Origin of the sequence: Caldimonas tepidiphila (genome assembly GCF_003569765.1) — a bacterium.
Taxonomy (GTDB): domain Bacteria; phylum Pseudomonadota; class Gammaproteobacteria; order Burkholderiales; family Burkholderiaceae_C; genus Caldimonas; species Caldimonas tepidiphila.
The window spans coordinates 1-55753 of the sequence record NZ_QXMG01000015.1 but is presented as its reverse complement, the minus strand read 5'-3'; the positions used below and the strand labels follow the sequence as shown (position 1 = coordinate 55753).

Here is a 55753-nt window from a genome sequence, read left to right as displayed (position 1 = left end):
GCGGCGCTGGCCGAATTCTTCGCCTGGTTCGAAGGCGCGCTCGGTCGCGGGCGCATCACCGAGCTGACGATCGACGAACGCATCACCGCCGCGCGCGCACGGCGCGCCGGCTTCGTCAGCCCGAGCTTTGCGACCATCGCCGGCTTCAACGCCAACGGCGCGATGCCGCACTACCGCGCCACCGAGGCCGCGCATGCGGCGATCGAGGGCGACGGGCTGCTGCTGATCGACTCGGGCGGCCAGTACCTCGGCGGCACCACCGACATCACGCGCGTCGTGCCGGTCGGCACGCCATCGGCGGCGCAGAAGCGGGACTTCACGCTGGTGCTCAGGAGCCTGATCGCGATGTCGCGCCTGAGCTTCCCGCGCGGCATCCGCAGCCCGCTGCTCGACGCGGTCGCGCGCGCGCCGCTGTGGGAGCACGGCCTCGACTACGGCCACGGCACCGGCCACGGCGTCGGCTACTTCCTGAACGTCCACGAGGGGCCCCAGGCCCTGTCCTGGCACGCGCCGCCGGAGCCGCACACCGCGATGGAGGCCGGCATGGTGACCTCGATCGAGCCCGGCCTCTACCGGGCCGGGCAATGGGGCGTGCGCATCGAGAACCTGGCGCTGAACCAGGCCGCGCAGCACAGCGAGTTCGGCGACTGGCTGCGCTTCGAGACGCTGACGCTGTGCCCGATCGACACGCGCTGCATCGACGCCGCGCTGCTGCGCGAGGACGAGCGCGCCTGGCTCGACGCCTACCATGCGGAGGTGCTGCGGCGCGTGGCGCCGCGCGTGCAGGGCGAGGCGCTCGCCTGGCTGCAGGCGCGCACGCGCCCGCTCGCCGCGGCGTGAGACGGCCTGCGCCCGGCCGCTTCCGGGCAGCAGCAGCCCCTTGCGGACTGCGCCGGGCGCGCGCAGGATCGACGCGACCGTCCCTGGCGCGAACCTGACGTCCGGTTCCCGGGCGCTCACGCTGCGTATGCGACGCCGGAGCGCGTCACCGGAATAATTTTCAAATCGGCGGCAAGCCCGACCGATTGTTACCAGCTTCCCTGCGAGGAAAGCCTCGCATCATCGCGCAAATTTTGCCGGGCGGGGATTTCGCACAGATCCGCTCCGGTCTTTGGGTCGCCTGTTGCCTCATGCAGGCAAGGGGGGCACACTGGACTCGCAGACCAGCAGATCACAAGACGGATCGCAACCCTGAATCGATTCCCGCAACCCCTCAGCAACAGGAGGATACGCATGAACCTGACGATCAGTGGCAACCATCTCGATGTAAGCCCCGCCTTGCGCGAGTACGTGCTCACGAAGCTGGACAAGGTGACCCGTCACTTTGACCAGGTCGTCGACATCTCCGTGCGTCTCAGCGTGGACAATCTGAAGGAGAAGGAGCGCCGGCAAAGGGCCGGAGCCACCGTGCACGTGAAGGGCAAGGACATCTTCATCGAGGAGACCCACGAGGATCTCTATGCCGCGATCGATCAACTGGCGGACCGACTCGACCGCCAGGTGATGCGTTACAAGACCCGGGTGCAGGATCACCACCACGTCACCCCCCGGCGCATGGGCGAGCCGGTCGCCTGAGGCAGCCCGGCACACCCCATGGACACGGCGGCCGGCAGGCCGCCGTTTTGCTTGCAGAGATGGAAAGGGCGATTGATGCGCTACCACAGACTGTGCAAAATCAGCCCCCACGCGGGAAGTGGAGCTCTCTTTTACAGAAAGCCCTCTTTCTATAATCCGCCGTTTTGCTTAGTTGATGCGCGGGCCCAGGCTGCTTCGGTAGTTGAAGGTCAAACGCTGTGATCGCATGAACCGTCTCGCCGCCATCCTGCCTGCCAGCAACGTGCTGGTGAACGTGGACGCCACAAGCAAGAAGCGGGTGTTCGAACACGCCGGACTGCTGTTCGAGAACCAGCACTCGATTGCGCGGGCGCTCGTCACCGACAATCTCTTCGCCCGCGAGCGGCTCGGCTCCACCGGGCTGGGCCACGGCGTGGCGATCCCGCACGGCCGCATCAAGGGCCTGAAGAACCCGCTCGCCGCCGTGCTGCGGGTGCTCAATCCGATTCCCTTCGACGCGCCGGACGACGAGCCCGTCAGCCTGCTGATCTTCCTGCTGGTGCCGGAGGCAGCGACGCAGCGGCACCTCGAGATCCTGTCGGAGATCGCCGAGCTGCTGAGCGACCGCGAGCTGCGCGAGCGCCTGAAGGCCGAGACCGAGGCCGTCAAGGTGCACGAGCTGATCTCGAACTGGCAGCCCCTGAAATCGGTCGCCTGATGCACGTCCTCGCCCTTGCGCTGCGGCGCCCCCGTCCCGTCTTCCGTCCTCGTCCTTGAAACCGACCGCGATCAGCGCCGAGGCCCTGTTCGAAGCCCAGCGCGCGACCTTGAAGTGGCAGTGGATCGCCGGCCACGCCCACCCCGAACGCCGCTTCGACGAGGTCGCGATCCGCGACGCGCAGTCGGCCGCCGACCTCGTGGGCTACCTGAACTACATCCACCCCTACCGGGTGCAGATCGTCGGGCGACGCGAGTGCGAGTACCTCGAGGCCGTCACCCCGGACGACCAGACGCGGCGCATCTCGCGCATCGTCACGCTCGAGCCGCCCGCGGTGGTGGTGGCCGACGCGCAGACGCCGCCCGAGGCGCTGGTCGCGATGTGCGAGCGCGCCGACATCCCGCTCTTCGTCACAAGCGAGTCGGCCGGCCAGGTGATCGACGTGCTGCGCGCCTACCTCGCGCTGCACTTCGCCGAGCGCACCACGCGCCACGGCGTGTTCATGGACATCCTGGGGCTGGGCGTGCTGCTGACCGGCGAATCGGGCCTGGGCAAGAGCGAGCTCGGCCTGGAGCTGATCTCGCGCGGCCACGGGCTCGTGGCCGACGACGCGGTCGACCTCTACCGCGTGCGCCAGACCACGATCGAGGGCCGCTGCCCCGAGCTGCTGCTGAACCTGCTCGAGGTGCGCGGCATCGGCCTGCTCGACATCAAGGCGATCTTCGGCGAGACCGCGGTGCGCCGCAAGATGCCGCTCAAGCTCATCGTGCACCTGGTGCGCAAGGAGACGATGGAGCGCGACTTCGAGCGCCTGCCCTACGAGCCGTTGTACGAGGACGTGCTCGGCATGCCGATCCGCAAGGTCGTGATCGCGGTCGATGCGGGCCGCAACCTCGCGGTGCTGGTCGAGTCGGCGGTGCGCAACACCATCCTGCAGTTGCGCGGCATCGACACCTACCGCGAGTTCATCGAGCGGCACCAGCGCGCGATGCAGCGCGGCGAGTGACGAAGGAAAAGGGGCCGCGACCGGCCCCTTCGATGCACCCCGGCGGGCGGCGCCGCCCGCCCGGCTTCACTTGAGCTTGTGCGGGCAGCTCTCGCGCGTGCAGCTCGCGTAGAGCGCGAGCGCATGGTCCTGCAGCCTGAAGCCGCGCTCCTGCGCGATCGCATGCTGGCGCTTCTCGATCTCGGCGTCGTAGAACTCCTCGACGCGGCCGCAGTCCATGCAGACCAGGTGGTCGTGGTGCTTGCCCTCGTTGAGCTCGAACACCGCCTTGCCGCTCTCGAAGTGGTTGCGCGACAGCAGCCCGGCCTGCTCGAACTGCATCAGCACCCGGTACACGGTCGCGAGGCCGATGTCCGACCCCTCGACCAGCAGGGCCTTGAAGACATCCTCGGCCGTCATGTGCCGTTGCTCACCGCGCTGGAAGACCTCGAGGATCTTCAGCCGGGGCAGCGTGGCCTTCAGGCCGCTGCTCTTGAGTTCGTCGACATTGGTCATGGGTGGGCGGCTCCGAAAACTGCCACGGCTGGCGCTGTACCCCAGCCGCTAGAATGCGGCGAATCATATCGAGGTTGCCTCGGCCTCCAGGGCCCGGGCCGGCAAAGCCCTATGTCCATCACGAAACGAGCGGGCCTGCTCCCCGCGGCGCTCGCCCTGCCCATCCTGCTCGGCGCCTGCGGTTCGCTGCAGCCGTCCGACCGCCTGCTCGGCGTCCTCACGCCCTACCGCATCGAGATCGTGCAGGGCAACGTCGTCACGCAGGAGATGGCCGCCGCGGTGCAACCCGGCATGTCGCGTGCCCAGGTGCGCGAGGTGCTCGGCTCGCCGCTGCTCACAAGCATCTTCCACGAGAACCGCTGGGACTATGTCTTCACGATCCGTCGCCAGGGCGCGCAGCCGCAGGAGCGGCGCGTCACCGCCTTCTTCGACGGCGAGCGCCTCGCGAAGCTGGAGGCCGGCGAGCTGCCGGGCGAGCGCGAGTTCGTCGACTCGATCGACACGCGCCGCAACAAGGCCGGCGGCAAGCCGCCCTCGCTGGAGCTGAGCGAGGACCAGCTGCGGCGCCTGCCCGCGGCCGCCCGCCCCGAAACCGCCCCGGCGCTGCCGGCCACGCCGCCGCGTGACTACCCGCCGCTCGAAACCGAGTCCCGCTGAACCTTCTTCCGATTCCGACATGACCCACCGCATCGCGATCGCCGGCAGTTCCGGCCGCATGGGCCGCATGCTGATCGAGGCCGTGATGGCCGCCGACGACTGCACGCTCGCCGGCGCCCTCGACCTGCCCACGAGCCCGGCCCTCGGCCAGGACGCCGCCGCCTTCCTCGGCCAGGAAAGCGGCGTGAAGATCACCGCCGACCTGCGCGAGGGCCTGGCCGGCGCCGACGTGCTGATCGACTTCACGCGCCCCGAGGGCACGCTGGCCCACCTCGCGGTGTGCCGCGAGCTCGGCGTGAAGGCCGTCATCGGCACCACCGGCTTCACCGACGCCCAGAAGGCCGAGATCGACGCGGTCGCCCAGCAGGTCGCGGTCGTGATGGCGCCCAACATGAGCGTCGGCGTCAACGTCGTGCTGAAACTGCTCGACATGGCCGCACGCGCCTTGAGCGAGGGCTACGACATCGAGATCGTCGAGGCGCACCACCGCCACAAGGTCGACGCGCCCAGCGGCACCGCGCTGAAGATGGGCGAGGTGGTCGCCGCCGCGCTCGGCCGCGACCTGAAGGAATGCGCGGTCTACGGCCGCGAGGGCGTCACCGGCGAGCGCGACCCGAGCACGATCGGCTTCGCCACCGTGCGCGGCGGCGACATCGTCGGCGACCACACGGTGCTGTTCGCCGGCACCGGCGAGCGCATCGAGATCACGCACAAGTCCTCGAGCCGCGCCACCTACGCGCAGGGCTCGCTGCGCGCGGTGCGCTTCCTCGCCGGGCGGCCCAGCGGCCTCTTCGGCATGGACGACGTGCTCGGCATGCGCTGAACACCCCCGGCGCGATGGACGGCCTCGCGCAGTTGGTCGGACAGGGCGACGCGGTGCTGCTCGCCGTCGCGCTGCTGCTGCTGGCGATGTCGGTCGGCGCCTGGATCGTGATCCTGCGGCAGGGCCGGGTGCTGCGCCGCGCCGGTCGCGACCTCGGCCGCGCGGTACCGGCCTTCTGGGCCGCGCCGTCGATGGACGAGGGCCGCCTGCGGCTCGAGGCGCTGGACCGCGAGGCGGTCGCGCTGCCGCTGCTCGACGCGGCGCTGCGCGCGCCGTGCGCCGACACGCTCGAGGCCGGCGGCAGCTCCGAATCGCAGCTGACGCGCCGGCTGCGCGATGCGCTGCATGCCGTGCTGCGGCGACTGCAGTCCGGCCAGGTGCTGCTCGCGTCGATCGGCACGACCGCCCCCTTCGTCGGCCTGTTCGGCACCGTCTGGGGCGTGCACCGCGCGCTCGCCGGACTCTCCGGCGACGGCGGCTTCACGATCGAGAGGATTTCCGCGCCGGTTGGCGAGGCGCTGGTGATGACGGCCGCGGGCCTCGCGGTCGCGATCCCGGCGGTGCTGGCCTACAACGTGTTCGGCCGCTGGGTCGGGCAGTGCGAGGCCGAGCTGGAAGGCTTCGCGCACGACCTGCTCGAGCTCGCCGGCCGGGCAGGCGCCGCCGCGGAGCGCTGAGATGGCCTTCGGCCGCCTGCGCGCCCGTGCCGCGCCGAAGCCGATCGGCGAGATCAACATGACGCCGCTGATCGACGTGATGCTGGTGCTGCTGGTGATCTTCATGGTCGCCGCGCCGCTGATGGCGAGCCAGGGTCTGCGGCTCGAGCTGCCCGACTCGGCCGCCACCGCGCCGGCCGGCGCCGCACCCGAGCCGCTCGTCGTGGCGCTCGACCCCGACGGCACGCTGTACCTCGGCGGAGAAGCCGTGACGGCCGAGAGGCTGTCGGCGCTGCTCGCCGCCGCCGCGCGGCAGCGGCCCGACGCCGAGGTGCAGCTGCACGCCGACCGTTCGGCGCCCTACGGGGAGGTCGCCGCCCTGATCGGGCGGGTGCGGCAGGCCGGGCTGCACCGCGTGGCCTTCGCCACGGCGCCTGCGGCGCGCTGAAGTCGGCACGCAGCCCGCTTCCTATAATCCCCGCCATTCCTCCAACGCCCACCCTCGCGCCGCGCCCCCGAAAGCCGCGGCGCGTTTTCATCATGAGCAGCACACCGACTTCCGCACCGAGCTACCAGCCCCAGGCCGTCGAGCAGGCCGCGCAGGCGCACTGGCGCGAGCGCGACGCCTACCGCGTCACCGAGACCGGCGACAAGAAGGCGTTCTACGCCTGCTCGATGCTGCCCTACCCCAGCGGCAAGCTGCACATGGGCCACGTGCGCAACTACACGATCAACGACATGTTGACGCGCCACCTGCGCATGAACGGCCACAACGTGCTGATGCCGATGGGCTGGGACGCCTTCGGCCTGCCGGCCGAGAACGCGGCGATGAAGAACCGGGTGCCGCCGGCGAAGTGGACCTACGACAACATCGCCTACATGAAGAAGCAGATGCAGGCGATGGGGCTGGCGATCGACTGGTCGCGCGAGATCACGACCTGCTCGCCCGAGTACTACAAGTGGAACCAGTGGCTGTTCCTGAAGATGCTCGAGGCCGGCGTGTGCGAGCGCCGCACCCAGGTCGTGAACTGGGACCCGGTGGACCAGACCGTGCTCGCGAACGAGCAGGTGATCGACGGCCGCGGCTGGAGATCGGGCGCGCCGGTCGAGAAGCGCGAGATCCCGGGCTACTACCTGAACATCACGAAGTACGCCGACGAGCTGCTCGACTGCGTCGCCAACCCCGAGAACCCGAACTACCTCAAGGGCTGGCCCGAGCGCGTGCGGCTGATGCAGGAGAACTGGATCGGCAAGAGCGAGGGCGTGCGCTTCGCCTTTTCACATGACATCCGTGGCACCGATGGCGAGCCGATCCAGGGCGGGCGGCTCTACGTCTTCACGACCCGCGCCGACACGATCATGGGCGTGACCTTCTGCGCCGTCGCGCCCGAGCACCCGCTCGCGACGCACGCGGCGGCGTCGAACCCGCAGCTCGCCGCCTTCATCGAGGAATGCAAGACCGGCGGCACCACCGAGGCCGAGCTCGCGACGCAGGAGAAGAAGGGCCTGCCCACGGGCCTCTTCGTCACGCACCCGCTGACGGGCGAGCAGGTCGAGGTCTGGGTCGGCAACTACGTGCTGATGAGCTACGGCGACGGCGCGGTGATGGGCGTGCCCGCCCACGACGAGCGCGACTTTTCATTTGCAAAGAAGTACGGCCTGCCGATCAAGCAGGTGGTGGCGGTGGAAGGCGAGAGCTTCTCGCTCGAGGCCTGGGCCGAGTGGTACGGCGACAAGCAGCGCGGCGTGACGGTGAACTCCGGCGCCTACGACGGCCTGTCCTACAAGGCGGCCGTGGACGCGGTCGCCGCGGACCTGGCGGCAAAAGGCCTGGGCGAGAAGAAGACCACCTTCCGCCTGCGCGACTGGGGCATCAGCCGCCAGCGCTACTGGGGCACGCCGATCCCGATCATCCACTGCGAGGACTGCGGCCCGGTGCCGGTGCCCGAAGCCGACCTGCCGGTCGTGCTGCCCGAGGACCTGATCCCGGACGGCTCCGGCAACCCGCTCAACAAGTGCGAGTCCTTCCTGCACGTGGACTGCCCGAAGTGCGGCAAGGCCGCGCGCCGCGAGACCGACACGATGGACACCTTCGTGGACAGCTCCTGGTACTTCATGCGCTACACCTGCGCCGACAACGCCGGCGCGATGGTCGACGAGCGCACGAACTACTGGATGCCGATGGACCAGTACATCGGCGGCATCGAGCACGCGATCCTGCACCTGCTGTACGCGCGCTTCTGGACCAAGGTGATGCGCGACCTGAAGCTCGTGAAGGTCGACGAGCCCTTCACGAAGCTGCTGACGCAGGGCATGGTGCTCAACCACATCTACTCGCGCCGGACTGAAAAAGGCGGCATCGAGTACTTCTGGCCGCACGAGGTCGAGAACGTGTTCGACGCCGCCGGCAAGATCACCGGCGCGAAGCTCAAGAGCGACGGCTCCGCGGTGGACTACGAGGGCGTGGGCACGATGTCCAAGTCCAAGAACAACGGCGTCGATCCGCAAGCGCTGATCGACACCTACGGCGCCGACACCGCGCGGCTGTTCGTGATGTTCGCCTCGCCCCCGGAGCAGACGCTGGAGTGGAACGACGCGGGCGTCGAGGGCGCGCACCGCTTCCTGAAGCGCGTCTGGAATTACGCCCAGAACCAGCGGGAGCTCGTTGCCGGCGCCACCGGCACGGCGGACTTCTCCGCCGCACCCGCGGACGTGAAGAAGCTGCGCTTCGAGGTTCAGAAACTGCTGCAGCAGGCGAGCTACGACTACGAGCGCATGCAGTACAACACCGTGGTGTCGGCCTGCATGAAGCTGCTCAACACGCTCGAGGCCTTCGACGCGAAGGCGGGCGACGCCGCCGCGGCCGCCGCGATGCGGGAGTCGCTCGGCATCCTGCTGCGCGTGCTCTACCCGGCCTGCCCGCACCTGACGCACGTGCTGTGGCAGGAGCTCGGCTACGCGGCGCAGACGGGCGAGCTGCTCGACGCGCCATGGCCCAAGGTGGACGAGGCGGCGCTGGTGCAGGACGAGGTGGAACTCATGCTACAGGTCAACGGCAAGCTGCGCGGCGCGATCCGCGTGAGCCCGAACGCCGACAAGGCGACGATCGAGGCCGCCGCGCTCGCCGCGCCCGAGTTCCTCAAGTTCGCCGAAGGCAAGCCCGCGAAGAAGGTCATCGTCGTGCCGGGCCGCCTCGTCAACGTGGTGGTCTGAGCATGAAGCCGCCCCGCCGCGCGCTGCTCGCCGCCGCCGCAGCCGCGCTGCTCGCCGCCGGCTGCGGCTTCCGGCTGCGCGGCGCGCCCCAGTTCTCCTACCGCCGGCTGCACCTCGGCTTCGCGCCCGGCTCGGGCATCGGCGCCGAGCTGCGCCGCCAGCTGCGCGTCGGCGGCCAGGTCGAGCTGGTCGACGCGCCGAAGGACGCGAACGTGGTGCTGCGCGTGCTCGACGACGCGGTCGACCGCCACGCCTCGGTGACGACGGCCGCCGGCCAGGTGCGCGAGATCCACCTGCGCGTGCGGCTGCGCTTCATGGCGCAGACCCCGGCGGGGCGCGAGCTGATCCCCGCCACCGAGCTCGCGCTGGGCCAGGACATGAGCTTCACCGAGACCGCGGCGCTCGCGAAGGAGAGCGAGGAGGCGCTGATGGTGCGCACGATGCAGGCCGACATCGCCGCGCAGCTGCTACGCCGGCTCGCCGCGGCGCATCCCTGAACCGGCCGCGGAAAAGGAACCATGCAGATCCGCGCCGACCAGCTCGCTGCCCATCTCGCCAAGGGCCTGCGGCCCCTCTACACGCTGCACGGAGACGAGCCGCTGCTGCTGCAGGAGGCGGCCGACACGATCCGCGCGGCCGCGCGCGCGGCCGGCTACGGCGAGCGCACCGTGCACACCGTCGCCGGCGGCCACTTCGACTGGAGCGGACTGCTCGGCGACGCCTGCGCGATGAGCCTCTTCGCCGAGCGGCGCCTGGTCGAGATCCGCATCCCGAACGGCAAGCCGGGCAAGGACGGCTCGCAGGCGCTGCAGGACTACTGCGCGCGGCTGCCCGAGGACGTGCTGACGCTGGTGCAGCTGCCGCGGCTGGACAAGGCGACGCAGTCGAGCGCCTGGTTCGCCGCGCTCGACGCGCACGGCGTGACGCTGCGCATCGACCCGATCGAGCGCCGCGCGCTGCCGCAGTGGATCGCGCAGCGCCTGGCCGCGCAGGGCCAGCATGTCGCCGCGGGCGACGAGGGCCAGCGCACGCTCGCCTTCTTCGCCGACCGTGTCGAGGGCAACCTGCTCGCCGCGCACCAGGAGGTGCAGAAGCTCGGGCTGCTGCACCCGCCGGGCGAGCTGTCCTTCGAGCAGGTCGAGTCGGCGGTGCTCAATGTCGCGCGCTACGACGTGTTCAAGCTCTCCGAGGCGCTGCTCGGCGGCCAGGTCGCGCGCGTGCTGCGCATGCTCGACGGGCTGCAGGCCGAGGGCGAGGCGCCGGTGCTGGTGCACTGGGCGCTCGCGGAGGACATCCGCGCACTGCGCCGCGTCAAGGAGGCGCAGGCCGCCGGGCGGCCGCTGCCGATGGCGCTGCGCGAGAACCGCGTCTGGGGCGTGAAGGAGAAGCTCTTCGAGCGCGTGCTGCCGCTGCTGGAGAACACCACGCTCGACGCGCTGGTGGAGGCCGCGCAGGTCTGCGACGGGCTCGTCAAGGGCCTGCGCCACCCGCTGTGGCCCGCCGATCCCTGGGACGCGCTGCGGCGCCTCGCGCTGCTGCTCGCGCAGCACACCGCGGCTGCCACGGGCGGGCGGCACGGCACCGCGCCGCTGCGGCTGGTCGACGCGGCTCAGTAGCCGCGCTCGCGCGCGACGAGGTTCGCCACCGGCCGGCCCGCGCGCCAGGCGCGCACGTTCTCGGCGGCGACGCGCGCGGCGCTGCGCGCGTCGGTCAGCGCCGCGGCATGCGGCAGCAGCGTGACGCGCGGATGGCGCCAGAAGGGGTGGTGCGCCGGCAGCGGCTCCTGCGCGAACACGTCGAGCACCGCGCGATGCAGGCGGCCCGGCGCGGCGGCGTCGCCGAGCGCGGCGAGCAGGTCGGGCTCGATCACGTGCGCGCCGCGCGCCAGGTTCACGAAGGCCGCGCCGCGGCGCATCTGCGCGAAGCGCGCGGCGTCGAACAGCCCGGTGGTCGCCGGCGTCAGCGGCAGCAGGTTCACGACGATGTCGGCCGCGCCCAGCACGCCGGGCAAGGCGGCCTCGCCGTGCGTGCACTCGATGCCGGGCAGCGCGTGCGGGCTGCGGCTCCAGCCCCTCACCCGGTAGCCCTGCGCGGCGAGCCGCGCCGCCGCGGCGCCGCCCATCTCGCCGAGGCCGAGCACCGCCACCGCCACCTCGTCGGCGCGGCGCTGCGGCAGCTGCCGCCACTGGCGCGCGCACTGCTGCGCCGCGTAGTCGAAGAAGCCGCGGTGCAGCGACAGCACCGCCCACAGCGCGGTCTCGGCCATCGCGGCGCTCATCGCCGGGTCGACCATGCGCGCGAGCGGCACGCCCGGCGGCAGCGTCTCGTCGCGCAGCAGCCGGTCCACGCCCGCCCACAGCGACTGGATGAAGCCGAGCCGCGGCAGCCCCTGAAGGCTGCCCGGCGGCGGATTGGCCACCACCGCCACGTCGACCTCGGCGGCGAGCGCCGCGTCGAGGCCCGGCCGCCACGTCACCCAGCGTTCCCCGGGCAGCGCCTCGCGCAGCGCCGCGAGCCATTGCGCCTGTTCCTCGGCATCGAAGTTGCCCGCGAGCAGAAGACTCATCAAATCACCAGAAGCGGATGCACAGGCGCCCACTGTAGCGGGACGTGCCGCCGCGCAGGAGACAAGCGATGCACCGACTGCTGCGGCTGGCGCCTCTCGTGCTGCTGCCGGCCCTCGCCCAGGCCCAGGAGGCCGCCGGCATCGACGCGCGCATCAACGCGGCGGTGGCGCCGCTGTCGAATGCGCTGGCCGCGCTGATCTTCTACTCGGTGCCGGTCGGCGGGACGGACTTCCCGCTCATCGTCGCCTGGCTGCTGGTGGCGGCGCTGGTCTTCACGCTCTACTTCGGCTTCGTGCAGCTGCGCTGGTTCGGGCACGCGCTCGCGCTGGTGCGCGGCGACTACAGCGACCCGCGCAGCGCGGGCGAGGTCAGCCACTTCCAGGCGCTCGCGACCGCGCTGTCGGGCACCGTGGGCCTGGGCAACATCGCCGGCGTCGCAGTCGCGGTCTCGGTGGGCGGCCCGGGCGCGACCTTCTGGATGATCCTCGCCGGGCTGCTCGGCATGGCGGCCAAGTTCACCGAGTGCACGCTCGGCGTGAAGTACCGCAACGAGTACGCCGACGGCCGCGTCTCGGGCGGGCCGATGTACTACCTCTCCAAGGGCTTCGCCGAGCGCGGCCGGCCGCGCACCGGGCGCGCGCTGGCTGCCGTGTTCGCGGTGTGCTGCGTCGGCGGCGCGCTCGGCGGCGGCAACATGTTCCAGGCCAACCAGTCCTTCCAGCAGCTCGTCAACGTCACCGGCGGCGCGCAGAGCTGGTGGGCCGACAAGGGCTGGCTGTTCGGGCTGCTGCTGGCGCTGCTGGTCGGGCTGGTGATCATCGGCGGCATCCGCACGATCGCGCGGGTGACGGCGAAGATCGTGCCGCTGATGGCGCTGATCTACCTCGGTGCCGGCCTCGCGATCCTCGTCGTGCACGTCGATCGCATCGGCTGGGCCTTCGGGCAGATCCTCGAGGGCGCCTTCACCGGCGCGGGGGTGGCCGGCGGCGCGCTCGGCGCGCTGATCCAGGGGTTGCGGCGCGCCACCTTCTCCAACGAGGCCGGCGTCGGCTCCGCGGCGATCGCGCACGCCGCGGTGCGCACCCGGGAGCCGGTCACCGAGGGCATCGTCGCGCTGCTCGAGCCCTTCATCGACACGGTGGTGATCTGCACGATGACGGCGCTCGTGATCGTCGTCACCGGGCTCCACGCGGCGCCGGAGCTGTCGGGCGTGCAGCTGACGTCGGCCGCCTTCGCGTCGGCCTTCCCGTGGTTCCCCTACGTGCTCGCGCTCGCGGTGCTGCTGTTCGCCTTCTCGACGATGATCTCCTGGTCCTACTACGCGCTCAAGGCCTGGACCTACCTGGTCGGCGAGGGCGCGGGCAAGGAGCTGTTCATCAAGCTCGTGTTCTGCGTCTTCGTCGTCATCGGCGCGACGATGGAGCTCGGCGCGGTGATCGACTTCTCGGACGCGATGATCTTCGCGATGGCGATCCCGAACGTGATCGGCCTGTACGTGCTGATGCCGGTGGTGCGGGCCGAGCTCGCGCGCTACGACGCGCGGCTGCGCAGCGGCGAGATCCGCCGCTTCCGCGCCGCCTGAGCCCGGGCACGCGGCATTGCGCGATCGAGCGGAGCGGGTGGCCTCAGCCCGCCGCCAGCGCCGCGAGGCGCTCGAGCGCATGCGCCACCGTGGCGGCGCGCACCTGGGCCCGGTCGCCGTCGAAGCGGCGGCACTCGGCCAGCGTCTCGCCGCCCTGCCGCGAGAAGCCGAACCAGACGGTGCCCACCGGCTTGGCGGGCGAGCCGCCGCCGGGGCCGGCGACGCCGGTGACGGCCACCGCGAGCTGGGCGCGCGAATGCGCGAGCGCACCCTCGGCCATCGCGCGCGCCACCTCGGCGCTGACCGCGCCGTGCGCCTCGATCTCCGCCGGCGGCACGCCGAGCAGCTCGGTCTTGGCCTCGTTGGCGTAGCTGACGAAGCCGCGCTCGAACCAGTCGCTCGAGCCGGCCACCGCGGTGCAGGCGGCGGCGATCAGCCCGCCCGTGCAGGACTCGGCGGTGGCGAGCCGCCAGCCGCGCGCCTTCAGCGCGGCGGCGAGCGCCTGCACGCGCACGATGGTGGCGGGATCGGTGTCGATCGTCATGCCCAGGCCCTCCACAGCGCGATCACGAGCAGGGTGCAGAACGCCGCGACCAGGTCGTCGGCGAGGATGCCGAAGCCGCCGCGCCAGCCCTCGCCCTTGAAACGGCGGTCGGCCCAGCCGATGGGGCCGGGCTTGGCGGCGTCGAAGAAGCGGAACAGCGCGAAGGCCCACAACTGCGACCAGAACACCAGCCCCTGCGCCGGCGTCGCGATCCACAGCACCAGCCAGAAGCCGATCACCTCGTCCCAGACGATCGAGCCCGGGTCGTTGTCGCCGAGGTGCCGCGCGGTCAGCGTGCAGGCCCACCAGCCGGCGACGAGCGAGGCCGCGAGCAGCAGCGCCCACTGCGCGTCGCCGAGCCAGGGATCGAGCGCGGCGAAGCTCAGCCAGGCCCACAGCGTGCCGACGGTGCCGGGCGCCCTGGGACTCAGGCCGCTGCCGAAGCCGAAGGCGATCCAGTGCGCCGGGTGCGCGGCCATGAAGGGCACCGAAGGACGGACGAAGGGAGGAACTGCAGTCATGAACGGAAATGGTCGAAGCCGGCGAAGGGCGTCTCGAACGGCGCGCCCTGCGCGTCGAGCACCCGCAGCCCGGGCTGCGCGTCGATGCGGCCGATGCGGCTCGCCGCGACGCCGGCCTCGCGGGCGGCGGCGAGCACCGCGTCGTGCCGTGCGGCCGGCGCGGTGAACAGCAGCTCGTAGTCGTCGCCGCCGGCAAGCAGGCACTCGTGCTGCAGCGCGAGCGGCTGGCGCGCGAGCACGGCGCTGCGCGGCAGCGCGTCGGCCTGCACGCTGGCGCCGACGCCCGAGCGCCGCAGGAGGTGGCCGAGGTCGCCGAGCAGGCCGTCGGAGAGGTCGATCGCGCTGCTGGCGATGCCGCGCAAGCCGGTGCCGAGCGCGACGCGCGGCTGCGGCAGCTCCATCGCCGGCCGCACCGCATCGAAGTCGTCGCCGGGCAGCGCGACCGTGCCGCGGAAGGCCTCCAGCGCGAGCCGCGCGTCGCCGAGCCGCCCGCTGACCCACAGCTCGTCCCCGGCGCGCGCGCCCGAGCGCAGCAGCGCCTGCCCGGCCGGCACCTCGCCGTAGACGGTGATCGAGATCGCGAGCGGCCCGCCGGTGGTGTCGCCGCCGACGAGCTCGCAGCCGTGCGCGTCGGCCAGCGCGAGCAGCCCCTGCGCGAAGCGCTCGAGCCACGCCGCGTCGACGCGCGGCAGCGTCAGCGCGAGCGTGAAGGCCAGCGGCGTGGCGCTGCAGGCGGCGAGGTCCGACAGGTTCACCGCCAGCGCCTTGTGGCCGAGCCGCTCGGGCGGCACCGTGGACAGGAAGTGCCGGCCCTCGACCAGCGTGTCCACCGAGGTGGCGAGCTGCATGCCGGCGCCGATCGACAGCAGCGCGCAGTCGTCGCCCACGCCCAGGTCGGCGCGCCGCACCGGGCGCTTGAAAAAGCGGTCGATCAGGTCGAATTCACCGAGGCTCATGATCGGGATTGTCGCCGAGCGCCCGGGCGCGCCCCGGCCCGTCCTCACAGCCGCAGGTCGCGCAGCAGGTTGGCGAGTTCGACCGCGGACTTCACGTCCATCTTCTCGAACACGCGCGAGCGGTGCACCTCGACCGTGCGCACGCTGATGTCGAGCTCGTCGGCGATCAGCTTGTTGGGCCGGCCCTCGATCACGAGGCGCATCACGTCGCGCTCGCGCTCGGTCAGCTCCGCGAGGCGCCGCTGCACCAGCTCGACGCCGCGGCGTGCCGCCAGCACGCCCGCGCTGTGCGCCAGCGCCTGCTCGACGCGGTCGACCAGCGCGTTGTCCGAGAAGGGCTTCTCGACGAAGTCGAAGGCGCCGCGCTTGACGGCGCTGACCGCGGTCGGCACGTCGGCGTGCCCGGTCAGGAAGATCACCGGCATCTGCTCGATCAGCCCGCGCTCGATCAGCCGGTCGAACAAGGCCAGGCCGCTCATGCCGGGCATGCGCACGTCGAGCAGCAGGCAGCAGGGGTCGCGCTGCGTCCAGCCCGCGGGCCGCTTGTCGAGCATCGCCTCGAAGGCCTCGGCCGAGGCGTAGCCCTCGGACAGCAGCCGCCGCGAGCGCAACAGCCAGGCCAGCGCGTCGCGCAGCACGTCCTCGTCGTCGACGAGGTAGACGGTGGGAATGGATGGACCGCTCGGACTCATCGGATCTCCTGGGAGGGGGTCGGAATGTCGGCTGCCGGCGCCCGACGCGGCGCGCCGCGCGCCGCCGCCGGGGCCTCCGCCGGCAGCGTGAAGCAGAACTCGGTGCCGCCGCCGGCCAGCGGCTCCCGGTTCTCGAAGCTCAGCGCGCCGCCGTGCTGCTCGATCACGGTGCGGCACAGGCTCAGGCCCAGCCCCATGCCCTCGGTCTTGGTGGTGAAGAAGGGCGTGAAGAGCTGCTGCGCGACCTCCTCGGGCACGCCCGCGCCGCGGTCGATCACCGAGAAGCGCACCCAGCGCTCGTTCGATCGCCGCACCCGCAGCGTCAGCACGCGCTGCGCGGCCGGCATCTCCTCCATCGCCTGGATCGCGTTGCGCGTGAGGTTCAGCAGCACCTGCTCGACCATCGTGCGGTCGCACACCACGCGCGGCATCGGCTCGGGCGCCACCGGCAGGTCGAGCTCGATGCGGGTGCCGGTCTTGCGTGCCTGCAGCCGCACCAGCGGCAGCACCGCGTCGAGCAGCAGGTCGGCACGGACCGTCTCGCGTGCCTGCTCGCGCCGGCGCACGAAATTGTGCACGCTCTTGATGATGCGCCCGGCGCGCTCGGCCTGCTCGGCGACGCGCTCGATCGCGCCGCGGATCGCGTCGAGCGTGCTGGGATCGGGCGGCCCCTCGCGCAGCAGGTTGATCGAGCCGGTGGCGTAGCTCGAGATCGCGGCGAGCGGCTGGTTGAGCTCGTGGCTGAGCAGCGAGGCCATCTCGCCGATCGTCGCCAGCCGCGCGGTGGCCTGCAGCTTCTCCTGCTGATGGCGCGACAGCTCCTCGGCGCGGCGCTGCGCGCTGACGTCGAGCACCGCGCTCATCCAGCCGGTCTGCACGCCCCTGCTGCCCACGAGCGGCGCCTCGTAGACCACGACGGGGAAGCGCTCGCCGTTCTTGCGCATGAAGGTGGTCTCGAAGCCGTCGCGCGGCGGCGCGTCGCCCGACAGCCGCGCGGCCTGGCGGCGCGCGTACTCCTCGGCCATCTCGGGCGGCCAGTACGGCGGCGGGCTGTGCTCCAGCAGCTCCTGCGGCGTGAAGCCCACCATCTCGCAGAAGGCCGGGTTGACGTAGGTGATGCGGCCGCGGAGGTCGCGCGCGCGCAAGCCCGTGACGAGCGAGTCCTCCATCGCCTTGCGGAAGGCGAGCGCCTCGCCGAGCGCCCGCTCGACCGCGCCGCGCTTGCCGACATCGCGCACCAGCAGCACGACCACCGCCGCGAGCGCCAGCGACAGGCCCATCACCAGCGCGGTGGCGAGGTTGGGGATCAGGTCCGGCGCGCCCGCCGTGCTGTTGACGCGCAACTGCAGCATGCCGCCGGGCAGGTCGATCAGGCGCTGCGCCACGAACACGCCCTGGCCGCGCACCATGCTGCCGGCACGCGCCAGCCGCGTGCCGTCGCCGTCGATGAAGGACAGCTCGTGGCGCTGCATGATCGCGTGCGGGACCGTCTCGCTGAGCAGGGCCTGCAGCGAGTAGGTGGCGACGACGAAGCCCGCGTGCCTGCCGCCCTCGGTCACCGGCGCGCAGACGTCCATCGCCTCCAACCCCATGCCGGTGCTCTGCGGCACGAAGTAGCTGCGCGAGTAGACCGGGCCCGACAGCCGCAGCGCCGCGCCGCAGGCCAGCGCCGAGTCGGCGTCGATGTCCTTGCGCGGCATCATGCTGAAGACCGGGGGGCGGTAGGGCGAGTCGACCGCGAGGTGCACCTGGCCTTGCGCGTCGCGCCACTCCACCCGCACCAGTTCGCGCCGCCCGCGCAGCAGCTCGGTCGCCTCCGTTCGCCAATGGGGCGGCAGCGGCTCGCTCCACATCAGCGCCTGCAGGCTCTGCAGGTCGCGGTTGAGGCTGCGCTTGATGTCGCCGGCGGCCTCGCTCGCGGCCTCGTCGACATGCGCCTGCGCCTGGCCCGACTCGTAGTCGAGCGTCAGCCGCACCAGCGCGGTCTGCGCCACCATCAGCAGACCCACCAGCGCCGTCCACAGCAGGACGCGGCGCAGGTTGTGGGCCCGCCCTGGCGGCGACGGGTTCACGGAATCGGACATCATGGGATTGTGCGTTGCAGGCGGATACGCCCGATGATCGCCGCCCCGCTGCCCCTGCGGACTACGCAGCATTGCGCATCCCGCCCCTTCATGCAGAGAATGCATGAGGCCATGCGAAACGCATTCGCCGAAGGCGGCGCCGACGGGGCCTGCACTTCCTACAATGCCTGTCCCCCCCGGAGCCTCCGGCCGGCGGGCTCCTGTCGAGCCCGTGCCGGCGGCCAGCATCCCCCCGAGAAGGAAAGCAATGTCCTCCGCCGAAGAAAAGCGTGCCCAGCTGCGCCGTGCCGCGCTCGAATACCACGAGTTCCCCACTCCCGGCAAGGTCGCGATCGCCGCGACCAAGTCGCTGGTCAACCAGCGCGACCTGGCGCTGGCCTATTCGCCGGGCGTCGCCTTCGCCTGCGAGGAGATCGTCGCCGATCCGGCCAACGCCTTCCGCTACACCTCGCGCGGCAACCTGGTGGCCGTCATCACCAACGGCACCGCGGTGCTGGGCCTGGGCGACATCGGGCCGCTCGCGGCCAAGCCGGTGATGGAAGGCAAGGGCGTGCTCTTCAAGAAGTTCGCCGGCATCGACGTGTTCGACATCGAGGTCAACGAGAAGAACCTCGACAAGCTGGTGGACATCATCGCGGCGCTGGAGCCCACCTTCGGCGGCGTGAACCTCGAGGACATCAAGGCGCCGGACTGCTTCTACGTCGAGCGCTGCTTGCGCGAGCGCATGAAGATCCCCGTCTTCCACGACGACCAGCACGGCACCGCGATCGTCGTCGGCGCCGCGCTGCTCAACGGGCTGAAGGTGGTCGGCAAGGACATCACGAAGGTCAAGCTCGTGACCTCGGGCGCGGGTGCGGCCGCACTCGCCTGCCTGAACCTGCTCGTCAAGCTCGGGCTGCCGCGCGAGAACATCTGGGTGACCGACCTCGCCGGCGTCGTCTACGAAGGCCGCACCGAGCTGATGGACCCGGACAAGGCGCAGTTCGCGCAGCCGACCAATCAGCGCTCGCTCGCCGAGGTGATCGAGGGCGCCGACGTGTTCCTGGGCCTGTCCGCCGGCGGCGTGCTCAAGCCGGCGATGGTGGCGAAGATGGCCGAGCGGCCGATGATCTTCGCGCTCGCCAACCCGACGCCCGAGATCCTGCCCGAGGAAGTCAAGGCGGTGCGCGACGACGCGATCATGGCCACCGGCCGCACCGACTACCCGAACCAGGTCAACAACGTCCTGTGCTTCCCCTACATCTTCCGCGGCGCGCTCGACTGCGGCGCGACGACGATCACCGACGAGATGGAGGTCGCGGCCGTGCACGCGATCGCCGAGCTCGCGCAGGCGGAGCTGAGCGAGGTCGTCGCCGCGGCCTACGCGGGCGCGACCCTGTCCTTCGGGCCCGAGTACCTGATCCCGAAACCGTTCGATCCGCGGCTGATGATCAAGATCGCGCCGGCGGTGGCGAAGGCCGCGGTCGAGTCAGGCGTGGCGCTGCGTCCGATCGAGGACATGGACGCCTACCGCGAGAAGCTGCAGAGCTTCGTCTACGCCTCGGGCACGACGATGAAGCCGATCTTCCAGGTCGCCAAGCGCGCCGCGAACAAGCGCATCGCCTACGCCGAGGGCGAGGAGGAGCGCGTGCTGCGCGCGGTGCAGATCGTCGCCGACGAGAACCTCGCGCGCCCGGTGCTGATCGGCCGTCCCGGCATCATCGCGCAGCGCATCGAGCGCTTCGGGCTGCGGCTGCAGGAGGGCCGCGACTACGACGTGGTCAACACCGACTACGACCCGCGCTACCGCGACTACTGGCAGACCTACCACCGCATGATGGAGAGGAAGGGCGTCACGCAGCAGCTCGCGAAGATCGAGATGCGCCGCCGCCTGACGCTGATCGGCGCGATGATGCTGCACAAGGGCGAGGTCGAGGGCATGCTGTGCGGCACCTGGGGCACGACCTCGATGCACCTCGCGCATGTCGACCAGGTCATCGGCCGGCGCGAGGGCGTCAACACCTACGCGGCGATGAACGGGCTGTTCCTGCCCAACCGTCAGGTCTACCTCGTCGACACCCACGTCAACTACGACCCGAGCGCGGCGCAGATCGCCGAGATCACCGTGCTTGCGGCCGAGGAGATGATGCGCCTCGGGCTGCAGCCCAAGGCCGCGCTGCTGAGCCACTCGAACTTCGGCACCAGCAGCCAGCCCTCGGCGGTGAAGATGCGCGAGGCGCTCGAGTTGCTGCGCCAGCAGGCGCCGTGGCTCGAGGTCGACGGCGAGATGCACGGCGACGCGGCGCTCGACGCGGCCTACCGCGGCCAGCTGATGCCGCACAGCACCCTCACGGGCGAGGCCAACCTGCTGGTGCTGCCGAACATCGACGCGGCCAACATCGCCTACAACCTGCTGAAGACCGCGGCCGGCGGCGGCATCGCGCTCGGCCCGATCCTGCTCGGCGCGGCCAAGCCGGTGAACATCCTGACGCCGTCGGCGACGGTGCGCCGCATCGTCAACATGACCGCGCTGACGGTCGCCGACGCCAGCGCGCTGCGCTGAAGCCGCGCTGCGGGCGCACCGCCCCCACGGGGGCGGCGCCCGCGTGCGCCGCCGCCAAGCGTCCGCGGATCGGTGCGGCGCGTGGCGGCAGGCACGCGGGCGGCGTGAGGAATCTCACGCGAGAATGTTTTCCCGCCGTTTCAGCCAAGTCGGCGCCCACTCGCGGCGCGCCGAATAGCCTTCCATTGCTGCTGAAAATTGAGGCAAACCCTTGTGAATCCGGCCCCGATTCGTTACCATGCCGGGCTTCAGGATTCAGGGGAAACCCGTGGCAACCGCTGTCGGGCCACTTCGGTGGCAGTCGCTCCGCAAAATGGGGGTCGCTGCCATCGCGGTTGCGGCGCTTGCCCTCGCTCCCGCCACGGGACTGGCCCGCAGCCACTCCGAGCAAGCGCCTGCCGATTCCCAGGTCGTCAACCTGGCGGAACTGCCCCGCCAAGCCAAGGACACTCACCGTCTGATTCTATCCGGCGGTCCGTTTCCGTATGACAAGGACGGCACGGTGTTCGGAAACCGCGAGAGGCTGCTGCCGGCAAAGAAGCGCGGTTACTACCGTGAATACACGGTGAAGACACCGGGCGGGCGGGACCGCGGCGCACGGCGCATCGTGTGCGGCGGCCCGCAAGCGACGACTCCCGAAGCCTGTTACTACACCGACGATCACTACGCGAGTTTTCGCCGGATCGTCGACTGAATTCGTTCATTGAGGGGATCGTGACCATGCAGTTGCAGACCGTCCGTCCGAACATCGTGCAGTCGATCCGCGCCTATCGCGTGGAAGACCTGATGGACGCCGCACAGGTGGCCGGGCAGCACTTCCTGTATGCCAACCTGGCGCATACGCAGACCAAGCAGGAAGTGCTCGAGTGCATTGCCGAGTCCTTCCTGTTCCCGGCGCACTTCGGAAAGAACTTCGACGCGCTCTACGACTGCCTGACCGACCTGGTGCACAAGGCCGGCCCCCAGCCCGGCTTCGTCGTCGTGCTGGAGCAACTCCCGGACAGCCCCCGCTTCGACCGCGAGGCGCGCGAGCAGCTGCTCGACGTCTTCCGCGATGCCGCCGATTTCTGGGCGGAGCGGAAGGTCTCGTTCAGGTGCTTCTATTCTTTTCTGTAGCCCGCTCCCAGGAAAACGGGTCATGGGAGCGGGCCAGGGAAATGGCCCAGATCGAAGCCGCCGCCAAGCCGGCCTCGAAGTCGAAGAACGCGGCGCCGAGCTTCGGCGTGCACATGCCGCTGATGAGCAGCGCCTTCGACACCGCCTGCTGGCTGAGCGCCGCCTGAGCGCGGCCGGTACCGCAGCCGCCAGGCAAGAGCCCGCCCCTCCGGCGGGCTCTTCGCTTTTCAGGCGTCCGGCGAGGCCGCCACCCGCTGCGCGAGCGCGACGTACTCGGCCACCGGCACCTCCTCGGCGCGGCGCTGCACGTCGAAGTCGCCGCCCATGCCGCGCGCCTCGAGCCAACGGCCGAGCGTGTGGCGCAGCAGCTTCCTGCGCTGCGAGAACGCCACCGTGACGAGCTCGGACAGCAGCGGCAGCGGCAGCTCGGGCGGCTGCGCCAGCGGCACCATGCGCACCACGGCCGAGTCGACGCGCGGCGGCGGATCGAAGGCCTCGGGCGGCACCTCGAACAGCGACTCGATCTCGTAGCGCCACTGCAGCATCACGCTCAGGCGCCCGTAGTCGGCGTGGCCGGGGCCGGCCGCCATGCGGTCCACCACCTCCTTCTGCAGCATGAAGTGCTGGTCCTCGATCGCGTCCACGTGGTCGAGCAGGTGGAAGGCGATCGGCGAGGAGATGTTGTAGGGCAGGTTGCCGACCACGCGCAGCTTGGCGCCCGCCTCGGCGGCGAGCGCCGTGAAGTCGACCTTCAGCACGTCGGACTCGACCACGCGCAGCTCGGGGCGGCGGCGCAGCCGCGCCGCGAGGTCGCGGTCGAGCTCGATCACGGTCAGGCGCTCGCAGCGCTCGACCAGCGGGTCGGTCAGCGCGCCGAGGCCCGGGCCGATCTCGACCAGCGCCTGGCCGGGTTGCGGGTCGATCGCGTGCACGATCGAGTCGGTGTAGCTGCTGTCGGCGAGGAAATGCTGGCCGAAGCGCTTGCGGGGCTGGTGCTTCACGCGGTCGCCGCCCTTCCGTGAGAGGTCCGGTGCTTCATTGCGGGTCCTCCCGCAGCTCGATGTAGGCGCGCTCGCGCACCTCGCGCGCCCAGTCCTCGTAGGCGGCCTCCGACTTCTGCGCGCGCAGCGCGTTGCGCGCCATCTCGCGCTGCTGGCGCGGCTCGATCTGCAGCTCGCGCCGGGCCTCGAGCTGCACCAGGTGCGCGCCGAAGCGCGATACGAAGGGCTCCGAGAGCCCGCCGGGCTGCAGCGTCTCGAGCACGCGCTCGAACTCCGGCACGAACTGGCCTGGGCCCGCCCAGCCGAGGTCGCCGCCCTGCGCGGCGCTGCCGTCCTCCGAGTGCTGGCGCGCCAGCGACTCGAAGCTTGCCGTGCCGGCCAGGAGGCGGCGGCGCATGTCGGCGAGCTGGCGCAGCGCGGCGCTCTGGTTGCGCTGCGGCGACAGGCGCAGCAGGATGTGGCGCGCGCGGTTCTGCGTCACGGTCAGCGCCCCCTCGCGACGCTCGACCAGCTTCAGCACGTGGAAGCCCGCCCCGGAGCGCAGCAGCTGGGGCGCGAGCTGGCCCGGCTGCAGCCCCTTGACCGCCTGCACGAAGAGCTCCGGCAGGCGATCGGCGGGACGCAGGCCGAGCTCGCCGCCCTGCTCCTTCGCGCCGTCGGAGAAGCGCTGCACGAGCTGCTCGAAGGGCTGGCCGGCGCGCGCCTGCGCCAGCGCCTGCTCGGCCCGTTCGCGGCGCTGGGCCACCTCGGCCTCGCTTGCCCCCTCGGGCACCGCGACCAGCACCTGCGCGATGTTGTAGGAGGCCGCCGGGGCGGCGCCGCCGCGCTGCTCGGCGAGGAACCTGTCGATCTCCTGCTCGCTGACCCGGATGCGCGCCTGCACCTCGCGCTCGCGCACGCGCTGCAGCAGCAGCTCGTCGCGCAGGTTGGCGCGGAAGCGCGCGTAGTCCAGCCCCTCCTTGCGCAGCCGCTCGCGCAGCTCGGCCGGCGTGAGCTGGTTCTGCGCCGCCACCGCCGCCACCGCGCGGTCGATCTCGGCCTCGTCGACCCGCACCCCGCTCTCGCGGGCATGGGCGAGCTGCGCCCGCTCGTCGATCAGCGCCTCGAGCACCTCGCGGCGCAGCTCCTCCGGCGGCGGCAGGCGCTGCCCGCTGCGCGCCGCCTCCTGCCGCGCCCTGGCGATGCGCTGCTGCACCTCGGCATTGGTCACCAGCTCCTGGCCGACCACCGCGACGATGAAGTCCGCGGTGCGGGGGGCGCTGGCGGCGGCGGCCCGGGAGCCGGCGGCGCCCTGCGCCGCCACGGGCGCGGCCGGCAGCGCGAAGGCCGCCAGCAGCGCCGCCGCGGCGGCGACGCGACGCGACGCGCGGCGGGAATCGAAAAGACTATTCATAGGACACAGGGGTTCCGGTGGGCCGCCGCGTCTCTTCGCGCAGCAGCTGGTAGCCGGGGATGTTAGCCCGCAACACCCCGAGCGGATTGGAGCCGAGCCGCGACAGCCCCACGAACTCGAGCTGGAACATCAGCCGCGTGGTCGCCTCGCGCTGGCCGGTGGAGGTGCGCACGGCGACGAGCCGGCCGATCCAGCAGCCCGAGTCGTACTCGAAGCCGAGGATCGAGTCGACGAGCCGGCGCTCGCGCGCGCTGAAGTTGACGCGGCCGACGCTGTACCAGGCGCCGGCGCACTCCGTGCCCCCGCCGCCGGCCGTGCTGCCGCGCGCCTGTCCGTACACCGGCCACTGCCAGCCGATGTCGAGCTGCTCGCTGGCGTCCTTGGCGAAGCGGTAGTTGGCGCCGACGGTGCGGAACGGCCCCGGCGAGTAGCGCACGCTGAAGATCGAGCGCGTCACGGACTGCGTCTCGAGGTGGTACTGCAGCGTGCCGCCGAAGTTCCAGTCCGGCACCAGGCCGGTAGAGCCGAGCACGAGCAGGTCGCCGAAGCGGTCGGTGTAGGGCACGCCGGTGCCGGTGATGCGCTGGTCGCGCAGCAGCATGCGCTGCACGATGCCGAGCCGCAGCGCCTCGGCCCCGCTGCCCTCGGCGACGTAGCGCGTCGTCGCGCCGGCGGTGAGCTGGTGCGCGTCCGAGACCCGGTCGACGCCGGAGAAGGCGTTCTCGGAGAAGATCGTGTAGAAGTTCTCGTCCAGCGGCGCGGAATCGAAGTTGGGCAGCAGCAACTGCTGCGCGCGGTAGGGCCGGTTCACGTACAGCAGCCGCGGCTCCAGCGTCTGCAGGTAGCGCCGCCCGAACCACTCGGCGTCGCGCTCGAACACCGCGCCGCTGTCGACGCTCACGCCCGGGATCATCCGCGCGGCCTCGCGCCGCCCGTCGGCCATCGGGCTGTCGAGGGAGTAGCTGGCGGCGTTGAAGCTCAGGCGCGGCGTGACGTACCAGCCGGCGTCGCCGAAGCGGCGGCTGACGGCGCCGATCGCATGCACGCGGGAGCCCTCGACCTTGCCCGGCACGAGGCCGGCGTCCGGATGCTCGAAGCGGTTGAACTCGCTCTCGAAGTCGAAGCGCCAGCGCGCCCATTCGGCCGTGCCCAGCCGCGCGCCGATCTGGGGCGCGCGCGCGTAGGGCGCGTCGATCAGCGCCTCCGGGTCCTGCAGCACCTGCCAGTCCTGCCCCCGCGCATACAGCGACCAGCCGCCGCGCTGCCAGTCGAGGCGGCCGTCGGTCGGCAGCAGGCGCGGCGTCAGCACCTGGGAGCCGCGCGGGAAGTCGTTGATGCCGCGGGAGAAGTCCTTCCAGTAGGCATCGTCGGAGACGCGCCGCGACCAGAACCGGTACTGCACATCGGCAGGCAGCGCGCCCCGGTGGTCCAGCGACAGCGCGTGGCGCTCGCTGCCGGTCAGGTTGTCGCGCGGCACCGCGAACAGGCCGGCCTCGCCCGCGTGATCGGGCGTCAGGTAGCGGAACTCGCTGCCGAGCGCCGCACCGCGCTTGGTGATCAGCGCCGGCGTGAAGGTGGCGTCGAGGTTGGGCGCGATGTTCCAGTAGTAGGGCACCGCGACCTCGAAGCCGCTCTTGCTGTCGAGGTTGAGCGTCGGCGGCAGCCACCCGGACTTGCGCCCCTCGCCGAGCGGGAAGCTCAGCCAGGGCACCGCCAGGATCGGCACGTCGTAGAAGCGCAGCACCGCGCCCTCGGCCACGCCCTCGTTGTTCTCGAAGTCGAAGCGCACGCGATCGGCGCGCAGCAGCCAGGCGTAGCTGCCCTCGTCGTCTGGGGTGCAGCTCGACCAGGTGGCCCCGGTCGCGGCGAGGCGCCGCTGGCCGAGGAAGTCCACCCGTTCGGCCTGCCCCCCCGCGCCGAGCAGCCCGAAGTAGTAGCTCGGGCTGGCGAAGAAGCCCTCGTAGCTCTCGGTCTGCAGCTCCAGCTCCGGCCCGCTGTAGCGGTTGCCGTCCTGCGTGACGAGCACGTTGCCGCGGGCGCGCGCGAGGTCGCGCGGATGGTCGTAGCGGATCTGGTCTGCGCGGATCGACACCGGCCCGCGCGTGAGCTCGACCTCGCCCTCGGCCACCGTCTCGATGTCGGGGCGGCCCTCGATGCGGCGCGCGCGCACCGTGATCGGCAGCGCCTCCCCGTCCGGCTGCCCCGCGCCGACCCTGCCGACCCCGCCGGCCTCCTGGGCATGCAGGGGCCAGGGCGCGGCCAGCGCCGCGGCGGCCGCAAGGACGGCACGGGTGAGCCGGCTCAGGCGCGCGGCCGGGCAGCGGGAGACGGGACGGTGGGCAGTGCGCAACAAGGCGTGACGGGCGGCAGTTGGCGGATCAGGGGCGCAGCGGCCGCCTGGGGCCTTGCGCACGGGGCGGTTTGTAGAATCGATTATTTCACGAGCCCCCGGCCGCGCCGGTGCCCGCGACCCTGCGGGCAAGGCTCGCCGCCGGCCCCCCCTCCGCTTTCCAGCCCCGCCATGACCACCGACTCCCGCGCCGCCGCCCCCGTGTGGACCGACGACGACCGCCGCCTCGCCTTCGAACGCTGGCTCGCCTCGCTGGGCGAGCATGGCGTCGACCCGGCAAGCGTGCGCCCCGCCAGCGCCGACGCCAGCTTCCGGCGCTACTTCCGCATCGACACCGCGCAGGGCACGCGCATCATGATGGACGCGCCGCCCGCGCACGAGAACTGCACGCCCTTCGTGCAGGTCGCCGGCCTGCTGCGCGGCGCCGGCCTGAACGCGCCCGAGGTGCTGGACTGGAACCAGGCCGAGGGCTTCATGCTGCTGAGCGACCTCGGCGACACCACCTACCTGTCGCGGCTCGACGCGAAGACCGCGCCCGCGCTCTACCGCGAGGCGAGCGAGGCGCTCGTGAAGCTGCAGGGCATCGCCGCCGAGGACGCGGTGCCGGCCTACGACCGGGAGCTGCTGATGCGCGAGCTGCAGCTCTTCCCCGACTGGTACGTCGGCAGGCACGCGGGCATCACGCTCGACGACACGCAGCGCCAGCAGCTCGCGCAGACCTTCGAGCTGATCCTCGCGAACAACCTCGCGCAGCCGCGCGTGCTGGTGCACCGCGACTACCACTCGCGCAACCTGATGGTCACGGACGCCGGCCCCGGCATCCTCGACTTCCAGGACGCGGTCTGGGGCCCGGTCACCTACGACCTCGTCTCGCTGCTGCGCGACGCCTATGTCGACTGGGAGGAGGAGGAGCAGATCGACTGGGCCATCCGCCACTGGGAGCGCGCGCGCAAGGCGGGCCTGCCGGTCGACGCGGACTTCGGCCAGTTCTGGCGCGACTTCGAGTGGATGGGCCTGCAGCGCCAGCTCAAGGTGCTGGGCATCTTCTGCCGCCTCAACTACCGCGACGGCAAGGACGGCTACCTGAAGGAGTTGCCGCGCGTGTGGCGCTACGCGCACCGCGTCGCGATGCGCTACAACGGGCTCGGCGCGCTCGCGCAGCTGCTCGAGCAGGCCGCCGGCGAGGCGCGCGACTACGGCTACAGCTTCTGAGCGGGCGCCGCCGATGCCGCGCATCCATGCCGAGCTGCCGCTCGCCGAAGGCGCCACCGTGCTGCTGCCGCCCGCGGCCGCGCGCCACGTGCAGGTGCTGCGCCTGCAGCCGGGCGAGGCGCTGACCCTCTTCAACGGCGAGGGCGGCGAATGGGCCGCCAGCGTCACCCGCATGGGCCGCAGCGACGTCGAGGTGCGGGTGGGCCTTCATGCGCCGCTCGACCGCGAGAGCGCGCAGGCGGTGACGCTCGCGCTCGGCATGCCGGCCAACGAGCGCATGGACTGGCTGGTCGAGAAGGCCACCGAGCTCGGCGTCGCCGCGATCCAGCCCCTGATGACCGAGCGCTCGGTGCTGCGCCTCTCCGGCGAGCGCGCCGACAAGAAGGTGGCGCACTGGCGCGCGGTGGCGGTGGCGGCCGCCGAGCAGTGCGGCCGCACCCGGGTGCCCGCGATCGGGCCGGTGCGCTCGCTCGCCGACTGGCTGCGCCAGCCGCCGCCCGAGGCCGGGCTGGACCTGGTGCTGAGCCTGCGCGAGGCGCGGCCGCTGGCCGAGCGCGTCGCGCCGGCCCGCCGCGCCGGGCGCCTGCCGCCGCTGCGACTGCTCAGCGGCCCCGAGGGCGGCCTGAGCGCCGCCGAGGAGGACGCCGCCCGCGCGGCCGGCTTCGCGCCGGTGAGCCTCGGCGCGCGCGTGCTGCGCGCCGAGACCGCGCCACTGGCGGTGCTGGCCTGGCTGGAACTAGACGCGCCCGCCGCGGGCTGATCCGCCGCTCGCCGGCAGGCCGCCCTCAGTGCGGCAGGCCCGCCTCCCGCGCCTCGATCCGGTACAGCGCATAGAGCGGCACGCCCCAGAACCAGCGGAACAGCGGCCCGAGCTGCGCATACGGGAAGCCGTAGTCCTCCATCACGCTGTACTGCCAGCCGAGCCGCAGCCGCGGGTGCGGCTCGGTCAGCTCGGCGAGCCGGCTCAGCCCCCAGGTGAACTGCGCGCCGGTCTGCCGCACCGAGGGGTTGAGCTCGGCATGCCCCGGCGCCAGCCAGCTCATCGCGTCCAGCACCAGCTGCGAGCCCTCGGGCGCGCGCTCGCCGAAGCAGCGCAGCAGCGCCTGCACCTGCTCGGGCTGCAGGTACATCAGCACGCCTTCGCAGATCAGCAGCACTGGCGGCGCGCCGGGTCCGGAGGCCAGCCCGAGCCGGTCCCACCAGTCGCAGTCGGTCAGGTCCACCGGGCGGCAGCGGCGACGCCGGCACTCCGGCAGCGCCAGCCGGCTGCGCAGCGCCACCACCTCCGGCAGGTCAGCGTCGATCCAGTGGTTGCGCCCGTTGTCGAGCCACTGGAAGTAGTCGGCGAGGCCGCAGCCGAGGCTGACGCCGAGCCCCTGCGGATGCCGGGCGAAGAAGGCGCGGGCCTGCTCGCGGAACAGCGCGGTGCGCACCAGCACGCCGAACACGGTGACCTCGTCGTCCAGCCAGCGCCGGCCGTCGTCGCCGAGCAGCGCGAGCGCGTCGGCGGCATGCCCGTCGTGCACGTCGAGCGCCGGGAAGCGCCGTCCGCCCCAGGCGCGCGCGGCCAGCGGGATCGCGAGCGTCGAAGGCACCGCCGACAAGGTCGGCACGAGGTACGACTGCGGCGGCGCTTCGCTGCGCTGGCGTCGCGGTGAATTCATGCGCTGCCCCCTCCTGGATGCGTACGACTTTTCCCCGGTGGCAGGAAGGACGGTCGGCCGCGCGCGGCGGAGAGCCCCTGCCCGGGAGCCCCCCAGTTTACGGGCGGCGGGCATGCCCGCATGCCAGAAGCCCTGTGCGACGCCGCGCCCCGGCAGCCCGCCCGCTCAGGGCTGCGCGGCGATCACCTGCGCCACCGCGGCGGTGAGCTTCTTGCCGTAGGGCACGTGCAGGAACTCGTTGGGCCCGTGCGCATTGCTCTTGGGGCCCAGCACGCCGCAGACCAGCATCTGCGCCGCCGGGAAGCCCTGGCTGAGCATGTTCATCAGCGGGATCGTGCCGCCCTGGCCGATGTAGCCGCAGGGCGCGCCGAAGTGGTCCCTAGAAGCGGCGTGGACCGCGTCCTCCAGCCAAGGCGCGATCGCCGGCGCATTCCAGCCGGTCGCCCCCTGCGCGCCGACCCGGCCGTCGGCGGCGAAGGTCACGCGCGCGTTGTAGGGCGCGTTGTCCTCCAGCAGCGCCTTCAGCCGCTGCGCCGCCTCGTTGCCGTCCACGAGCGGCGGCAGCCGCAGGCTGAGCTTGAAGGCGGTGTAGGGCCGCAGCACGTTGCCGGCGTTGGCGAGCGAGGGCAGCCCGTCGGCGCCGGTGACGCTCAGCGTCGGGCGCCAGGTGCGGTTGAGCAGCGCCTCGACCGGGTCGGTGGTGGTCGGCAGCGCGAAGGCTCCGTCGGCGCCGCAGGCCCAGGGATAGCGTTTCCACACTTCGTCGCCGAGGATCGCCGCGGTCGCCCGCGCCTGCTCCAGCCGGTCCGCCGGGATCTCGCAGTGGAAGGCTTGCGGCAGCAGCCGGCCGGTGCGGCTGTCCTCCAGCCGGTCGAGCACCTGTCGCAGGATCCTGAAGCTCGAGGGCACCAGCCCGCTCGCGTCGCCGGAATGCACGCCCTCGGTGAGGATCTCGACCTTCAGCGTGCCGGTGACGTTGCCGCGCAGCGAGGTGGTGAGCCAGAGCTGGTCGTAGTTGCCGGCGCCCGAGTCCAGGCAGACGACGAGGCCGACCTGCCCGAGCCGGTCCTTCAGGGCGTCGAGATAGGCCGGCAGGTCGCCCGAGCCGCTCTCCTCGCAGGTCTCGATCAACCCGACGCAGCGCGGATGCGGGATGCCCTGCTTCTGCAGCGCCAGGATCGCGGTGATCGACGCGTAGACCGCGTAGCCGTCGTCGGCGCCGCCGCGGCCGTAGAGCCGGCCGTCCTCGTACTTCGGCGTCCAGGGGCCGAGGTCGGAGCGCCAGCCGCTGAACTCGGGCTGCTTGTCGAGGTGGCCGTAGAACAGCACGGTGTCGGTGCTGCCGGACTTCGTCGCCGGCACCTCGAAGAACAGCACCGGCGTGCGGCCCTCGATGCGCACGACCTCGAGCTTCAGGCCCGGCACCTTCTTGCCCTCGACCCAGGCAGCGGCGTCGCGCACGACGCGCTCGATGTGGCCGTTGCGGACCCAGTCGGGGTCGAACATCGGGCTCTTGGCGGGAATGCCGATGTAGTCGGTGAGCGCCGGGACGATCTCGCGGTCCCAGGTGGCATCGACGAAGTCGGCCAGGGCGGCGGTGTCGAGCGCCGCCGGGGCGGTGACGGTGGGGTTCATGCGCGGCTCCTTCGGGTCGAAGGGGGCCAGTTTAGGCCGCGCGGCCCGCCTCCGCAGGCCGGGCCGGCGCAGCCCCGGGCGCGGCCGGGTCGCCGCGGTGGCCGCCCGGCTCAGTGCCCGCCCGCGCGGCCGCGCAGGTGCCGGTGCAGCGTGCTGCGGTGCACGCCGAGGCGGCGCGCGGCGGCGCTGACGTTGCCGCCGCAGGCGGCCAGCGCCGCGTCGATCGCGGCCTCGGCCTGGGTGCGCAGCGGTTGCGCCACGGTCGCCAGCGAGGCGTCCACTGCGGCAACCGGGACCGCGGCAGGCACTGTCCCCTGCCGCAGCTCGGGCGGCAGGTCCTCGAGCCCGATCACGCTGTGCGGGCCGGCCAGCGCCGCGACGGTGCGCAGCGTCGCGGCGAGCTGGCGCAGGTTGCCGGGCCAGCGGTAGCGGCACAGCGCCTGCAGCGCCTCCTCGGTGAGACCGAGCCCGGCCGGCTCCAGCGTGTCGCGCACCAGGCGCGCGACCAGCGCCTCGCGGTCCGCGCGCTCGCGCAGCGCCGGCAGCCGCACGACGTAGTGCTGCAGCCGGAACAGCAGGTCGGCGCGGAAGCGCCCCTGCTCGACCAGCGCCGCGAGGTCGCGGTGCGTCGCGCACACCAGCGCGAAGTCCACCGCCTGCGCGCGGCCGCCGCCGAGCGGCTGCACCTCGCGCTCCTGCAGCACGCGCAGCAGCCGCGCCTGCAGCGCGAGCGGCATGTCGCCGATCTCGTCGAGGAAGAGCACGCCGCCGTGCGCCTCGCGGATGCGGCCCGGCTGCCCCTTGCGGCGCGCGCCGGTGAAGGCGCCCTCCTCGTAGCCGAACAGCTCGGCCTCGATCAGGCCCTCGGGCAGCGCGGCGCAGTTGACCGCCACAAGCGGCCCGCCGCGGCGTGTGCTCGAGCCATGCAGCCGCCGCGTGAAGACCTCCTTGCCGACCCCGGTCTCGCCGTGCACGAGCACCGCCATGCCGGCGTCGAGCACGCGCACCGCGCGCTGCAGCTCGCGCTCGGCGAGCGCGTCGACCGGCAGCGGCTCGCCGCGCGGCGGCTCCGCACTCCGGCCCGCGTCCCGCGCGGGCGGGGCGCCCCCCGCGACGGCGACGCGCCTTGCCGACGTGCCCGGCACCTGGATGCCCTGCCAGCAGGCGGTGAACTGCTGCGAGCGCGCGCGATCCTGCAGCGCGACCGGCAGCTCGCCCTGCCGCAGCGCCGGCAGGTGGCTGAAGAAGGCCTCCACCGGCCGGCCGCGCAAGGCGTCCAGCGCGGTGCCGAGCAGCGCGAGCGCGGCGCGGTTGGCGCCCGTGAGCTCGCCGTCGCGCACCCACAGCAGGCCCTCGCGGTGCGTGCCGAGCAGCGCCGAGTCGCGCGCGAAGCGCAGCACCGCGGTGCGCGGCGCGGGGTCGAGCGCGATGCGGTGCTCGATCAGGCCGGCGGCCATGCGCAGCAGCGCGGCCAGCGGCGCGCCGATCTCGCGCGGCTCGCCCGACACGTCGAGCACGCCGAGCCCCATGCCGTCGGGCGCGTGCAGCGGCACCGCGGTGCAGCCGAGCACGCGGTTGGCGCTGACGTAGTGCTCGCCGCCGAGCACCGTGACCGGCCGGTCCTCGACCAGCGCGGTGCCGATCGCGTTGGTGCCGCGCTCGGCCTCGGACCACTCGACGCCGGGCTGCAGCGCGACGCGCTCGGCGCGGCGCAGGAAGTCGCCCGAGCCGAGCGCGTCGAGGATCATGCCCTGCGCGTCCGACAGCACCACCACCGTGCGCCCGGGCGCCAGCGCCTCGGCGAGCGCCTCGATCTCGGGCAGCGCGTGGCGGCGCAGCCGGCTGCGCAGCTCGCGCCGCTGCGCCAGCGCGAGCGCCGCCACCGGCTCGGGCGCCGCCGCCTGCTCGTAGACCCGGCCGACGCAGCGCTGCCAGGAGCGCGCGATCACGTCGGGCACCAGCCCGCTAGGGTCGGCGCGGCGCTCGAAGAACAGCTGGCGCGCACGCGCCACGTCGTGCGCGGCGGGGTCGGCGAGCTCGAACACGCTCGTCAGGGGCATGGCTCTTGTCTCCGGAGGCGGCCGTCCTGCAGCGGAAGGCTCTATGTGCGGACGCGGCAGTGTCGCACCGCACCGCAGGCGCGTCACCTGTCGCAAACCGCGACAGCAGGGGCGTCGCAAGCCGCGCCGGGCCGGGCCGCAAGAGGTGGCGGCAGGGCGCCCGCCCTCGCCATGCAAGTGCCCGTCGCCAAAGGAATTTCCGGCGGCCGCGGACGGTAGCCCGCAAGGCCGGCACGGACCCTGCGATCTCCCCGGCCAGCGCAACGCCGCATCCCCGGCGCTGCCCTGCTTCGCAAACCAAGGACCGAGGAGACAAGCATGACGATCTACGCGCAACCCGGCGCCGCCGGCGCCCCGGTGGCCTACAAGGCCCGCTACGACAACTTCATCGGCGGCAGCTTCGTCGCGCCGCTCGAGGGCCGGTACTTCGACGTCGTCACGCCGATCAGCGGCAAGGTCTACACCCAGGCCGCGCGCTCCGGCGCCGCCGACATCGAGCTCGCGCTCGACGCCGCGCATGCCGCCAAGGCCGCCTGGGGCGCGACGCCGCCGGCCGCGCGCGCCAACCTGCTGCTGAAGATCGCCGACCGCATCGAGCAGAACCTGGAGCGGCTGGCCTACGCCGAGACGGTGGACAACGGCAAGCCGATGCGCGAGACGCTCAACGCCGACATCCCGCTCACCGTCGACCACTTCCGCTACTTCGCGGGCGTGCTGCGCTCGCAGGAGGGCTCGCTGTCCGAGATCGACGGCGACACGATCGCCTACCACTTCCACGAGCCGCTGGGCGTGGTGGGCCAGATCATCCCGTGGAACTTCCCGATCCTGATGGCGGCGTGGAAGCTGGCACCCGCCCTGGCCGCCGGCAACTGCGTGGTGCTCAAGCCGGCCGAATCGACCCCGATCAGCATCCTGGTGCTCGTCGAGCTGATCGCCGACCTGCTGCCGCCGGGCGTCGTCAACGTCGTCAACGGCTTCGGCCGCGAGGCCGGCATGCCGCTGGCGTCGAGCCGCCGCATCGCCAAGATCGCCTTCACCGGCTCGACCGCCACCGGCAAGGTGATCGCGCAGGCCGCCGCCGGCAACCTGATCCCGGCGACGCTCGAGCTCGGCGGCAAGAGCCCCAACATCTTCTTCGACGACGTGATGGCCGCCGACGACGCCTTCCTCGACAAGGCGATCGAGGGCATGGTGCTGTTCGCCTTCAACCAGGGCGAGGTCTGCACCTGCCCGAGCCGCGCGCTGATCCAGGAATCCATCTACGAGCGCTTCATCGAGCGCGTGCTCCCGCGCGTCGCGGCGATCAGGCAGGGCAACCCGCTCGACACCGACACGATGATCGGCGCGCAGGCCTCGGCGCTGCAGCAGGACAAGATCCTGTCCTACCTGGCGCTGGGCAAGGAGGAAGGCGCGCAGGTGCTGGCAGGCGGCGCGGCGGCGAAGCTGGAGGGCGAGCTCGCCGGCGGCTACTACATCCAGCCGACGCTCTTCCAGGGCCACAACGGCATGCGCATCTTCCGCGAGGAGATCTTCGGCCCGGTGCTGGCCGTGACGACCTTCAGGGACGAGGCCGAGGCGATGCGGATCGCCAACGACACGCCCTACGGCCTCGGCGCCGGCGTGTGGACGCGCGACGGCAGCCGTGCCTACCGCTTCGGCCGCGGCATCCAGGCCGGGCGCGTGTGGACCAACTGCTACCACGCCTACCCGGCGCACGCCGCCTTCGGCGGCTACAAGGAGTCGGGGATCGGCCGCGAGACGCACAAGGTCATGCTCGACCACTACCAGCAGACCAAGAACCTGCTGGTCAGCTACAGCCCGCACAAGCTCGGCTTCTTCTGATCTGCGGCGCGGCGACCCGACTCGACGGCAGGAGAAAGGGGCGCCGGCTATCATGGCCGGTTACCCCGGAAAAACCCTGCCATGGACCGTCGCCCCGACTCCGAGCCGCGGGTCGGGCCGCTGCCCGAAGCGGCAGCCGCCCCGACCGCCGCAGCGCCCGCCGCTTCGCGAGCGGACGCGCCGATGATCCGCATCCGCGGCGCGCGCACGCACAACCTCAAGAACATCGACCTCGACCTGCCGCGCGACCGGCTCGTCGTCATCACCGGGCTGTCCGGCTCGGGCAAGTCCAGCCTCGCCTTCGACACGCTCTACGCCGAGGGCCAGCGCCGCTACGTCGAGAGCCTGTCGGCCTACGCGCGGCAGTTCCTCGAGCTGATGGACAAGCCCGACGTCGACGTGATCGAGGGCCTGTCGCCGGCGATCTCGATCGAGCAGAAGGCCACCAGCCACAACCCGCGCTCGACGGTGGGCACGATCACCGAGATCCACGACTACCTGCGCCTGCTCTACGCGCGCGCCGGCACGCCCTTCTGCCCGCTGCACATGCTGCCGCTCGAGGCGCAGAGCGTCAGCCAGATGGTCGACGCGGTGCTCGGGCTGCCCGAGGAGACCAAGCTGATGGTGCTCGCGCCGGTGGTGCGCGACCGCAAGGGCGAGCACGCCGAGCTGTTCCAGGACATGCAGGCGCAGGGCTACGTGCGCTTTCGCGTCGGCTCGGGCGGCGAGGGGCCGCGCGTCTACGAGGCGGCCGACGTGCCGAAGCTGAAGAAGACCGAGAAGCACGACATCGACGTGGTGGTGGACCGGCTCAAGGTGCGTGCCGACGCGGTGGACGCCCCCGCCGCCGCGCCGCAGCCTGGCGCCACCGGCCTGCCCTCGGCGGGGCTGCGCCAGCGCCTCGCCGAGAGCTTCGAGGCGGCGCTGCGCATCGCCGAGGGCCGCGCGATCGCGCTCGAGATGGACTCGGGGCGCGAGCACATGTTCTCGAGCAAGTTCGCCTGCCCCAAGTGCAGCTACTCGCTCGGCGAGCTCGAGCCGCGCCTGTTCTCCTTCAACTCGCCGGTCGGTGCCTGCCCGAGCTGCGACGGCTTGGGCGAGGTCACCGCCTTCGACCCGGAGCGCGTGGTCGCCTTTCCCACCCTGAGCCTCGCCAGCGGCGCGGTCAAGGGCTGGGACCGGCGCAACCCCTACACCTTCTCGCTGCTCGAGAGCGTCGCGAAGCATTACGGCTTCGACCTCGACACGCCCTTCGAGGAGCTGCCCGAGGACGTGCGGCAGGTGCTGCTGCACGGCTCGGGCGAGGTGGAGATCGAGTTCAACTACCAGGCCGACGGCCCGAAGGGCAAGGCGCGCAGCGTCAAGCGCTCCCACCCCTTCGAGGGCATCATCCCGAACTTCGGGCGGCGCTTCCGCGAGACCGACTCGGCCGCGGTGCGCGAGGAGCTCTCGCGCTACCAGGCCGCCAAGCCCTGCCCCGAGTGCCACGGCAGCCGGCTGCGCCGCGAGGCGCGCCACGTGCTGCTGCAGGACGTCTCGGGCCGCCGGAGCGACGGGGAAGGCGACAGCCCGGGCAAGCCGATCTACGAGGTGGCGCACGCGACGCTCGCCGAATGCCTGCGCTTCTTCGAGGGGCTGCAGCTCAAGGGCGCGAAGGCCGCGATCGCCGACAAGATCGTGCGCGAGATCCGCGCGCGGCTGAGCTTCCTGAACGACGTGGGCCTCGCCTACCTGAGCCTGGACCGCAGCGCCGACACGCTCAGCGGCGGCGAGGCGCAGCGCATCCGTCTCGCGAGCCAGATCGGCTCAGGGCTCACCGGCGTGATGTACGTGCTCGACGAGCCGAGCATCGGGCTGCACCAGCGCGACAACGACCGGCTGATCGGCACGCTGCGCCACCTGCGCGACCTCGGCAACAGCGTGCTGGTGGTCGAGCACGACGAGGACATGATCCGTGCCGCCGACCACGTGGTGGACATGGGGCCGGGCGCCGGCGTGCACGGCGGCGAGGTTATCGCGCAGGGCACGCCCGACGAGGTCGCCGCCGACCCGAACTCGCTGACCGGCCGCTACCTCGCGCAGGCGCTGCGCATCGAGGTGCCGGGACAGCGCCGCGCATGGCGAAAGCCGGCCGACGAGGACCACCCGCACGCGCTTCGCATCGTCAACGCGCACGGCAACAACCTCAAGGGCGTGACGGTCGAGATCCCGGTGGGCCTGTTCACCTGCGTGACCGGCGTGTCCGGCTCGGGCAAGAGCACGCTGGTCAACGACACGCTCTACGCGGCGGTGGCGAGGAAGCTCTACCAGAGCCAGGCCGAGCCCGCGCCGCACGACGCGATCGAGGGCCTGGAGGCCTTCGACAAGGTCATCAACGTCGACCAGTCGCCGATCGGCCGCACGCCGCGCAGCAACCCGGCCACCTACACCGGCCTCTTCACCCCGATCCGCGAGCTCTTCGCCGAGGTGCCGACCGCGCGCGAGCGCGGCTACGGCGCCGGGCGCTTCAGCTTCAACGTCGCGGGCGGGCGCTGCGAGGCCTGCCAGGGCGACGGCGTGCTGAAGGTGGAGATGCACTTCCTGCCGGATGTGTACGTGCCCTGCGACGTCTGCCACGGCCGGCGCTACAACCGCGAGACGCTGGAGGTGCTCTACAAGGGCCACAACATCACGCAGGTGCTGGACCTGACGGTGGAGGCGGCGCTCGAGCTCTTCGGCGCGGTGCCGGCGATCGCGCGCAAGCTGCAGACGCTGATGGACGTGGGCCTGGGCTACGTGAAGCTCGGCCAGAGCGCGACGACGCTCTCCGGCGGCGAGGCGCAGCGGGTGAAGCTGGCCCTCGAGCTGTCCAAGCGCGACACCGGCCGCACGCTCTACATCCTCGACGAGCCGACCACCGGGCTGCACTTCCACGACATCCAGCTGCTGCTGAAGGTCCTGCACCAGCTGCGCGAGCACGGCAACACCATCGTCGTGATCGAGCACAACCTCGACGTGATCAAGACCGCGGACTGGCTGATCGACATGGGCCCCGAGGGCGGCTCGGGCGGCGGCGAGCTGGTGGTGGCGGGCACGCCCGAGGACATCGCGGCGCACCCCGGCAGCCACACCGGCCGCTACCTCAAGCCGCTGCTGCGCTGAGGGCGGCCGGCTCCGTGCGCGCCACTGCGCGCGCGGGCACGCCACCGCCGCGCTGCAAGCTGCGCCGCAGGCTCCTACACTCTGCCCGTTTCGCCCCGAGGAGAGCACCGTGAGCCTGCAGATCGACTACTACTTCGCGCCCCAGTCGCCCTACGCCTACCTGGGCCACCAGCGCTTCTGGGACCTGGCGCGCCGCCACGGCGCGGCGATCCGCGTGCGGCCGGTGGACCTCGGCGGCAAGGTCTTCCCGGTCTCGGGCGGGCTGCCGGTGAACAAGCGCGCGCCGCAGCGCCAGGCCTACCGGCTGCTCGAGCTGCGCCGCTTCGGCGAGCACCTGGGCCTGCCGATCCACGTGCAGCCGCGCTTCTTTCCGGTGGCCGGCGACGACGCCGCCTGCCTGATCGTCGCGGTGGACCTCAAGGACGGCACCGACGCGGCGATGAGGATCGCCGGCGCGGTGATGCGCGCGGTCTGGGCCGAGGAGCGCAACATCGACGACGAGCAGGTGCTGGTGAAGCTGCTCGAGGAGAACGGCCTGCCGCCGCAGCGCCTGGAGGACTCGCACAGCCAGACGGTGCGCGAGCGCTACGAATCCGACACGCAGCAGGCGATCGAGGCCGGCGTGTTCGGCGCGCCGAGCTACGTGATCGAGGGCGAGCTGTTCTGGGGCCAGGACCGGCTCGACTTCGTCGAGCGCCGGCTGCAGCGCGGCTGAATCCCGCCCCCGCATCTAAAGGAGAAGACGATGGGTGAAATCCTGGAACTGGACGCCGGCGACGGCCACCGCTTCGCGGCCTACGTTGCCCGCCCGGCCGGCACGCCGCGCGGCGCGCTGGTGGTGGTGCAGGAGATCTTCGGCGTCAACAGCCACATCCGCGGGGTGGCCGACGGCTACGCCGCCGAGGGCTACCTCGCGATCGCGCCGGCGCTGTTCGACCGGGTGCAGCGCGGCGTGGAACTCGGCTACGAGGGCGCCGACCGCCAGCGCGGCATGGAGCTGAAGAACGCCACCGGCAACGAGGCCGCGCTGCGCGACATCGCGGCGGCGGTCGGCGCGGCCGGGGAGGCCGGCAAGGTGGGCCTCGTCGGCTACTGCTGGGGCGGGCTGCTCGGCTGGCTCGCGGCCTGCGAACTCGATGGACTGAGCGCCGCCGTGAGCTACTACGGCGGCGGCATGCAGGAGCAGGGCCGGCTGTCGCCGCGCTGCCCGGTGCTGGCGCACTTCGGCGAGCGCGACGACCACATCCCGGTGGATCGCGTGAAGGCCTTCGCCGCGGCGCGCCCGGAGGTCGAGCTGCACTTCTACCCGGCCGGCCACGGCTTCAACTGCGACCAGCGCGGCTCCTTTGATGCGCCGAGCGCCGCGCTGGCGCGCCAGCGCACGCTCGACTTCCTGCGCCGCCACGTCGGCTGAGGCGAGAACGGCGGACACAAAAAAGCCCGGCGCGAGCCGGGCTGCAAGGGTTCGGTGCGAAGCCGATCAGGACAGGTGCTTGCCGACGAGGCCGGCCATCTCGAACATCGAGACCTGATCCTTGCCGAAGATCGCCTTCAGCTTGGGGTCGGCATTGATGTTGCGCTTGTTCTGCGCGTCCTGCAGGTTGTTCTTCTTGATGTAGTCCCACAGCTTCTTGGTGACCTCGGTGCGCGGCACCGGCTTGTCGCCGATGACGGCGGCCAGTTCGGCGCTCGGCTTGAGCTCCTTCATGAAGGCGGCGTTGGGGGCGCGCTTGGCCGCTGCCTTCTTGGCCGGCGCCGCCTTCGTCGCCTCGGCCTTCTTGGCCGGAGCTTTCTTCGCAGTTGCCATTTCGAATTTCTCCATCAGGGTTTGGTCGATGTACGGTGCGGGGCGTGCGCCGCGTGGGGCCGCGCGTTCTCTGCCGCTCGTGCGCAGCGAATGGTACTGCGTGCCCGGGGCACTGTGAAGCCGCCTTCACTGGGAAACCACGCATTTTCGCCCCCGGCCCAGCCCCCCGGGAAGCAGCCCGCTGTTACCTGCCGCGGCCCGGTCCTGCGAAAAATGCGTGCAGGGGCCGCGTGCGAGGCGTGGCACCGCATCCCCAAGGAGACATGCGATGGGCAAGAAGATCCTGATGATCGTTGGCGACTTCGCCGAGGACTACGAGACGATGGTGCCGTTCCAGGCGCTGCAGATGGTCGGGCACACGGTGCACGCGGTCTGCCCCGGCAAGAAGGCCGGCGAGCAGATCGCGACCGCGGTGCACGACTTCGAGGGCCACCAGACCTATTCCGAGAAGCCCGGCCACCGCTTCACGCTCAATGCCGGCTTCGACGAGGTGCGCGCCGAGGACTACGACGCGCTGCTGGTCCCCGGCGGGCGCGCGCCCGAGTACCTGGGCATGAACGAGACCGTGATCGGCTGGGTGCAGCACTTCGCGCGCGAGAACAAGCCGATCGCGGCGGTCTGCCACGGCGCGCAACTGCTCGCGGCCGCCGGCGTGATCCGCGGCCGCCGGGTGTCGGCCTATCCGGCCTGCGCGGTCGAGGTCGAGCTCGCCGGCGCGAGCTACGCGCGCATCGAGGTGGACCAGGCCGTGACCGACGGCTGCTTCGTCACCGCGCCGGCCTGGCCCGCGCATCCGCAGTGGCTCGCGCAGTTCCTGCAGGTGCTCGGCACGCGCATCACGCACGAGTGAGGCCGGCGTCGCGCGCGTGCCGCGCCGGCGCGCGGCCGCATCGGGGCAGGCCCCGCTTCCGCCGCTCGCCCCGAGCGCTTATCGTCGGGCGGCGCGCCGCGCGGAGACGGCGCGGAAAGGAGACGCGATGTGCGAGATCTTCATCCGGGCCGATCCCGAGTCCTACGCCAGCCGCACCCGCTCGCTGCGGCTGCACGGCGTCGTCACGAGCCTGCGCCTGGAGAACCTGTTCTGGGACGTGCTGCGGGAGATCGGCGCGCGCGACGGCCTGAGCCTGTCGCAGCTGCTCGAGAAGCTCTACGACGAGCTGGTGGCGGCGCGCGGCGAGGTCGGCAACTTCGCCTCCTTCCTGCGCGTGAGCGCGCTGCGCTACCTGGCGCTGCAAGCGCTCGACCGCATTCCCGCCGATCCTCAGGTGCCGATCCGCTCGCTCGACGCGCAGCGGGTGCTGGAGCGGCTGCCGGCGCCCTGGACCGCCGCCGCGCCGCAGACACCCCCCGCCTCAGCGCGGCGCTGAGCGGCCGAACAGCAGCGAGGGCCCCGCCTCCGCGAGGGTGGCGCAGCCGGTGAGCGCCATCGCGATCTCGAACTCGTCGCGCAACAGGCGCAGCACATGAGCCACTCCTTGTGCGCCGGCGGTGGCCAGCCCGTGAACGTAGGGCCTGCCCACCAGCACGGCGCGGGCGCCGAGCGCGACCGCCTTCAGCACGTCGGTGCCGCGGCGGATGCCGCCGTCCACCAGCAGCGGCAGGCCCCCGCCCACCGTGTCGGCGATGCGCGGCAGCACCCAGGCCGTCGCGGGCGCAGTGTCGAGCGTGCGCCCGCCGTGATTCGAGACGATCAGGCCCGCGACGCCGAGCGCGGCAGCCTGGCGCGCGTCGTCCTCGTGCAGCACGCCCTTGAGCAGCACCGGCAGGCGCGTCAGCCCCTGCAGCCATTCGACGTCGCGCCAGGTGGCGGCGCCGCGCAGCAGGCCGTCGAACAGCGCGCTCTGCCCGGCCTCGAGCGCCGGCGGGGTGACGGGCGGCAGGCCGGCGAGGTTGACCGCCGAGACACCCGGCGGCAGGCGGAAGCCGGCGCGGCGCTCGCGGTCCCGGGCGCCGCTCGTCGGCGCGTCGACCGTGAGGACCAGCGCCTCGTAGCCGGCGCGCTCGGCGCGCCGCACCAGCTCCGCGGTGAAGCCGCGGTCGTGCTGCAGGTAGAGCTGCATCCACAGCGGCCCGCGCTGCGGCTCCGCGAGCACGAGGCGCGCGACGTCCTCCAGCAAGACGCTGGCCTGAGTGCTCAGCACGAGGCCGGCGCCCTGCACCGCCGCGGCCAGCGCGCTGGCGAACTCGCCGTCGGGATGCGCCATGCGCTGGTAGGCGACCGGGGCGAGCAGCACCGGGTGCGCGAGCGTGACGACGCCGGGGGGGATCTGCGCGAGCCGGGGCACGCCGCCGGGGGGCCGGTTCATGTGTCGGCCCACATGCGCAGCAGGTTGTGATAGGTGCCGGTCAGCGCCACCGCGGTCTCGGTCTCGCCGTGCTCCCGGCGCAGCCGCACCAGGTTCATGTCGAGCTCGAACAGCAGCCGGCGCTGCTCGTCGCTGCGCACCATGCTCTCGACCCAGAAGAAGCTCGCGACGCGATGGCCGCGCGTCACCGGCTCGACGCGGTGCACGCTGGTGCCCGGGTAGAGCACCATGTCGCCGGCCGGCAGCTTCACGCGCTTGGCGCCGTAGGTGTCCTCGATGACGAGCTCGCCGCCCTCGTACTCGTGCGGGTCGGCGAAGAACAGCGTGCAGCTCACGTCGGTGCGCACGCGCTGCCGGGCCGAGGTGTGGCGCACCGCCATGTCGACGTGGTTGCCGTAGGTGTTGGCGGCGCCGCCGTAGCGGTTGAACATCGGCGGGAAGATGCGCTTGGGCAGCGCGGCCGAAAAGAACAGCGCGTGGCGCTCGAGCGCGTGCAGCACGATCGCGCGCAGCTCGGGCAGCTGCGACCAGTCGGGCGGCACCTGCTCGTTGTTCTTGACCGCCGCCGACTGCAGCCCCGCGGTCGCGCGCCCGTCGCTCCACGGGGCGTCGCGCAGGAGGCCGCGGCAGCGGCGCAGTTCTTCGGGCGTGAGGACTTCGGGGACGTGCAGGAGCATGGCGGCGGGGTGTGTCGGGGGTGGGACCGGAGCGCCGCCCGGCTCGCGCTGGACGGCGGCCCCGGCGCTCGGCACGGCTCAGAACTTGGCGCTCAGCCCCGCCTGGACGATGCGCCCGGCACCGGGGATGTAGTGCCCGCGGTAGAGCGAGTCGGCATAGTACTTGTTGCCGGCATTGTTGACGTTGACCTTCAGCGCGACGCGCTCGCTGAAGCCGTACTCGGCCATCAGGTCGACGGTGGCGAAGCCCGGCGCGTTCCAGGACTCGCCGCCGTTGTTGGTCGAGATGTCGGCCGGCGACTGCTCGCTGCGGAAGTTCACGCCGGCGCCCAGACGCAGCTTCGGCAGCAACCGGTAGGTGGTCCACACCGTGCCGCTGTGCTCGGGCGTGAGGCCGGGGCGGTCGCCCTTGCGGTTGCCGAAGCTGGTAGAGCTGGCGGTCTCGTCGACCACCGCGACGGGCATCCACATGTAGGAGCCGAAGACCTCCCATTTCGGCGTCAGGCGGCCGGTGACGTCGATCTCGGCCCCGGCGCTGTGCCGCTTGGCCGACAGCAGGAAGGACTGCTGCCCCAGCGGCCCGTCGGGCGCGTCGGTGTTGCGCTCGTTCTTCTTGGTCGAGCGGAACACGGCCAGACGGGTGGTGAAGCGGCCGTCGGCGGCGTCGATCTTGGCGCCGAGCTCGAGGTTCTCGCTCGACTCGGGTGGCGTGTTCGCGCTGAACTGGCTGTAGGAGTAGGCGTCGCCCGAGGTGTTGAACGAGGTGCCGTAGGAGAAGTGGAAGGAGTGCAGCGGCGTCGGCTGGAACAGCAGGCCCAGACGCTTGCTCACCTCCGAGATGTCCTGGCGGTAGGAGGTGGTCGTGACCGGACCGGCCGCGTTGTTCGGGATCGCGAAGCTGTCGAACTCGCCCTTCATGCGGTCGTAGCGCAGGCCCGCCAGCACCTTCCACGCCGGCGCCACCTGCACCAGGTCCTGCGCGTAGACGCCCCAGGCCTTGGCCTCGAACTGGTTGCCGGGGCGCAACACGCGCTGGCTCTCGTCGACCCAGGCGCCGTCGTCCGGGGTGCCGATGGTGGTCCGGGGCTTGGTCAGCGTCACGCCGCCCTGGTTGGCATTGCGCACCATGTAGACCCGCTTCTCCTCCTGGGAGGCGTCCACGCCCGTCAGCAGCTCGTGCTTCAGGCCCAGCGCCTGGAACTTGCTGCTGAAGTCGCTTTGCAGCTGCACGGTCTCGAGGTCCTGGATCTTCGCGTGCACGCCGGTGCCGCCGCTGCGCTGCAGCACGGTCGAGGGCCCGAAATTCGTGAGATCCACCGCCGCGGGGTTGTTCGGCGTGCCGGTATTGCCGGCGAAGCGGATCGCGCTGGCGCGCTGGTCGCGCTCGAACCTGCCCTTGCGCAGCGTCGTCTTGAGCTCGCTGCCGGCGCCGAAGCGGTGGAGGTGGCTGAACGTGGCGATGCTGGCCGAGCCGTGGTTGTAGTCGCTCGCCATGCCGTAGTAGGCCGACGGATCGAGGCCCGGCAGCGGCCGGTTCGCGGCCGACGTGTCGCTGGCTCGCGGCTTGATCCACGGCAGGCCGTAGTTCATGCCGTTGCGGTTCTCCAGATGGAAGAGGCTCACCAGGAACTCGTCGCGGGTGCCGATGCCCCAGCGGAAGGCGCCGGCCGCGCCCGACTTGTCGAGGCTGCTGCCCGCGCCGTTGTTGTCGGCCCGGGTGTGCATCGCGTTCAGGCGCAGCGCCGCGCTCTCGCCGGTCCTGAAGTTGAAGTCGCCGGTGACGCGGCGGTAGTCGTGGTTGCCGGCGGTGGCGGTGACCTCGTGCTCGCTCATCAGGCGCGGCACCTTGCTCACCTGGTTCGCAGCGCCGCCGGTCGAGCCGCGGCCGAACAGCATCGAGGCCGAGCCGCGCAGCAGCTCGAGCCGGTCGTAGTTGAAGGTGTCGCGCTCGTAGAAGGCTGGCTCGCGCATGCCGTCGACGAAGATGTCGCCCGACTGCTGCAGCGAGAAGCCGCGCAGGCGGATGTCCTCCTCGCCGCCCTCGGCGGCCAGGAAGCTGATGCCGCCGGTGTTCTTCAGCGCCTCCTTGAGCGTGTCGAGGTTGCGGTCGTCGATCAGCTTCTCGGTCACCACCGTCACGGACTGCGGAATGTCACGCAACTCCTGCCGGCCCTTGCCGATGCTGGTGCTGACCGACTGGTAGCTCTGCTTGCCCTGCTGCTCGGCCGTGTCCTTCACGGTCACCTGCGGCAGCACGGTCTCCTGGCGCGCCTCCGCGCCGGAGGTCTGCGCCCAGGCGCTGCCGGCGAAGCCTGCGGCGAGCGCACCGAGCGGGATGAGGACCGACAGCGATGCCGGGCGGGAGGATGCGGCCGCCGAGGCCTGATTGCGGGACGGTACGGCCTTGTGGCGGCGGGTGCGGGACTGACGGGACATGGACCAACTCCTGTTGAGATTCTTGAACGCAACCTCTGGGTCCATGGCTGGCGGATACGCGAGGACGCCGCGGCGCCCATCGACCGAAGGGCGCCCGGCGCCGGAGCTGGCGAGTGACCGGCGGGCTACTTAACAGGAATGATAACAATTCTCATTACGAGAAACTGGCATTTTTGTGGCACAGGCGCGACATCGCGTGCCGGTTCAGATCCCGAGAATGAGTTGCAGCACGCCCTTGACGATGAATCCGAGCATGCCGAAGGCGAGCACGAAGAAGAGCACGAAGGTGCCGAAGCGGCCCGCCTTGGACTTGCGGGCGAGGTCCCACACGATGAAGAGCATGAAGCCGATGAAGGCGGCGAGCCCGATCGTGACACCGTACTGGGTGAATTGCTCCTCTGTCAGACCGAACATCGCGCCTCGTCTTGCGTTTTCTTCTCTCGTCAGGTGCGGGGCTCGAATCCGCTCGCGTCCACCAGGTCGGTGTAGGCATGCCAGGTGGCATGGCCGAGCACCGGCAGCAGCACCGCCAGTCCCACGAGCGTGAACAGGCCGATCAGCGTGATGCCGAGGATGATGAGCGCCCACAGCGTCATCGGCAGCGGATTCTGCCCTACCGCGCGCACGCTCGTGAGCATCGCCTGCTGCAGGCTCACGCGGCGATCCAGCACCAGCGGCACCGAGACGGCGCTGATCGCGAACACCACCGCCGCGAGCAGGCCGCCCGCGACGAGCCACATCAGGAACAGGTGTCCGCGCAGCGCCAGGTCGGCCATGCGCAGCACCGGGGTGGCGAAGAAGGCGCGCAGCCCGTCGAGCGGCTCGCCGCTCATCGCCAGCAGCGCCAGCGCCGAGAACATCACCCAGAGCGTGCCGAGCGCCGCCAGCAGCAGGCCGAAGCGCAGCGGCGCGGCGCCGCCGCGCCGCCAGGCGGCCACCGCCTGCGCGAACGTCGGCTCCTCGCCGCGCTCGAGGCGGCGGCTGAGTTCGTACAGCCCGGTGGCGAGCATCGGCGCGACCAGCAGGAAGCCGGAAAAGGCACCCGCGAGCACCCCGAACCGGTTCCAGCCGACCAGCAGGATCAGCAACCCGCCGACCACGAACACGATGCCGTGCAGCAGGCTCGGCGTGGTGGCGCGCGCGACATCGTGCACGCCGGCCTCGACCCAGGCCAGCGGGTGGTGCAGCGCGATCGCACGGACGGGAGGCAGGGGTGGCGCGTCGTCGCGGACGGTGATGTCATTCATGGCCAAGGCCCGGAGTATGCCCGGGCCCCCGCCCGGAGCAACTTGACTTATATCACCGCCCTCCCCGGCCGCCGCCCCTGCGCCTGCGGCCCGCGGCTCGGTGTTTTCCCGCTCAGCGCTGCGGCGATGACTCGTGCGCGCGCAGCTTGGGCGCGGTGCGCACGCTCCACACCATCGTGATCGCCAGCACCGCGACGACGACGCCGAGCGAGACCAGCACCGGGATCTTCACGACGTCGATCAGCAGCATCTTGGTGCCGATGAAGGCCAGGATCACCGCCAGGCCGTAGCTCAGCAGGTGGAACTTGGCCGCGACCGCGGCGAGCAGGAAGAACATCGCGCGCAGCCCGAGGATGGCGAAGATGTTCGAGCTCAGCACGATGAAGGGATCGGTGGTGATCGCGAAGATCGCCGGGATCGAATCGACCGCGAAGATCACGTCGGTGAAGCCCACGAGCGCGACGACCATCAGCAGCGGCGTGGCGATGCGCTTGCCGCGTTGCACCGTGAAGAAGCGCTCGCCGTCGAAGCGGTCCGACACCGGCATCATGCGACGCAGCAGCTTGAGCGCCGGGTTGTCCTCGAGGTCGGGCTCCTTGCCGGAGGCGAACCACATCTTCACGCCCGTCATCAGCAGGAAGGCGCCGAACACGTAGAGCACCCAGTGGAACTCGGAGACGAGCCAGCCGCCGACCAGGATCATCACGGTGCGCAGCACGATCGCGCCGATGATGCCGATCATCAGCACCCGCTTCTGGTAGGCCGGCGGCACCGAGAAGTAGGTGAAGATCATCAGGAAGACAAAGATGTTGTCGACCGCGAGCGACTTCTCGATCAGGTAGCCGGTGAGGAACTCCATCGAGCGCGCATTGGCCTGCGCGACGTCGCCGGTGGCGTCCTTGACCGCCCACCAGAACAGGGCGTTGAAGGCGAGGCTCAGCCCCACCCAGACCAGCGACCAGTTCAGCGCCTCCTTCACGGAGACCGCATGCGCGCCCTGCTTGCGCAGCACGACGAAATCGACGAAGAGCGCGAGCAGGACGCTCGCGATGAAGAAAGCCCAAAGCCAATCGGGCGCAATGGTGTTCATTGACGGGACTCCAGCAAGTTGCGACGAGGCAAAGGGTCTTGCTGGATGGGACCTTGTGAGTCCGGATGCGGAGCCCGGGCCGCACGCGAAGCACGGCCGTACTGACGGGCTGCCACCACGACGGGCGTCGTGTGCTACTCCCCCTTTGACGTATCGGATTGTGCCGGGCCGGCCGATGTCCCGGCAAGTCGCAGGCCTATTGGCCCGCGTTGGCCCGCGTGGCCGTGCAGGCGCTCGCGGTGTGCCGAGCCGCGCGCTGGCATCGGTGCGCGGGGCTGCGGGGGCGAGGGTGTCCGCGGTATTCTGGCTCTCATGAGGATCCTCGTCCGCTGGCTGCTGCTGGCCGCCGCACTGCTGTTGCTCGCGCACCTGTACGACGGCGTCGAGGTGCGCAGCTTCGGCGCGGCAATGATCGCCGCGCTCGTGCTCGGGCTGCTCAATGCGGTGCTGCGCCCGGTGCTGGTGGTGCTGACGCTGCCCGTCACGGTGGTCACGCTCGGGCTGTTCCTGTTCGTGATCAACGCCCTGATGTTCTATGCCGCGGCCGGCCTGCTCGGCGGCGGCTTCGTCGTCACCGGTTTCGGCGCCGCGGTGATCGGCTCGCTGATCTACAGCCTGTGCGGCGTGGTGATCGACGCGGCGCTCGAACGGCTGTTCAAGCCGCGCGTCGGCTGAGCCGCCCTCCCCCGCTCAGCCGTTCTGGCCCGCCGCCTCGTCGCGCTGGCGCTGGCGCCACTCGGACTCCACCGCGCGCAGCCGCGCGTCGACGACCGAGGCCTCGATGTGGTCGGACGATGCCGAGCCCTGCGCGAGGCGCTGCGCCGCACGCAGGCGGTCGATCGCGCCCTGCAGGTCGCCAAGCACATAGCGCGCCTCGGCCTGCGCACGCACCGAGCGCACCGGCTGGTCCAGCCGCTCCCAGGCCTGGCCGAGCAGCGCCCAGGCGCTGCTGTCGCGCGGATGCGCGGACAGCCAGGTCTGCAGGTCCTCGGCGGTCCGCTTCAGCCGCGCCGGGTCGGCCGGCGGCCGCGTCCCGACGCCGATCTGCGCCGCCAGCAGTTCCGTGGTCCGCGAGCCGTCCATGCGCCAGGGCGCCAGCGCCCGCTCGGCCTGCGCGGTCTCGCCGCGTGCCAGATGGGCCTGCACCTGCAGCAGCGCCACCGCCCGCAGCGCGCGCGGCTCGGGCGCGGCGAGCTGGCGCGCGCGCGCCAGCGCCTCGTCGGCCTGCACCCAGTCGCGCAGCAGCACCGAGGCCTGCGCCTGCGCCGCGGCCGCCAGCAGGCGCCCCGCGGCATCCTCCGCCGGCGCGCCGCCGGGGCGCTGCCAGCGCTGCAGCGCATCCGGGCGGGAATCCATCAGCACCCGCGCCCGGGCCTGCATCACCGCATGCTCCAGGGCCGCACCCGTGCGCGCACCCGGCTCGACGCCCAGGCGCGAGCGCGCCTCGCCGATGCGCTCGCTCGTCAGCGGGTGCGTGCGCAGGTAGGGGAAGGCGTTGCTGTCGTTGTGGCGCGAGGCCTGCTGCAGGCGCTCGAACATCGAGGCCATGCCGGTCGGCGCGAAGCCGGCCTGCTGCAGCAGCCCGAAGCCGATGCGGTCGGCCTCGCGCTCCATGTCGCGGGAGAAGTTGAGCTGGCCCTGCACCGCGAGCGCCTGCCCTCCGGTGATCACCGCATTGGCCGCGTCGGGACTGCGGCTCGCGGCGAGCACGCCGACGATCATCGACGCCATCGCCACCAGCGACTGCTGGCGGCTGCGGCTCATGTTGCGCGCGATGTGGCGCTGCGTGACGTGGGAGAGTTCGTGGGCGAGCACCGAGGCGAGCTCGTCGCGCGTGGCGGTCATGCCGATCAGGCCGAGGTGGACGCCCGTGTAGCCCCCCGGCAGCGCGAAGGCGTTGACCGATCGGTCGCGCACCAGGAAGGCCTCCCACGCGAAGCGCTCGTCGAGCTCGGCCGACAGGTCGCCGCGCACACGCGCCGCGTCGAGCAGCGGCTGCCAGATCGAGCGGACGTAGTCGAGCAGCAGCGGATCGTCCAGGTAGTCGGGATCGCGGCGGATCTCGACCATGATTCGGTCGCCGAGCCGGCGCTCGGCGCCGACCCCGAAGTCCTGCGAGACCTCGTCGCCGAGCGCGGGCAGGTGCGCGGACTGCGCCAGCGCGGCCGGCGGCGCCAGCAGCGCCGGGCCGGCGGCCAGCAGCAGCGCGCCGACCGCGGCCCGCAGGCGCGGCCGGGTCCGGCGGGGCAGGAGGAAGGAGCGGGGCGAAGGCAGGCGGTTCAAGGGCGGCTTTCGTCGGACGGCAGCTGCCATTGGAACCGATGCGGGGCCGCGGAGTTCGGGCGAATGCCCGTTGCGCCGTGTAAGGAAAGAGGCTTGCCGGCCCTGTTGCTCACTCGAAGCCGTCGAAGGGTGCGTAACCGACGACATCGGCAGACTGCGCGTCGAGCAGCATTACCCAGTCGGACCCGCGCGCGATCAGCGGCAGGTAGCGCAGCTGTGCCGGCGAGCGGCCGGCACGGGCTGCCGCGGCCTCGACCTCCGCCGCCCGCCCCGGATGACGCCGAGCCAGCTCGGTCAGCGGCTTCGAGCGGGCCAGTACCTCGTCCCGTGCTGAATCATAGGGTTTCCAATAGGCGGGACGCAGGCCCAGGTCCACACCCGCCATCGCCAGTTCGGCGGCACGCAGCTGCTCCTGCGGATCGGTCGGAACACGGGTGCCGATCACCTGCGGACCGGTCCACGGCAGCCGTTGCAGCGGGGCCGGTGCCTGACTTAGCTCCTGGGAGTCGATGTCCACGGCACGCACAACGCGGAAGCGGTCGACCTCGTGGGCCAGATAAACCGGCCGGGCTTGAGAGACGGTATGCAGGCCGTAGCCAAGTGCGCCAAGCTGTAGCAGCGCCACCACCGCGAGGTCGCGCCGCAGATGGCGCCAGCCTTTGCGACGGTCGAATACGGAGAGCGTGATCAGCGGCCCGAGCACCACGTCCACCGCGACCAGCAGCATGAACAACTCCCGCCCGCCAGACACCTCACGGTAGGGCATCGGATACCAGACGCCCAACACCACCGCTGCGGCAGCAAGCGCCACCAGGAGGCTGAGTCCTAGGTGCATTCCCGCAGCCTTTAGCCGCGCGCGCCAGTCCCAGGTTCCGTTCACCTGATTTCTGTCTGGATGTGTCGTACTCGCCTTCATCATTGGAGGACTCCCTATGGGTAGGTGTTTGTGTAGCGGGAGCGCTGCATTTGCGGCCTCTTTACCGGCTGGGCGGCGTCAGGCGCATGCAATCGCTATCATGCCAAATCATGAACTCGACGCCCCAACCACCCAACTCCGGCCTGACCCATTTCGACGCCCAAGGCCAAGCCCACATGGTCGACGTGGCCGCCAAGAACGAGACCCATCGCATCGCTGTGGCCTGTGGCTTGATCCGTATGCTACCGGACACACTGCAACTCATCGTCTCCGGCACCGCGAAGAAGGGCGACGTGCTCGGCATCGCGCGTATCGCGGCAATTCAGGCGGCGAAGAAGACTTCGGACCTGATCCCGCTGTGTCATCCGCTGCCAATCACACGCGTAGTGGTCGATTTCGAGATCGATGCGATGGCCTCGAAAGTGCACTGCCGGGCGCAGGTGGAAACGCTCGGCCGCACTGGCGTCGAGATGGAGGCGCTCACCGCGGTGCAGGTCGGCCTGCTGACGATCTACGACATGTGCAAGGCGGTGGACCGCGGCATGGTCATCGGCGACGTGCAGGTGCTTGAGAAGCACGGCGGCAAGTCGGGGTCGTGGGTGGCGGAGCCCTAACATGTTGATTTGACTAGTTTTTCACCATTCAAACCCTTCACGTACCGCACTGCAGGCTGCTGTCCTTGTGTGTCTGTCGGGGTCTCCGACAACCTTCATTGGAACATGAGTGGAACAGCTTGGAAGGTGCTAGCACGCCCTGGCAACAGTAAAGGCAGATGACGGGGTGGCTTTGCAGGAGCTGGGCGCTGCTAGACGCCGACCAGGAGCGCTCTAGAAAATTTTCGGGTTTGCCAACTTTCGTTACCGTAACGAAAACGCACCAGCCCGTAACGGCTGTATAGCTCGCTGACGGCGCGTGTTGCCATTGCGCGCACCGCCTCATGCCTCTGTGTTTCTTGCGAGTAGTCCAACTACGCCAGCAGCCGACCTAGGGCCGAAAAGTTGGCCCCTGTAGGCTGTCCAGCAGCAGTCCTTGCTGCCTCTCTAGCACCCCTTCCGTTGCTCGGCTACAACACTTCAAGAGCCGCGTGTCACAACAAATTGCAACTTACCATCAGTAGGAGGTAATCTACCTCTCTTCGTAACAGGGAGTGAAGTTGTGAAACTCGTGCTTACAGCGGGCGTCTTGGCCCTGGCGCTCAGTGGCTGCGCCAGCATCATGAACGGCAGTACCCAGCCAGTGACCATTAAAAGTGTGCCAGACGGTGCCTCTGTTTCGGTCACGAACCGCGCTGGCGAGAAGATTCACAACGGCACCACGCCAGTGACGCTGACTCTCAACCGTGGCGCTGGGTACTTCAAATCAGAGGAGTACAGGGTTCAGATCAAGAAGGAAGGTTTCGAACCCAAAGAATTGACTATCGTCAGCACTGTCAACGGGTGGTACGTAGCGAACATTCTGTTTGGCGGTTTGATCGGCATGCTGGCAGTTGACCCTGCAACCGGTGCTATGTACTCGTTCCCCGAAGCAGTGAACACGACGCTGGACGCACCGGTGGAGAAGAATGCGGGCTCGATGCAACCGCTAACCATCGTCTCCACGGACAGATTGTCTCCTGAGGTGATGAAGCAAGCCCGCTTGGTGGCTGCGCGGTAAAGCGATCTCCAAACAGGGCCAAGTGTCTACGTGGTGTAGATGTTGGCTCTGCTTCAGCGTCCGTCCGGTGGTTTAGGTTTAGGTAGGTCCGGCGCCCATGCCAGCAGCTCGGTCACCGTGCGCAGGTACAGGGCTGCGCTGTTCCTCAGGGCTCGCCGCTGTCGGGCTGCCGCGTGCGTACCCTGCCCGCGCCTGCGGTTGCCGCTTGGATAGCTGGCGCTGCTCTTGTCGTTGTCGGAGCATGCATCAATCATTCTCATGCACTAATACCCGCGCCTGCTGGCGCTGCTGTTGCGTCATTCCTTGCACCAGCGCCAGCGTCCGCGCGTAGCCCTGCTGTGCCTGTAAAGCCATACGCAATAGTTTGGCGCGCGTGTCTGCATTGCGCTCTGACGTGGATTCAGCAGCAAACCGGAGCCACAGGGCTTCAAGTATTGGCAGGTGTTCTGCCAGCTCAGACACGGCTCTAGGGCTTGCCGGGTCAACGTATTGACCAACTCTGTCCCGCAGCTCATCAAGCGCCGCAGGACCATCATAAGTCTGCCGACCCCGCACAAATGCCAGCGCCTGCCCTATAGCGTGGCGCCTGTCGTCCGGCAGGGTTAAGTCTCTTGATCTTTGCAAGGTGCGCGACAGTGTTTCTTGCTGGCGGGCCCGTTCAACGTCGTGCATCAAAAGTCCTTTTCATATCGTAAAAAATTCCCGGAGATGCGGGGATACGGAGTTACTTTTTAAAGGTCAGGGGGTTTAGTAGTAAGCCCTTGAATCCTTGGCAAAAGGCTCCGTATCTCCGGCATCTCCGCCGGGGAGTTAACCCGCAGGAGAGCAAACCCTGTAAACCGTGGCGTTCGCCCCTGTATCGCGCCTGCTGCGCAGCACGTAGCCCGCAAAAAATCGATCAACCCGGTTACTCAAGGCACGCGACACCGACAGGGGCGAGTGCTCTCGTCTTCCAGGCATGAGAGCGTCAAGCCCCTCCCGAATCAAACCGCTAGATCCCTCATTGCTGGCCGCGTTTGCCCACCGAGCTACTTCCCGGGCGTGAAACTCATCCCCACACGACAAGTGGTGAACGCCGCGCAGCACATCGAGAAACGCCTGTGCTTCCGTGTCCGCTGCTGCTGGGTCTCTCAGCAGGAACTCGCCCGGGTCTCCCAATTCCCAGCCCAGTCCATCGGCCAAGCCCTCGCACGCCGCCCATAACACCGGCTGCCGGCACAACTTCACCCAATCGACAAAGCCGCCTGCATCGTCCTTGGCGATGGCAGGGGCACCGGCTGAAAAGTAAGCCGCCATCAACGTGCATGCCGCCTCCGCGATCCGTACTCGGTCGCGCAATGCCACCTGTACCGGATCGAAGTTAAAGCGTCGCGCCGCTGGCGCTGCGCCGCCGTCGATGCGGATCACCAAGCCCCGCCGAATCAGGTCAACACCCAGGTCAACGTTGTTGGCCGTGATTGTGAGCAGCGCCCGCGCAGTTGCGGCCCGGGTTTCACTCTGCTGAAGCACCCGCCCAGTGACCCTGCCGCTGGTCAACAATCCCGCCAACACTGCTGAGTCCATGCGCCCCGTCACGTTGTCCAGGCACAGGAAAGTCTGCCCTTGAATCGCTTCGGCAAGCAGCCACTTGCGCATCTCCTCCTCATTGGGGCCGGACCATGTAGCCACGGCAGGGACTGCGCCTGTCAGGATAGCCCCCAGTGCCGTCGCCATCTTCGTCTTGCCCGACCCGTAGGTGTTGGCGTCAACAACAACCATGGGTGCCAATGGCAGCACCGGCCGCGATACCGCCGTCAGCACAGCAGCAATGGCCGCAGCCGCGTGCGGACCAGCGCTCCACCTGTAGCCTAGGAAGGGTGCCATCATGGTTTGCAACGCCTCGCGCGCGGCCTCCCGCGTGGCCCCGATCCGGGGCGCGTAGTCCGGCGGCACATGCAGATAGACTCGTGTTTCTGCGTCGTAGCCCGCAATGGTGACCACCCGCCCGGTGGGGGTGACGAAGGGCAGGGAGTGCACGGCCACCAGCGGGCGCAGCCCCTCGCAGGTCCGAAGTTCGGTCAGCACCAATTGAGCCTGTTCCTGCGTCAGGTTGTGCGCTGTCTTCTTGCCTTCGTGCGTGCTGGCCAGCGACAGCCTCGCGTCCGCGAGGTTGCGCAACACCCTGTCATCCAGTGGCACCGCCCGCCCTTCAGTCACCAGCGCCGGACCACCCGCCAGCATGAACAGATCATCCTGCTTCAGCAGGGCGCGCACCACGCCCTGTACCAGCGCGCCGCGATCCCCCTTGCGGACTTCGATTGCGTGCCGTGCCCTGCGTAGGCGGAACCGCCCATCGCTGTCCAGACAGTAGAGGATCGGCGTAGCCTGCTTCAAGTACAGGATCGCGTCGAGGCCCTTGCCGCCCCGGTGGCCCGGGTTCATCGGTGGCAATACCGCGCAGCCGTGGAACCTGTCCCGCTGGTCCAACACCTGCCCCACGGTGACCGCATCAACGCCGCTGCTATCCTCACGGGCGACGTACAGCACGAAGTCGGCCAGCAACTCCCCATTGAAGGCGGCCCGCACTGCTTCGCTTGCCCGCTCGGTGGCTTCGGTCAGAGTCACTCCGACTGCAAGCAGCCCTTGTGCGATCTCCGATTCCATCTTGGCCGCGTAGGCGGCCCGAGCCTTCGCCGCTTCGCCCCGCTTTGCGTCCTTGGCGCTGGCTTGCAGACCCTGCAACTCGCGCAGTTCGTCCCCCGTCAGATCCGGCAGCGCCGCTGCCGTGTCGAGCCAAGCACCATCGTTCTGCACCAAGGGAGCGGGGCGATGCTGTCTCAGCGGAGGCTCGCAGATTGCGCCGCCGCAGTAGTCCAACCTCGCGGGCTGGTGCATTGCCTCATCAAACAGGGATCGAACTAGCAACTTGCCGTCCGTGCTGACCTTGATGAAACCGAACCCCCCAAGCCACAGCCGTTGCGCAAGCACCTTCCCCGCCCGCTCAAGGTCTCCGGCATTTTCCACCGTCACATAAAAACGCTGGCCGCGCAGCCCTTGCCGCTCGGTCTCGCCTTCGTAGATGTAGCTTGACCCGCTGCACCACCACAGCACCGCCGAACCGGCCAGCGTCGGGCAGGCTTTCAGCAGAGCGTCCCAAAGCTCATGCCGGCTCATGGCGACTTCGCCCGGGTCATAGTCGAGGATCATCACGCCCCCGACGCCGGCCCGGAATCTAAAGTCATCTTTTCCACGGATCAGCCCGGCGTGCCCATTTTTCCGGGCTCTGTTGCACAAATGAATTGAGGGGGAGCTTCCCCTGACCCCGGGCGGAGTTA

At 70.9% G+C, this 55753-nt stretch carries 51 protein-coding genes (1 of these 51 cut by a window edge); 27 read left to right on the top strand and 24 right to left on the bottom strand.

Annotation, left to right across the window (positions count from 1 at the left end):
• The 4 genes from D3A59_RS12125 to hprK form a co-directional block, all read left to right on the top strand.
• On the top strand, positions 1-840 hold the final stretch of the coding sequence (locus D3A59_RS12125; RefSeq protein ID WP_119155194.1) for an aminopeptidase P family protein. The gene continues 981 nt to the left of window position 1, outside the view; 840 of the gene's 1821 nt are visible here — the last part of the coding sequence; its start codon lies beyond the left edge, outside the window; its stop codon occupies positions 838-840.
• 393 nt (positions 841-1233) lie between these two features.
• Entirely contained in the window at positions 1234-1575 is a 342-nt protein-coding gene (gene hpf / locus D3A59_RS12120) for a ribosome hibernation-promoting factor, HPF/YfiA family (protein ID WP_119155193.1), read from the top strand.
• Between the two features lie 226 nt (positions 1576-1801).
• Entirely contained in the window at positions 1802-2272 is a 471-nt protein-coding gene (locus D3A59_RS12115) for a PTS sugar transporter subunit IIA (protein ID WP_119155192.1), read from the top strand.
• A 55-nt stretch (positions 2273-2327) separates the two neighbouring features.
• A complete protein-coding gene (hprK, locus tag D3A59_RS12110) occupies positions 2328-3278 on the top strand; it encodes an HPr(Ser) kinase/phosphatase (RefSeq protein WP_119155191.1) in 951 nt (316 codons plus the stop codon).
• Between the two features lie 66 nt (positions 3279-3344).
• On the opposite strand, the gene fur is transcribed toward hprK, so the two are convergent.
• Positions 3345-3773: a ferric iron uptake transcriptional regulator gene (gene fur / locus D3A59_RS12105; RefSeq protein ID WP_119155190.1), complete on the bottom strand. Its 429-nt coding sequence runs from the start codon at positions 3771-3773 to the stop codon at positions 3345-3347.
• 111 nt (positions 3774-3884) lie between these two features.
• Between fur and D3A59_RS12100 the strand changes: the two genes are divergently transcribed.
• From D3A59_RS12100 to holA, 7 genes are all read left to right on the top strand, one after another.
• Positions 3885-4430, top strand: a complete 546-nt coding sequence (locus D3A59_RS12100; RefSeq protein ID WP_119155189.1) for an outer membrane protein assembly factor BamE — start codon at positions 3885-3887, stop codon at positions 4428-4430.
• Between the two features lie 19 nt (positions 4431-4449).
• Positions 4450-5253 (top strand): 4-hydroxy-tetrahydrodipicolinate reductase, encoded by an 804-nt coding sequence (gene dapB / locus D3A59_RS12095; protein ID WP_119155188.1) that lies wholly within the window; start codon positions 4450-4452, stop codon positions 5251-5253.
• Positions 5254-5267: 14 nt separating this feature from the next.
• Positions 5268-5930 carry a MotA/TolQ/ExbB proton channel family protein gene (locus D3A59_RS12090; protein WP_119155187.1) on the top strand — a complete coding sequence of 221 codons (663 nt, stop codon included), beginning with the start codon at positions 5268-5270 and terminating at the stop codon, positions 5928-5930.
• A 1-nt stretch (position 5931) separates the two neighbouring features.
• Positions 5932-6357: an ExbD/TolR family protein gene (locus D3A59_RS12085; RefSeq protein WP_119155186.1), complete on the top strand. Its 426-nt coding sequence runs from the start codon at positions 5932-5934 to the stop codon at positions 6355-6357.
• 92 nt (positions 6358-6449) lie between these two features.
• A complete protein-coding gene (gene leuS, locus D3A59_RS12080; RefSeq protein ID WP_119155185.1) occupies positions 6450-9122 on the top strand; it encodes a leucine--tRNA ligase in 2673 nt (890 codons plus the stop codon).
• A 2-nt stretch (positions 9123-9124) separates the two neighbouring features.
• Complete coding sequence (locus D3A59_RS12075; RefSeq protein WP_119155184.1) at positions 9125-9619, top strand: LPS-assembly lipoprotein LptE; 495 nt, start codon at positions 9125-9127, stop codon at positions 9617-9619.
• A 21-nt stretch (positions 9620-9640) separates the two neighbouring features.
• The gene (holA, locus tag D3A59_RS12070) at positions 9641-10738 is read left to right on the top strand and encodes a DNA polymerase III subunit delta (RefSeq protein WP_119155183.1); all 1098 of its coding nucleotides are present in this window, start codon (positions 9641-9643) and stop codon (positions 10736-10738) included.
• Here holA and D3A59_RS12065 read toward each other — a convergent pair.
• Positions 10732-11688, bottom strand: a complete 957-nt coding sequence (locus tag D3A59_RS12065; RefSeq protein WP_119155182.1) for a 2-hydroxyacid dehydrogenase — start codon at positions 11686-11688, stop codon at positions 10732-10734. The genes holA and D3A59_RS12065 overlap by 7 nt on opposite strands.
• A gap of 68 nt (positions 11689-11756) precedes the next feature.
• Between D3A59_RS12065 and D3A59_RS12060 the strand changes: the two genes are divergently transcribed.
• Positions 11757-13271, top strand: coding sequence for an alanine/glycine:cation symporter family protein (locus D3A59_RS12060; RefSeq protein WP_119155181.1), 1515 nt, complete (start codon positions 11757-11759; stop codon positions 13269-13271).
• Between the two features lie 43 nt (positions 13272-13314).
• On the opposite strand, the gene D3A59_RS12055 is transcribed toward D3A59_RS12060, so the two are convergent.
• The 5 genes from D3A59_RS12055 to D3A59_RS12035 are packed head-to-tail and all read right to left on the bottom strand — an operon-like array spanning position 13315 to position 18071.
• Positions 13315-13815: a CinA family protein gene (locus D3A59_RS12055; protein WP_119155180.1), complete on the bottom strand. Its 501-nt coding sequence runs from the start codon at positions 13813-13815 to the stop codon at positions 13315-13317.
• Entirely contained in the window at positions 13812-14336 is a 525-nt protein-coding gene (locus tag D3A59_RS12050; RefSeq protein ID WP_119155179.1) for a phosphatidylglycerophosphatase A family protein, read from the bottom strand. The genes D3A59_RS12055 and D3A59_RS12050 overlap by 4 nt, the downstream gene beginning before the upstream one ends.
• Entirely contained in the window at positions 14333-15292 is a 960-nt protein-coding gene (gene thiL / locus D3A59_RS12045) for a thiamine-phosphate kinase (protein ID WP_119155178.1), read from the bottom strand. The genes D3A59_RS12050 and thiL overlap by 4 nt, the downstream gene beginning before the upstream one ends.
• A gap of 44 nt (positions 15293-15336) precedes the next feature.
• Positions 15337-15984: a response regulator transcription factor gene (locus D3A59_RS12040; RefSeq protein WP_119155177.1), complete on the bottom strand. Its 648-nt coding sequence runs from the start codon at positions 15982-15984 to the stop codon at positions 15337-15339.
• Positions 15981-18071, bottom strand: coding sequence for an ATP-binding protein (locus D3A59_RS12035; protein WP_119155176.1), 2091 nt, complete (start codon positions 18069-18071; stop codon positions 15981-15983). The genes D3A59_RS12040 and D3A59_RS12035 overlap by 4 nt, the downstream gene beginning before the upstream one ends.
• Before the next feature lie 244 nt (positions 18072-18315).
• On the opposite strand from D3A59_RS12035, the gene D3A59_RS12030 reads away from it, so the two are divergent.
• From D3A59_RS12030 to D3A59_RS26695, 4 genes are all read left to right on the top strand, one after another.
• The gene (locus D3A59_RS12030) at positions 18316-20610 is read left to right on the top strand and encodes an NADP-dependent malic enzyme (protein WP_119155175.1); all 2295 of its coding nucleotides are present in this window, start codon (positions 18316-18318) and stop codon (positions 20608-20610) included.
• Positions 20611-20923: 313 nt separating this feature from the next.
• Positions 20924-21304: a guanyl-specific ribonuclease gene (locus D3A59_RS12025; RefSeq protein ID WP_119155232.1), complete on the top strand. Its 381-nt coding sequence runs from the start codon at positions 20924-20926 to the stop codon at positions 21302-21304.
• Positions 21305-21330: 26 nt separating this feature from the next.
• Positions 21331-21726: a barstar family protein gene (locus tag D3A59_RS12020; RefSeq protein ID WP_119155174.1), complete on the top strand. Its 396-nt coding sequence runs from the start codon at positions 21331-21333 to the stop codon at positions 21724-21726.
• 41 nt (positions 21727-21767) lie between these two features.
• Positions 21768-21893, top strand: coding sequence for a hypothetical protein (locus D3A59_RS26695; RefSeq protein ID WP_272868070.1), 126 nt, complete (start codon positions 21768-21770; stop codon positions 21891-21893).
• Positions 21894-21953: 60 nt separating this feature from the next.
• Here D3A59_RS26695 and rsmA read toward each other — a convergent pair whose 3' ends face one another.
• Genes rsmA through D3A59_RS12005 form a run of 3 tightly spaced genes read right to left on the bottom strand, consistent with a single transcriptional unit; the run spans position 21954 to position 26470 of the window.
• Positions 21954-22727 carry a 16S rRNA (adenine(1518)-N(6)/adenine(1519)-N(6))-dimethyltransferase RsmA gene (gene rsmA, locus D3A59_RS12015; protein WP_119155173.1) on the bottom strand — a complete coding sequence of 258 codons (774 nt, stop codon included), beginning with the start codon at positions 22725-22727 and terminating at the stop codon, positions 21954-21956.
• 34 nt (positions 22728-22761) lie between these two features.
• A complete protein-coding gene (locus tag D3A59_RS12010) occupies positions 22762-24120 on the bottom strand; it encodes a peptidylprolyl isomerase (protein WP_119155172.1) in 1359 nt (452 codons plus the stop codon).
• Positions 24113-26470 (bottom strand): LPS-assembly protein LptD, encoded by a 2358-nt coding sequence (locus D3A59_RS12005; RefSeq protein ID WP_240636038.1) that lies wholly within the window; start codon positions 26468-26470, stop codon positions 24113-24115. The genes D3A59_RS12010 and D3A59_RS12005 overlap by 8 nt, the downstream gene beginning before the upstream one ends.
• Positions 26471-26641: 171 nt before the next feature.
• Between D3A59_RS12005 and D3A59_RS12000 the strand changes: the two genes are divergently transcribed.
• Positions 26642-27682 (top strand): aminoglycoside phosphotransferase family protein, encoded by a 1041-nt coding sequence (locus tag D3A59_RS12000; protein ID WP_119155231.1) that lies wholly within the window; start codon positions 26642-26644, stop codon positions 27680-27682.
• Positions 27683-27695: 13 nt separating this feature from the next.
• On the top strand, positions 27696-28442 hold the full coding sequence (locus tag D3A59_RS11995; RefSeq protein ID WP_119155170.1) for a 16S rRNA (uracil(1498)-N(3))-methyltransferase: 747 nt from the start codon (positions 27696-27698) through the stop codon (positions 28440-28442).
• Between the two features lie 25 nt (positions 28443-28467).
• Here the strand turns inward: D3A59_RS11995 and D3A59_RS11990 are convergent, their stop codons facing one another.
• The 3 genes from D3A59_RS11990 to D3A59_RS11980 form a co-directional block, all read right to left on the bottom strand.
• Positions 28468-29346, bottom strand: coding sequence for a class I SAM-dependent methyltransferase (locus tag D3A59_RS11990; protein WP_119155169.1), 879 nt, complete (start codon positions 29344-29346; stop codon positions 28468-28470).
• 165 nt (positions 29347-29511) lie between these two features.
• Complete coding sequence (locus D3A59_RS11985) at positions 29512-30981, bottom strand: M20 family metallopeptidase (protein WP_119155168.1); 1470 nt, start codon at positions 30979-30981, stop codon at positions 29512-29514.
• A gap of 110 nt (positions 30982-31091) precedes the next feature.
• Positions 31092-33041, bottom strand: a complete 1950-nt coding sequence (locus D3A59_RS11980; RefSeq protein ID WP_119155167.1) for a sigma-54-dependent Fis family transcriptional regulator — start codon at positions 33039-33041, stop codon at positions 31092-31094.
• Positions 33042-33359: 318 nt separating this feature from the next.
• Here D3A59_RS11980 and exaC point away from each other — a divergent pair, with 318 nt between their 5' ends.
• The 4 genes from exaC (at position 33360) to D3A59_RS11960 (ending at position 39438) form a co-directional block, all read left to right on the top strand.
• Positions 33360-34883, top strand: coding sequence for an acetaldehyde dehydrogenase ExaC (gene exaC / locus D3A59_RS11975; RefSeq protein WP_119155166.1), 1524 nt, complete (start codon positions 33360-33362; stop codon positions 34881-34883).
• Positions 34884-35066: 183 nt separating this feature from the next.
• The gene (gene uvrA / locus D3A59_RS11970) at positions 35067-38024 is read left to right on the top strand and encodes an excinuclease ABC subunit UvrA (protein WP_119155230.1); all 2958 of its coding nucleotides are present in this window, start codon (positions 35067-35069) and stop codon (positions 38022-38024) included.
• Positions 38025-38133: 109 nt separating this feature from the next.
• A complete protein-coding gene (locus D3A59_RS11965) occupies positions 38134-38739 on the top strand; it encodes a 2-hydroxychromene-2-carboxylate isomerase (protein ID WP_119155165.1) in 606 nt (201 codons plus the stop codon).
• Positions 38740-38769: 30 nt separating this feature from the next.
• A complete protein-coding gene (locus D3A59_RS11960; protein WP_119155164.1) occupies positions 38770-39438 on the top strand; it encodes a dienelactone hydrolase family protein in 669 nt (222 codons plus the stop codon).
• 66 nt (positions 39439-39504) lie between these two features.
• On the opposite strand, the gene D3A59_RS11955 is transcribed toward D3A59_RS11960, so the two are convergent.
• A complete protein-coding gene (locus D3A59_RS11955; protein WP_419187251.1) occupies positions 39505-39846 on the bottom strand; it encodes an SWIB/MDM2 domain-containing protein in 342 nt (113 codons plus the stop codon).
• A gap of 253 nt (positions 39847-40099) precedes the next feature.
• On the opposite strand from D3A59_RS11955, the gene D3A59_RS11950 reads away from it, so the two are divergent.
• Complete coding sequence (locus D3A59_RS11950) at positions 40100-40681, top strand: DJ-1/PfpI family protein (RefSeq protein ID WP_119155162.1); 582 nt, start codon at positions 40100-40102, stop codon at positions 40679-40681.
• Positions 40682-40808: 127 nt separating this feature from the next.
• Positions 40809-41198, top strand: coding sequence for a ribbon-helix-helix domain-containing protein (locus tag D3A59_RS11945; protein ID WP_119155161.1), 390 nt, complete (start codon positions 40809-40811; stop codon positions 41196-41198).
• On the opposite strand, the gene D3A59_RS11940 is transcribed toward D3A59_RS11945, so the two are convergent.
• The 6 genes from D3A59_RS11940 to D3A59_RS11915 form a co-directional block, all read right to left on the bottom strand.
• Complete coding sequence (locus D3A59_RS11940) at positions 41184-42137, bottom strand: alpha-hydroxy acid oxidase (RefSeq protein ID WP_119155160.1); 954 nt, start codon at positions 42135-42137, stop codon at positions 41184-41186. The two genes, D3A59_RS11945 and D3A59_RS11940, sit on opposite strands and share 15 nt — an antisense overlap.
• The gene (locus tag D3A59_RS11935; protein WP_119155159.1) at positions 42134-42814 is read right to left on the bottom strand and encodes a Fe2+-dependent dioxygenase; all 681 of its coding nucleotides are present in this window, start codon (positions 42812-42814) and stop codon (positions 42134-42136) included. The genes D3A59_RS11940 and D3A59_RS11935 overlap by 4 nt, the downstream gene beginning before the upstream one ends.
• Positions 42815-42892: 78 nt before the next feature.
• Positions 42893-45250: a TonB-dependent receptor gene (locus tag D3A59_RS11930; RefSeq protein WP_119155158.1), complete on the bottom strand. Its 2358-nt coding sequence runs from the start codon at positions 45248-45250 to the stop codon at positions 42893-42895.
• A gap of 204 nt (positions 45251-45454) precedes the next feature.
• A complete protein-coding gene (locus D3A59_RS11925) occupies positions 45455-45664 on the bottom strand; it encodes a DUF2788 domain-containing protein (RefSeq protein ID WP_119155157.1) in 210 nt (69 codons plus the stop codon).
• 29 nt (positions 45665-45693) lie between these two features.
• Positions 45694-46497 (bottom strand): DUF2189 domain-containing protein, encoded by an 804-nt coding sequence (locus D3A59_RS11920; protein WP_119155156.1) that lies wholly within the window; start codon positions 46495-46497, stop codon positions 45694-45696.
• 112 nt (positions 46498-46609) lie between these two features.
• On the bottom strand, positions 46610-47587 hold the full coding sequence (locus tag D3A59_RS11915) for a TerC family protein (RefSeq protein WP_119155155.1): 978 nt from the start codon (positions 47585-47587) through the stop codon (positions 46610-46612).
• A gap of 312 nt (positions 47588-47899) precedes the next feature.
• Between D3A59_RS11915 and D3A59_RS11910 the strand changes: the two genes are divergently transcribed.
• Positions 47900-48262 (top strand): phage holin family protein, encoded by a 363-nt coding sequence (locus tag D3A59_RS11910; RefSeq protein ID WP_119155154.1) that lies wholly within the window; start codon positions 47900-47902, stop codon positions 48260-48262.
• Positions 48263-48277: 15 nt separating this feature from the next.
• On the opposite strand, the gene D3A59_RS11905 is transcribed toward D3A59_RS11910, so the two are convergent.
• A complete protein-coding gene (locus tag D3A59_RS11905; protein ID WP_119155153.1) occupies positions 48278-49900 on the bottom strand; it encodes a M48 family metallopeptidase in 1623 nt (540 codons plus the stop codon).
• A gap of 79 nt (positions 49901-49979) precedes the next feature.
• Positions 49980-50789 carry a TfpX/TfpZ family type IV pilin accessory protein gene (gene tfpZ / locus D3A59_RS11900; RefSeq protein WP_240636036.1) on the bottom strand — a complete coding sequence of 270 codons (810 nt, stop codon included), beginning with the start codon at positions 50787-50789 and terminating at the stop codon, positions 49980-49982.
• Between the two features lie 107 nt (positions 50790-50896).
• Between tfpZ and moaC the strand changes: the two genes are divergently transcribed.
• Complete coding sequence (gene moaC, locus D3A59_RS11895) at positions 50897-51400, top strand: cyclic pyranopterin monophosphate synthase MoaC (protein ID WP_119155152.1); 504 nt, start codon at positions 50897-50899, stop codon at positions 51398-51400.
• A gap of 541 nt (positions 51401-51941) precedes the next feature.
• Positions 51942-52439 (top strand): peptidase associated/transthyretin-like domain-containing protein, encoded by a 498-nt coding sequence (locus D3A59_RS11890; RefSeq protein ID WP_119155151.1) that lies wholly within the window; start codon positions 51942-51944, stop codon positions 52437-52439.
• Between the two features lie 246 nt (positions 52440-52685).
• On the opposite strand, the gene D3A59_RS25380 is transcribed toward D3A59_RS11890, so the two are convergent.
• Positions 52686-53111 carry a hypothetical protein gene (locus tag D3A59_RS25380; RefSeq protein WP_157991506.1) on the bottom strand — a complete coding sequence of 142 codons (426 nt, stop codon included), beginning with the start codon at positions 53109-53111 and terminating at the stop codon, positions 52686-52688.
• Between the two features lie 138 nt (positions 53112-53249).
• Positions 53250-55625, bottom strand: coding sequence for a hypothetical protein (locus D3A59_RS11885; RefSeq protein WP_157991505.1), 2376 nt, complete (start codon positions 55623-55625; stop codon positions 53250-53252).
• Positions 55626-55753 lie beyond the last annotated feature (128 nt).

Excerpts from the sequence above, each read along its gene's own strand:
- D3A59_RS12075 (WP_119155184.1), top strand. The coding sequence starts at position 9,125 with ATGAAGCCGCCCCGCCGCGCGCTGCTCGCCGCCGCCGCAGCCGCGCTG.
- D3A59_RS12020 (WP_119155174.1), top strand. The coding sequence starts at position 21,331 with ATGCAGTTGCAGACCGTCCGTCCGAACATCGTGCAGTCGATCCGCGCC.
- D3A59_RS11990 (WP_119155169.1), bottom strand. The coding sequence starts at position 29,346 with ATGAATTCACCGCGACGCCAGCGCAGCGAAGCGCCGCCGCAGTCGTAC.
- exaC (WP_119155166.1), top strand. The coding sequence starts at position 33,360 with ATGACGATCTACGCGCAACCCGGCGCCGCCGGCGCCCCGGTGGCCTAC.
- D3A59_RS11920 (WP_119155156.1), bottom strand. The coding sequence starts at position 46,497 with ATGAATGACATCACCGTCCGCGACGACGCGCCACCCCTGCCTCCCGTC.
- fur (WP_119155190.1), bottom strand. The coding sequence starts at position 3,773 with ATGACCAATGTCGACGAACTCAAGAGCAGCGGCCTGAAGGCCACGCTG.
- holA (WP_119155183.1), top strand. The coding sequence starts at position 9,641 with ATGCAGATCCGCGCCGACCAGCTCGCTGCCCATCTCGCCAAGGGCCTG.
- leuS (WP_119155185.1), top strand. The coding sequence starts at position 6,450 with ATGAGCAGCACACCGACTTCCGCACCGAGCTACCAGCCCCAGGCCGTC.
- tfpZ (WP_240636036.1), bottom strand. The coding sequence starts at position 50,789 with ATGATGAAGGCGAGTACGACACATCCAGACAGAAATCAGGTGAACGGA.
- D3A59_RS11935 (WP_119155159.1), bottom strand. The coding sequence starts at position 42,814 with ATGCTCCTGCACGTCCCCGAAGTCCTCACGCCCGAAGAACTGCGCCGC.
- D3A59_RS11955 (WP_419187251.1), bottom strand. The coding sequence starts at position 39,846 with ATGGAGAAATTCGAAATGGCAACTGCGAAGAAAGCTCCGGCCAAGAAG.
- dapB (WP_119155188.1), top strand. The coding sequence starts at position 4,450 with ATGACCCACCGCATCGCGATCGCCGGCAGTTCCGGCCGCATGGGCCGC.
- D3A59_RS25380 (WP_157991506.1), bottom strand. The coding sequence starts at position 53,111 with ATGCACGACGTTGAACGGGCCCGCCAGCAAGAAACACTGTCGCGCACC.
- D3A59_RS12055 (WP_119155180.1), bottom strand. The coding sequence starts at position 13,815 with ATGACGATCGACACCGATCCCGCCACCATCGTGCGCGTGCAGGCGCTC.
- D3A59_RS11925 (WP_119155157.1), bottom strand. The coding sequence starts at position 45,664 with ATGTTCGGTCTGACAGAGGAGCAATTCACCCAGTACGGTGTCACGATC.
- hpf (WP_119155193.1), top strand. The coding sequence starts at position 1,234 with ATGAACCTGACGATCAGTGGCAACCATCTCGATGTAAGCCCCGCCTTG.
- moaC (WP_119155152.1), top strand. The coding sequence starts at position 50,897 with ATGAACTCGACGCCCCAACCACCCAACTCCGGCCTGACCCATTTCGAC.
- D3A59_RS11905 (WP_119155153.1), bottom strand. The coding sequence starts at position 49,900 with ATGGCAGCTGCCGTCCGACGAAAGCCGCCCTTGAACCGCCTGCCTTCG.
- D3A59_RS11960 (WP_119155164.1), top strand. The coding sequence starts at position 38,770 with ATGGGTGAAATCCTGGAACTGGACGCCGGCGACGGCCACCGCTTCGCG.
- D3A59_RS11950 (WP_119155162.1), top strand. The coding sequence starts at position 40,100 with ATGGGCAAGAAGATCCTGATGATCGTTGGCGACTTCGCCGAGGACTAC.
- D3A59_RS12090 (WP_119155187.1), top strand. The coding sequence starts at position 5,268 with ATGGACGGCCTCGCGCAGTTGGTCGGACAGGGCGACGCGGTGCTGCTC.
- D3A59_RS11930 (WP_119155158.1), bottom strand. The coding sequence starts at position 45,250 with ATGTCCCGTCAGTCCCGCACCCGCCGCCACAAGGCCGTACCGTCCCGC.
- D3A59_RS12010 (WP_119155172.1), bottom strand. The coding sequence starts at position 24,120 with ATGAATAGTCTTTTCGATTCCCGCCGCGCGTCGCGTCGCGTCGCCGCC.
- uvrA (WP_119155230.1), top strand. The coding sequence starts at position 35,067 with ATGATCCGCATCCGCGGCGCGCGCACGCACAACCTCAAGAACATCGAC.
- D3A59_RS12085 (WP_119155186.1), top strand. The coding sequence starts at position 5,932 with ATGGCCTTCGGCCGCCTGCGCGCCCGTGCCGCGCCGAAGCCGATCGGC.
- D3A59_RS12000 (WP_119155231.1), top strand. The coding sequence starts at position 26,642 with ATGACCACCGACTCCCGCGCCGCCGCCCCCGTGTGGACCGACGACGAC.
- D3A59_RS12115 (WP_119155192.1), top strand. The coding sequence starts at position 1,802 with ATGAACCGTCTCGCCGCCATCCTGCCTGCCAGCAACGTGCTGGTGAAC.
- D3A59_RS11995 (WP_119155170.1), top strand. The coding sequence starts at position 27,696 with ATGCCGCGCATCCATGCCGAGCTGCCGCTCGCCGAAGGCGCCACCGTG.
- D3A59_RS12040 (WP_119155177.1), bottom strand. The coding sequence starts at position 15,984 with ATGAGTCCGAGCGGTCCATCCATTCCCACCGTCTACCTCGTCGACGAC.
- D3A59_RS12025 (WP_119155232.1), top strand. The coding sequence starts at position 20,924 with ATGGGGGTCGCTGCCATCGCGGTTGCGGCGCTTGCCCTCGCTCCCGCC.
- D3A59_RS12100 (WP_119155189.1), top strand. The coding sequence starts at position 3,885 with ATGTCCATCACGAAACGAGCGGGCCTGCTCCCCGCGGCGCTCGCCCTG.
- D3A59_RS12035 (WP_119155176.1), bottom strand. The coding sequence starts at position 18,071 with ATGATGTCCGATTCCGTGAACCCGTCGCCGCCAGGGCGGGCCCACAAC.
- D3A59_RS12060 (WP_119155181.1), top strand. The coding sequence starts at position 11,757 with ATGCACCGACTGCTGCGGCTGGCGCCTCTCGTGCTGCTGCCGGCCCTC.
- thiL (WP_119155178.1), bottom strand. The coding sequence starts at position 15,292 with ATGAGCCTCGGTGAATTCGACCTGATCGACCGCTTTTTCAAGCGCCCG.
- D3A59_RS12065 (WP_119155182.1), bottom strand. The coding sequence starts at position 11,688 with ATGAGTCTTCTGCTCGCGGGCAACTTCGATGCCGAGGAACAGGCGCAA.
- D3A59_RS12030 (WP_119155175.1), top strand. The coding sequence starts at position 18,316 with ATGTCCTCCGCCGAAGAAAAGCGTGCCCAGCTGCGCCGTGCCGCGCTC.
- D3A59_RS11945 (WP_119155161.1), top strand. The coding sequence starts at position 40,809 with ATGTGCGAGATCTTCATCCGGGCCGATCCCGAGTCCTACGCCAGCCGC.
- D3A59_RS26695 (WP_272868070.1), top strand. The coding sequence starts at position 21,768 with ATGGCCCAGATCGAAGCCGCCGCCAAGCCGGCCTCGAAGTCGAAGAAC.
- D3A59_RS11985 (WP_119155168.1), bottom strand. The coding sequence starts at position 30,981 with ATGAACCCCACCGTCACCGCCCCGGCGGCGCTCGACACCGCCGCCCTG.
- D3A59_RS11980 (WP_119155167.1), bottom strand. The coding sequence starts at position 33,041 with ATGCCCCTGACGAGCGTGTTCGAGCTCGCCGACCCCGCCGCGCACGAC.
- D3A59_RS11885 (WP_157991505.1), bottom strand. The coding sequence starts at position 55,625 with ATGATCCTCGACTATGACCCGGGCGAAGTCGCCATGAGCCGGCATGAG.
- D3A59_RS11910 (WP_119155154.1), top strand. The coding sequence starts at position 47,900 with ATGAGGATCCTCGTCCGCTGGCTGCTGCTGGCCGCCGCACTGCTGTTG.
- D3A59_RS11915 (WP_119155155.1), bottom strand. The coding sequence starts at position 47,587 with ATGAACACCATTGCGCCCGATTGGCTTTGGGCTTTCTTCATCGCGAGC.
- D3A59_RS12050 (WP_119155179.1), bottom strand. The coding sequence starts at position 14,336 with ATGACTGCAGTTCCTCCCTTCGTCCGTCCTTCGGTGCCCTTCATGGCC.
- D3A59_RS11940 (WP_119155160.1), bottom strand. The coding sequence starts at position 42,137 with ATGAACCGGCCCCCCGGCGGCGTGCCCCGGCTCGCGCAGATCCCCCCC.